Genomic DNA, 57,671 nt, shown 5'->3' with positions numbered 1-57,671 from the left:
AGTCTAGTCAGCAAAACGCTCAGATTTTGTTGGTGGGAGATCCCAAACAGTTAACCGCTGTTAATGCCGGGGCTCCCCTCAAGTCATTGATTGACCATGGCCTTAGTGCCACTCATCTCAAGGATTTCCTAAGGCAAAAGGATTCCATCATTGCCAGGGCCGTACAACTGACCTACCACAACCTCGGTGGTGAGGCGATCGCCTGGTTGCAGAAACATGAAAAAGTCTCTGAAACCCTAGAAGTAGAAGACCGTGCCCAACAGATTGCCGCAGCCTATTTAAAGCTTAATGAAGCAGAACGGGCTGAAACATTAGTTTTATCGGGTACCCACCGGGAACGCCATGGCATCATTCACCAACTTCGGGTGGGTTTAAAACATGAGGGCAAAATTGAACCACCGGAGTATGTAACCGAAACTCTGGGTCGTAAGGATATGACTGAGGAGCAGAAGCAACATGCCCGGTTCTATGCTGTGGGAGATGTTTTGATTCCGTTTAAAGACCACAATTGCCTCAAGCGCTCCAAACGTTATCAGATTACCCAGATCTCTGGTGATGACGTGACCCTCAATGAGCAGATCACCCTCAACCTAAAGGGCTTGAAGTATCCTCTGACAACTGAGGTTTTTATCAAAAGCAATTTATCCATTGCCGTAGGCGATCGCCTGAAGTGGACGAGGAATAACCGTCTCAAGAAACGCATCAATGGCCAAGAATTTACCGTGACTGCCATTGACCCCGTTAAACGTATCATCAGCATTGTTGATGACAAAGGCAGACTGGATGAGTTTTCCCTGGATGAACTCAATCACTGCGACCATGCTCTGGTGGGAACCGTTTATTCCAGTCAAGGTAAAACGGCTGAACGAGTGTTCGTGAGTTTTGGCAATGACCCCACTGTCAACCGTGAAAGCATATTGGTGGCTTTATCCCGTGCCAAATATGAAGCAAGGATCTGGACAACCAATATCCAGAAACTGAAGGAACTGGCAGGCATTTCCCATAACCAAACAAACCCGTCCGAGTTACTCAAAGAGCAAGGGATCAAATTACCAATTCCCCCAGCCCCGTTACACCTGAAAGAAAAACATTGGTTAGAACGAGTAGAAAAATCAGGCATTGCCCCAGAGGTAGCTGCCCTCAACGCCGAATCATTAGAGGGGATGGACGTCTATGAACGCTTACTGGAAGACCATTTAGCGACTTTAGGCAGCGGGCAATATGTGACCCAACCGATGAAGCAGGTGATGGATCAATATGCCACCGTTGCGAAGGGAGGCGTCTGGGCCGATGGTGGCATTGATGCAACTCGTCTTCCGCATTTAATCCCAGGTGAAATCTCTCCAGAGAAAGCTTTTGGGGAATTTAAAGCCGATCATCCCCGCCTTGACTGGCGCAAAACCCAACAAAAAGGCAGCGACCAGTACCGCAAATATGAAGCACCAAAGGATGTGCCGAAGGGGATTATTTTCCCAAAAGTCCCTGAGGCGATTGCTGAAAAAATTTATGCAAAGTATGGCGTAAATCCCAGTCCTGAGCAGCGAAAGAGTGGTTTTTGGGCTTGTGTTTATTGGTATCCAGAAATTGCCATTATTCCGGTAGAGGGTAAGAAGAAAGCGGAATCGGTGATTAGTCAGGGTTATGCGGCGATCGCCTTACCGAGTGTGACCGGTGGATATCGATCAAGGGAAGACGGTGTAGAATTGCCGAAACGCAGACTCCATCCCGAATTAGCGGTATTTGCTACGAACGGACGGCAAATCCTGATGGCATTCGACCAAGACACTAAACAAAATACCGTACAAAACGTGCGGCGAGATTTAGTGCGAACAGGTGAACTTTTAGAGGAAGCAGGCTGCAAAGTTTCAGTTTTAAAATGGCAGCCTCACGAAGGCAAAGGGATTGATGACTTGATCGTCAACCAAGGTGTAGAGCGATTGATGAATATTTTAGGTCATGCTATCCCGTTAGCCTGGGAAGCTGAAAAACATTACCGCAATGAATATTTAAAGCTGAGGAATTATTTACTCAAAACCCAAGGACAAGGGCGAAAATTGACAGAACTGATGATCGATACGGCGATCGCCTACACCGCGAACTCCCAAGACAGGATCAAAATTCTACACCAGAGCAACACCCTCGAAGCACGGCGAAAGCAAGGGATCCCCGAAGATGCCAAAACCTATCAAGCCCAGATAGAGCAGGAATTACAGCGTCTGCAGCAAAAATTGAAACCTAAGCGAAGACAGAAGATGTAAGTGGGGCGATACTCGTTTCGATTATTTCGTTTACAATATGGAGTTGTAATCTGTGTAAAAAATGCGTAGAAAACATAGGTAAGAAATATGACAATTGCCGCTAATGTTTTAGGTACTGTAGTACCAACTCAAGCCGAAACACAGCTTGCAATGGAATCTAGTCATCAATTGTTGATGCTTCTAAAGAATAGAGAATTAGAAGCTCACCCCTGCAATTACAGACTGCACATCCAGATAAGCGAAGGAAGCGAAGAGCGGATCGACATTCCTTCAGGTGCTTTTCGCCTATTACAAGAGATTTTGGCGCAGATGGCGAGTGGCAATGCAGTCACGTTGATGCCGATCCATGCAGAATTAACAACCCAAGAAGCCGCAGATATCTTGAATGTCTCCCGTCCTTTCTTGATTAAGTTAATCGAGAATCAGGAAATGCCCTATAGAAAAGTAGGAACCCATCGTCGGATTTTGTTCAAAGACGTGATGGATTATAAGCAAAAAATAGATAGTCAAAGGATGCAAGCATTAGATGAGCTGACTCAAGAAGCTCAGGAACTAGGATTGGGATATTGATTTGATTGCCAACAATTTCACCGCAATAATCGATGCTTGTGTTCTATACAAAGCACCTGTAAGAGACCTGCTGATGCGTTTAGCTGTAAAGGATTTATACCGTGCAAAATGGACGAACGAAATTCATGACGAGTGGATCAGGAATCTGTTGAAAAATAGACCTGACATTGAGAAAAAACGCCTAGAAAGAACAAGAGACTTGATGAATAATCATATTCGAGATTGTTTAGTTGATGGTTATCAGGAACTGATTGAATCATTAGAGTTACCAGATAAAGGCGATCGCCATGTATTAGCAGCAGCAATTTGTGCAAGAGCAGATGTGATTGTCACTTGTAATGAGTCAGATTTTCCGTCGCAAAACATTAAAAAATATGGAATTGAAGTACAAAATCCAGATGTATTTATCAGCCATTTGATAGATTTAGCCCCTTTGGTCGTTTGTGATGTAGTGAGAACATTACGAGAAAGTCTAAGGAATCCGTCCCGTAGTATTAATGAGTTACTCGCAGGATATAGAGATCAAGGTTTAACTCGAACCGTACAGATACTGAAGAGGTATAGCGAATTACTGTAGCAATAAATCTCAGAAACTCTATATTTTAGAAAAATGTTGATCTAACTTATCGAGTAAGGCTAAAGCAAGGGAAGTATTAGCTGTACTAGCTAATACTTTAAACCGAACTTTTGGTTTGATTATATCTAGTTTAATATCAGAAGTATTGTCCATAAATGTATAAAAATAAATTTTTATTCTTGTGCCAAGATAGCGCATCAATGGAATTTTTTGCAAAAAAAAAGGCATCTTCGACGATGCCAAAGAAAATTAACGTTGAATCGGACATTCAAGGGGAGGAGGAGAACCAAACGTCATCCGTATAAAGGAGCGGTTGAGGACAAAACTGCCCGTTCCCTCAATGACCAGTAGACAGACCCAGAGCCAACGCCCCCGATAGAGAATAAATCCCATAAAGGAGATCAATTGGTGGGCGAAATAGATAAGAGCAAATGCTTCCATGATCTATGCCTTCTGAATTTGAGAACGTTGGGTTGGTTGGTTGTTGTCCACGGAAACCGCCTGGGGGAGAAGCTTCTGGGTTTGTCCATAGCGTTCATGGGCTTGTTGGACAAAACTCTTGATAATGTTCATGTCCTTGGGGGTAGCTGAGATCGGCGTGATTTTTTGATTATCAGCCTTGCGGGTTAAATTCACGCCACCGTCGGGGGTGATTTGCCAAGCAATAGCATTGGTTTGGAAGGTTTTAGTACCATCCTTACCAACCTCAACCTCACCAATTTTTTCCATCTGACTGATGACGACCTTGACCGCAGGCTCAACGAAATTCTGCATAAAGACCGTGGCAGCCTGTTGTCCAGTGTGGCTCAGGGTTTGGTGAAGTTGTTTTTTAACTTGACCCTGAGTTTGCTCAAGTTTTTGGGCTGCCGTCACAGAGAGCTGTTTGGCTAGACCACGCAGTTTATCAGCAACCATATTGCGCTGCTGATTAAACCAGTCACCGACTCGTTGATTCGAGGTATGAACCGGAGTGGGATTGAGAGGACGACTTTTCATGAGCGCATCTAAACGGGTCTGCACCTCATTAAGACGCTCATTAGTGAGGTTGAGCTGTTGTTGCAGCACCTCAAATCGTTGAGCAATGGAGGAAGGAGAAGGTTCCACTTCAGAAGCAGGAATATCCATGACAGTGGATGGTGTTGATGATTCAGGGGGAATTGGATCAGCAATTTTCGGCGTTTCTGAAGTTTGTTTCTCGTTGGATAAAGAAGCAAGTTGATTAGTGGAGATAATGCCATCCTTACTCTTAAATAGAAGCTGATTATTTTTATCTAAAATTCGGACAGAACCAGAATTCTCCTTGGGAGAAAAGGCTTCACTGAGGATTTGATCCTCTTTTTTTGTGATAGTAAATCGCTTACCATCACCACTAACAGTGCCATCATAAATTTTCTTGGAACCAACACGAACAGTAATTTCCTGCTCGTTTTTCATGCCCAATTGAAGAAGCTTTTGGAGAAATTGATCAAGGGCAGAAAGGGTAAGCTGGGTTGCCTCAACGGAACTATTAGTAATGTCACGGGCGGATTGTTGGTCACTGGATTGCTGAATATCCATAAGATTAAATTACCTCGAAATTAGGAAAAGAAATGGTCAGAATTATCGTTTAAGAACACGGATTAAAAGGGACATTTGGACAGCAGGGGATAATAAAATATCAGGTAATAAACAGCCACCTAAAGTGTCAAGAATAAGTTCCCCATGGACTTGGACATAGCGAGGAATTTCGTCGATTACAAGGACGAAGGTGGATGTAGTGCGATCGCCTAAAAAATCTTGGTCAACATAAATCAAGCGACCCTGATGGACGACAAAACAGGTATCATCCGCACCGTTGGCATAGATTTCGACATATTCAGGTTGGTAGTTAGCCGGAAGGGGTTCCGCGTCCCAACCTTGACCCGTGAGCAAACCGAGGGATTCAGAAAAATCGACCTTGGCGCGAATTGCCTCTGGGAGGTCATCAATGAGTTTTTGGTCAGAATCCATAAGCATGGGAAAGTACCTCAAAGTATTGGCATAAAGGCGAAAAAAGCCTTCTATGGGGTAAGAGAAAAAGGGCGTTCAAATTCGGATAAAGTGGTGAAATTAATTTCAAAATCAGAAAACAGCGGCGATTAATTCGGATGTATTTGGGGTATCGATCGCCCGAAAAGCGTGGGCATCTTGGTGGAGTTGGGCGAGGTCAATCTCGTCATTTTGTGGCGTTGTTACTTGTCCAAGCTCAGGGCAAATCCCTCGATATGCAGAAGTTAGAGCCAGATCGCGCTTGATAAAATCTCGCTGCGTGAAATGGGGTAATGCTGTTTCTAAAAACTGTTCCTTGAGCATTTCCCAGTCGGCGGTGGATTCTTTAAATGCTTTGAGATCATGCTCTGGAATCCGAATGGTTTGGATCAGAGGAATGCGGGAACCATGGCGATCGCCAATGCCCCGATTCCAGATAATGGCTTTACCCTGCGAGAGTTGCAGAATTTCACTGGGGTCAATGATGGCGATCGCCTGTTTATGCTCCGTATGACTGCTGGAATTGCCGCCTTTTTGCCGAGATCGCCCCCGCGTGTCGAACTCCACATCCCGATTACCGACCGATTTCGAGTATTTTTCCGCATCCGCAATATCATTTGCCTGAAACACCAGTTGAGTGGCACAAGCCTTCAATAAACGACTCGTGCCATCCTTGCCATAGCGTTTTTCAAGGACTTCAGGGAATTGCACGCCGATCGCCATCACCAAACCCGCCGAGCGGTGAATGTTCGGCCAATCTTCCGCCGAAGGGAGGTAAATCTGAGAAATCTCATCCAGCCACAACAAAAACGGACGTTGACGCGGTTGGAGCAAATTGCGGTTCGTCAGGAGGTGAATCACCGTCGCCAAAATCGGGTTCACAATCTCGCCCCTTTCCGCATCACTGCCACAGATGAGAATTTTACGCTCATCCAAATCCAGAGGAATAGTTGTTTTACCGCAGATCGCTGGAAGCAAATCAGGCATTAACAATCCGCTCAAAAGATTGGCAAAAGTCGCCTTGATACTGCCATAGGTTTCCTCAACGCCAAAGACATCGACCACCGCATCAAACACCATCCGAATCGCCTCCGGTTGCGCGTCTACAATCGCCTGAAGTTGATTGCTCGGCAGGCGCGTTAACGTGCGACACATCACCAGATCAGGGCAGTCCGTTTGTTTAGCCAGCAACATCACCCCCGCCAAAAACGAAGTCGTCGCTTCTGTGAAAAACGGATTGGAACCGCCTTTCAGAGCTTGGGGATTCAAGTTCAGATAAAGCACTTTGGCAATTTGTCGCGCCATCGCCGCATCCTCAGGGTGACGAATAAAATCGAGAACATTGCAGCAGAGGGATTCCGGTTTACCCGGTGCAAATAAACCGACTTCGTAGTTCAACCGCTTGGCATAACCCGCGATCAACGCTGTGGGGGACGGGTCTTCTGGGGAGTGGGTGGAATATTTGATATCGAAATAAAGCCCCGGAATGCCCTGCGCCAAACCTGACAAAAAAAGCGGATTTAACGCCGAAAAACTTTTCCCAGAACCTGCGCCACCCAACACCGAAATCCCAGAAGTGCAGTCGCTGAGGTAAAGGGTTTGCGGGTCATAACAGAGATCGATCGACCATTTCTCTTGCTGACAGGAAAAAACAGACCCTTTTGGTGTGCCAACCCAAAGACCGACATCCGCCCGTTTTGCGCCTTGAACCTGCTTCAATGTCCGCAATGCGCCATTTTTGACCTGTTGCGGTGTGGCAAGTTTACCCTTACCGAGACTGGCAGATTTGTGGCGATCGCCCTTGAAGGTCATGAAGGCTAATAAAACCCCACAACCCATTAGCAGCAAGCCAAGCGGCGAAAAAATTAACTCACTCACATAGGCGTTAAGGTCGGGTTGGGGAGTCTGAGAAGGCGGGAGGTTCGTCTGCGGGTTGGACATTTTCTGGAATCTCAATTGCTAAATTTTTCAGGGCTTGATAACGGTCAGAGGGCATGTAAAAAATTGCGTCAGATTCTTGGGCGAAGGCTGCGAAACCCGCCTCAAACTTGACTTTGCCGCCCTGTGCGTCGATCTTGCGTTGCCAAAGTTGTTCATTGAGGGCGATCGCCGCCTGTGGATCGATGTATTTGCTAAAGGGATAATCACTGTCACTGGGCGGATTCAGACGACTACAAATGCCATTTTGAACAGTGACCAGAATTTCCTCTGGATGATGTCCATGGTTGTCAACATCAGTTGCCTGAATCACTTGATATTGTTGGTATTCCGCAAGAATGTTGAAGGGTTCCGCGAGGCAAGTACTTTGATAGGAGCGATCGCCAGAATCAGAGTGAACGGAGAACATCATCCCTAGGAAACTCACAAACATGAGCACACAAAAAAAGAGAAGAGAGTATTTTTTAAAAAGATTAGAAATTGACATAGTTACGAGGATTGAAAGGAGTACCAAAGCGATCGCCGTCACGAACTTCAAAATGGAGATGCGCCCCCGTGCTGTTGCCAGTGGAACCCTCTAAGCCGATCAGTTGACCTTTTTTCACCGTTTGATTTTGGGAAATCTTTTGAGTCGTCATGTGGGCATAGCGCGTGAACAAATTATTCTGATGTCTAAGGATCACCACATTGCCGTAGCCCGATTCCCAGCCCACATAGGTGGCTGTGCCACAGTCCGCCGCGAGGATTGATGCTCCCATCCCTGCACTGACATCAATGCCCGCATGGAGTCGCCAGGTGCCATAAATCGGATGGAGGCGATTGCCCATTTCACTGGTGACCACGCCTGTAGAAGGACGTTGCATCTTGCCGCCCCCACAGGAACCACCGAAAAAACAATTCTTAAGCACTGCCTGATAATCAGATGCTCTATGGGCTAGGGTTGTGGTGTTTTCTGCTGAAATACCGAGCGCTGTACCAACCCCAAAAAAATCCACTTTGGTTGTGGTAATGAACTGTTTTAGTTGGGGCAGAATATTTGCCATAGATCCACTGGGATGATCAAGCAGATAGGCGATCGCATAGGCCGTTTGAGATTCAGTGAGATTGAGGGTTTCTGCCTGTTCCAAGAGGGAAGGTAATCGAGATGTGACCCCAGAACGTTGGGCAGGGGGTACTTTTTGGAGCATTTTTTGCAAACAGTCATTGTCATTGGCAGCCGCCGGATTACTGTATTGCGCCTGGGCCGTTTGCAGTTGTGCCTGCACTGAGGCTGGAACACTTACTTGGGGAGTAGGGAGAGATTGTTGGTCGTCGAAACCTAGAAAAATGCCATCTTTTTCCTTAGCGTGAAACAGTGACCATGGGCCGAAAATAAATGGGGTACAACCAAGATCCACCAAACCTTTTTGACAGAAACGCGTTGATAGTCCAAATTCCGCTGTCCCCGTAGTTTCATCCGTGCTCATCAGAATGAGCTTAAATTCAGAGCCGAGCATTCGTCCTGTAGGTTCCATGCCACCAAAAGCTTTGCCCAGTAAGCCAGAACCCCCCGGCACCATCTGCCCACCTACCTTTGGATCGCCGCCCTTAATCCAGCGATCGCCCTGGCGTCCCTGCCCCGAAAGCTCGATGTAGGCACAGTGTTCCTGTTGGCAAGGATAGCGAAACCCAACTGTTGTACTGCCGGAGATCGGCTGAAACGTCGCCTGTGATTCCGCTGCCCCCCAAACGAGATCAAGGGAGGCGATCGCCGAGGGAGACAAAATACCCAAATCAGCCAGAGGAATCAGATCCAGGCCGGGAATATCCTTGAGGTGAATCCCTTGCCAGCCCGTAAATGCCTTGAGAGAAGTTTCTGCCAAGCTGGGAATATCCGCTACGGAAAAGGTTTGTAAATTGGGAATTTGGGAAAGGGGCAATCGGGCGATCGCCGCATTGCTGACCAATGCCCCAAGATTTTCAGATAATAAATCCTGTACCCCTTCACCGATCTGACTCCTAACCAAATCCGTAAGCGATGGAATTTCGTCTAATCGTAACTTGGCTAATGCTGGAAGAGCCTCCACCAAAGAACCCAAGGATTGTTGCGTGAAATGGGTGAACGCCGACAGGGCAATGTCCTGTAGATCAAGTTGTGCCAGGGATGCAATTTGAATAGGCGATAAGTCCGCAATCCCAGTCGCTGCCATATCCCCCAGGGTAAAGATATCCGTCAGGCGATCGCCCACTTGAATCCGTTTATCGAGGGAATACCTTACCTGCTCTGATAACCCCGTATCAACCTGATAGAGAGCACTAGTTTGAATCGGCGGTAAATCAGCCCAGCGTAAGGTTTCCAGATTCACCATAGGAGCAGAAGTTGCCAGACTGCGGGTTCCCCAGACAAAACTCAGCAGTAAGATCAGAACAAGCACAACCCAGAGAAATGGCAATTTCATAACCCCACCGCCTCCGGTGCAACCCCCGCATTTTCTAGCACCGATTGCACATGGGTGAGTTGGAGATTACCTTGTCGTGCTGCTTGAGAGAGGGTAGAACCACGCCGTAGACTACGGATCATTGTTTGGTAGCGCAGATAAAGTCCACTACGGAAAGGTGTATCAGGATGGGTCGTTAGTCCTCTGGCGATCGCATTGGCAATTTGATGATTGTCCAAAGTATGGGGAACAGGGGCCGTTGCGGGACGCGGCATTGTATTGATCGCCAAGGTAATCGGGTTGCTTTTTGGGGAATCAAGGCGCTGGGCTACCTGATTGTTTTGTTGAAGTAGAGCGATGAAAATTTCCTGTTGCTGATCTAAGGTTTGTAGTTGTGCCAAAAATTCTGATTGCTGGGAATCCAAACTGGCCACCCGACCATCCAAACGCTCCACCTGACTTTCCAGAGCCGCAAGCCTTGCCTCGATCTCGGTATCATCAAAATGATTGGAATTAGGCACTGGCTCAGCCCTGACTAACAACGGTTCCTGGCGCGTGGGGTTATTCGGTAAAGGTAAGGATTCACCTTGACCCATGTGGAAAAGTTGGGCGAGGGTGCGGGGATCCAATTGAGCAGTGCTTGCCGCCTGTTCCATGGAAACTCCTTGAGCAATTTGGGAGATTGCCCCCTGAATCGCCAGATGTAACTCGGAATTTTCGACCAATAATCGCCGTTCAATGGCTAGGGCAACTCCCTGTTGGAGGTGCTGCGTCGGATTCCTATTCATCGCTACAGGATTGGCGTGATCAACAGGATGAGCCGTAACATTGACGATACTATTGCCTTGGGAACCCGCTACCAGTTTAAAGACATAGAGTGATTCCACCTGGTTTGCATCACGGGTAACTAAACTAAGTTGGGCTTGTCCCGCTTGGTGGGCGACCAGGTGAAGAATAGAAGCCCCTTGCTCAAAGGGGCGATCGCCATCGAGTTGAATCAATGAACCATCATCAAGCCAACCCTTGTACACCAAAACTCCATCCGGTAGAGTGAGATTCACCCCCTGATTGACCTTAAGTGCAATGGTGGGAACCTGATGTTGCGCTGCCTGTGCGGAAATTCGTTGCGTTTGAGCAAGGACAGGCGAACCCCAAAACCCGAAGCACAACATAGGAATAGAAAACTTTAAAAGAGATTTCATTGAAAGTGACCTCATAGAGAAAGAATAAAAGGAGCATGAATTGTTAACCGGACGGAAGTGTTGAGTTGTACCAATGGCACCGTTGATGGCGAAGAAGATTCAGCCAGTAGCGAATCCGTCAACCCCTTGAGGGCAGCACTGCCAAGACTTGTCCAATCCTTATCACCCCCAACCCGCGAGATAGAAGTACTTGATTCAGTTTGAAAAACCGTTTCCGCCCGGCTGATGTACTGGTCTGCCAGTCCCCGACCAGCCCCCAACAATGCCCGACCGAGGGAAGTCTGGAAAAAGCCCTGATCCGTCCGCGTCTTTAAGAGCCGTCCATCTAGAGCCGAAACCGTCATCGTGCCGCTGGGTAAAAGCACAGGCGGGCGATCGCCTTGAAGAATGGCCCGCACCTCCGCCACCAAATAACCATCCGCAACCTGAGTAATTTCCGCCAGGAGCCGTGAGTCCGCAGGCAAACCCAAGATCGCTCCTGTCGTGCGGATGTGGAGAATCGCTTTTTCCGCCGCAATTAGTTGTTGGGTTACCGTGCCAGTCAGGGATTGACCCCCTTCAACTAAAAATTGGCGATCGCCCCTGAGAAAAGACGTTTCCTGCTGTACCAACAAAATCGCATCATCACGAATAGTTTCCTCAAAAGAAGCAGGAGAGGGCGCAAGACGAGACGGTGCAACCCTTGACGGAACCGAATTTTCCGGCAAGGCCCCAAAACTCATCATCCGTTGGGGAGGGGGCATAGAAGCGGGTAGAGGCGCAGGGGACGTAACCGGAGCAAGCGGAACAGCACGAATCGGCGTAGGCGCAGGCGGAATAAACGTTTGCCGTACTGGAGGAGTGGGAATAGTGGAAGGAATAGAATCTCTAGAATCTATCGGTGGGAGAATTGGCGAAACCTCTGGTTGCCGCGATTGTTCCTGCAATTGACCTGTAAGAACTTGCTGTTTTTTCTGTTCCTCTAAGAGTGCCGCCCGATTTTTGAGCGTACCAAACGCAATCTCCCCCTCCAATTGAGCAAGTTTGGCTTGGTCAGGATCAACCTCATCCTCGACTGGCGTCAGATCGGGGGCGATCGCCTCAGGATGGGGATTACCCAGTTGAATACTATTGCCCCGCGTTAAAGCAGCTCCCAAGAAGGCACAAACCAGCAAGACACCCGAACCAAAAAAGATCGCCTTCAGGTGAGGACGTTTATAGACAGGAACCTTGCCTACCTCAATCTCCAGACCTTCCTGATAAGCAGGCGGTGGTGATGGCGGCATATCCTCTGAGATAGAAGCTGTATCAGGCTCTGGAGCATCAGCTTGAGAAAAATCAGGCGGTGCATAATCCGTGGCAAAAGAAACCGGACTCTTGTCCAGAGGAGTGGCCGTTTCAAAATCAAAATTAGCCCAGCGTTCCAAATCTAAAGACTGAAAATCCTGCGACATAATACTTTTCCAATAAATTGCTTAATTCCGTAATCGCTCAGGCATAGACTCAATGACTAGCCCGGCACGCCGCTCCTCCATCACAACCCGCTGAAGATCAGAGATTTGGGGGTTGTCGATATCTGCATTTACCGGAACGAGAGGATCAATCACACGGATATAAACCTCATGCTCACGCACCACCAGATCCCCCAAATTGTCGCCATTGGCAAAAACCATCAGGAGCCCTGTGTAATCAACCTTCCAGAGATCAGCCTCCACCTTTTGGGGCACACCAATCACTGGAGAAGTCATCGCCGTCTGCGTGCGGGGTTGCGTCGTAAAAATATCCTGGGGTGTCAGGAGCGCAATCTGAGTGAGAATATCCTTGCGAATCCCATCACTAAGGCGAAAACCAGCCCGCCAAGTTGCTGTTGTAATTTTCAGTTCACCATTCCCAGTACTGATGGGAACACCAAGATCAGGCTTAGGCGAACCCAAATCTTCCGGCGTTTCAGGGGGAAGAATACCGCGCCAATCATAGAGACTGTAGAGGGTCGAAGCCACAAATTGACGAATCGATTCCGGTGTCGGTTCAGCATGGTCAAGGGCAACCACATTGCGCATTACCCCATCAGCCGTCTCGACCAGTCTCGGTGCAGGTTTATTCAGGAGGCTAACCACCGTGCCAATTACGCCAAGACTCATCAAGAAATTCAAGCCGCCCAAAACAAGACAGACCACCACACAGAGTGGCAGAAAATTCTGGGATTTGCGGGGGATAAGAGCCATCAGCGTTTCCCCCAACGAACAACCTTAAGACTCGTAGTGAAAGCCGCTCCAGCCGCTGCAAACACAGCCGAAAAACCCATGCTGCCAGCGAAAAGGGCAAGAAAAGGATTAATAAATCCCCCTAAAAATGGGTAGAGCAGACTATGAAAGCCAAGGGCCGTGCTCTGCTGACTGGCGAGGGCAATTTGGAGAATAGTGAACATCCAGATACTCAACATCCCCGCAAATAGCCCACTAATAAAAATTTGCAGGCCACTTTTCGCCGCTGGATAGAGAGAAATCGCAATCCAGAGGGGCGCAGAAGAAGCCCAAACCGCTAGGGCATAGGCCATGATGATGTGGAATGTACCTGCAACAAAACTCAGAAAACCCGTCACCACCAACTGCGTAAAATCGTTGAAGAAGCGACCAACAGGATTAAGGAACGACCAAGACGAAGCAGAATCAGCCCCCAATTCTGCCGCCGCCGCATCCATTTCCGCATCCACTTCGGCAAGGCATTGCTCCTGTTCCAAACCACTGAGGGAGAAACAAGATTCTCGTTTTTGCTGATAGGTTTGATTGAGGCCCTGTTGGAGATTGGCATTCTTAATTAAATCCCGGCCAGCGACCCCGTTATAAGTTTGGGAAAGGAGATAATTGTTCGCCCCGTAGACCAGATTTTTGTAAGCTTGCAGACCCAATAAGGTGAGCTGGCCACCGTTGGTAAAAAGCAAAACCACCACGAGGGGGGTATAGATCATTTGCCAAGGAAACTGTTTATAGCTGGAAGCTTGCCACTTATAGACAGCGGCGATCGCCCAGAGCATAAAACCAAACGCAACAATATAGGAAGTTGCCTGAAGGAGAATTGCAAAATAAGGCGAATTGAGAGAGAGATAAGTATCCCAGAGAGTATCAAAGGAGCCCACGAGATCACTAATCCAAAGCTGTGAATCAAGGGTGGCATCCCCGGCAACCCCATCAGTACCAGCCGGAAAAGGAACCCCAGACTGAGCAAGAAGGGGGAGAGGACGGGTAAAAAAGACCAGCAACAAGCCTAAGAAAGCCCATTGCAGGAGCCAACGGAGCCGACAATAAAACCGGAGCCAAGCCAAAGGCATCAAGCGAAAACAATCGAAACAATGCAGTTGAACCGCATGATAAATCGTCTTATGGAGCGTAAAAAACATGGAAAACTATCTTTACCCCAAGGGGTAAAAAGCCAATAACAATGAAAATTAAAAGAAACACATTGAAATCATGAAACCCAAGACAAAGGACTTCCCCTTATCCACCTCAAGGGAGCCAAAAAACAAGCTAAAAATTGTCGATATAAATCAGTAAATAAAAAATTTGAGCAACTAATTTGGTCAAGAGGGGAAAATAATAAATGAAGAAAGTCAGTCAAAAAATTAAATCCTAAAAATAACCTGTTCGTTATTCTGAGAGGAAAAAACAGTGAGCCAAAGAAACCAATTCGTGGTACTCTCGACCAGAAAAAATGGCTAATTTGAGCCATTGAAAAATTCAATCTGTCCCCAAATTCAAACAATTTTAATTTAAATAGTTTGTTTGTATTGAATGATTGAAAAGAAAATTTTTCTTTTGATAAACGAAAATAGATTGCTTGGAATTCAAATCCAAAATCTGACGAAAAGTCTGGATAAAAAAGACAATTAAGGTTCACAAGCGGTTGTGAGCACTGGAGAGTAAAGCGTCTCAACAGTGACAGAGGTGAATGAAAGTTCAAAAACTGCTTAAATCGCTTCCTAGAACTCCGATCCTGCTGACATTCCTCTAAAACAATAGTGAGTTGGGGGAAATAAGCCTGAAGAAAATCGAAGCCAATAAAATGGTGTAAGTGCTGAACTAAATCAACATTTACCTTGAAAACTTTTTGGAAGTAGTTCCAAGCCCGTTGTGCACTAGCCTTAGACAGCTGCAGGTAATCAGCCAATTCTAAAATAGTGGGAATTTCCCCAGGGATTTGACAGAGAAAAGCCAAAATCGATTGTTGACGTTTTGTTAAAAATGGTTGACATAAAGCTTGTAAAAAATGCCAGCCAAGCTCATCAAAAGAAGACGGCAGAGTATGGGGTATAGAAACCAGGTCAAGCTCCCGAAAAAAAGAATGAGCCTGTAACTTTTGGGCAAAATGAGGCGAAACAGAGATTGGATAGAGATTGCGTGCAGCCTCTGTCCTGACAGCATTACGGAGATTCCAATAAGAGGTCAACTCAGCCGGATCATCAGTGCGAAGAGCAGTTTCAAAGAAATGGGTAACCGCCTCTTGGTAAGCATCCTCAAAACCCCATTGCCTCGCCCAAGAAGTGGAACGGCACATGGCAGCAATATCGTCAGCATGAGCTTGAAGCAGTAGATCAAAAGCTCGTTGTCGAGTATGAGGTTGCTTAACATCCTGAAGGAGTTGCGAGATAGATTCCCAAGAGAGAGAAAGGCGTGAGGGGTCAGACTTAAGCGCAAAAGAAGACATGAGAAGTTCCCTGAAGTTGCATGGCAATTCAAAGACTTCGCCTGTTAATCGAGTATAATGAAAACAGGCAAGTGAAGTACTAATATTTGATTTGCCGAGATAGAGACTCTTATCCAGAAGTTTTCGACGCTGTATGGATGAGAGTCTTTGTATTATGAGATGTAGTAAGAGTCAAAATAAAATGAAGAAAAAGACAAGATTAAGATAAGGTAAATAAGCTTAAATCAAGGGGAAAGCTTAATCTTCAAAAAATTGTAAAGGAGTATTATAGTCCTCCATTAAGTTATATCAAAACGAGAATACGAAAAACAGTTTAAAGGTAATCCGAGACTCTAGTTAAGTAGAATTTAGCGCAAAAAATAGAATTTGGGGGCTTTTGTAAAAAAATTACCTTAATTTGACAATAACAAGAAATAGTAATGATTAAAACTTAAAAATTTATTAAAAAGTGGCTTAAAGATTAAAGAGTATAAAGCGATATAAAAATATGAGAAAATTCTAATCTTAGAAGGTGAGAAAATAAAAATAATCAGTTATGCATGATGCACGCTGGTGGATACTGTGATCCTCTAAAGAAATGATAAGATTTCTATCTGGACAAGATGCTTATCTAAAAAATCTCAGAATTGCAAGTACCGAATGGTTGAAAAGAACATATTTGAAATAGATCTAAAGAAAGAGATTGATTTAAGTAAAAGGAATCTTAGTATTTGAAGTGGAAATAATGCTGAAAATAAAAATAAGCTATCTAATTAAACAGAGAGTGATGAGTAAGTTCAAAGGCGAACAGTGATGTTACAAAGATCACTAGCCTTAGAAACAGTCAGGGCGATCTTTACTTGCATGGTAGATCCCCAAATCAGAAGGTTTTTTACAGTCGGAGCGATCGCCCAAGGCATGAAGCCCATTGCAAAACAGGGCAAATTTAGCGTGAGATAAGGGTTCCAGGACATATCTTCATGTAGGAGTTGACATTCCCTAGACACCTCAAAAGCCGCTAGTTAGGTAGTACTGAAACTGTTTAACCTTGCGGCTCCGGGTCTGCTTCTATAGTCTGAAAGTTGAACTTGCTGCAGAACAAGGACAACGACTACATCCACTATTCGCATAGATAGATGTTTACTAAGGAACTTAATCCAAGGGTGATTATAGTGGAAAATGTATCAATTGCTTGGGCTGTCGTCATTGCGATCGCCAGTTGATGAAGATTTCTCCTGAGGAAGTGCGATCGCCCGAAAAGATTATGGTAATGTTACTAAGTAGGAATCTAAGACTTTGACTTTTCACAATGTCAGATTTGATCTAAGATACCTACAAACAGCACAAAACCGCCGGTTATGTAAGCGACCAAACTTTTTAACCAACGGCTTTGAAAATATTCATTTCGCGAGCTCGCCTGAGCGGGCGGCTTCGCTATATCCATGCGACCGGATACTTCATTATGTTAATCGATTTTACGCCTTCTGAAAAGAGTTTTAGAGAAGTTCAAGAAAAATTTTGTAGAATTTTCACCAGCCGTTGGGAGTGGATCTACGCTGAAAGCATTACAGAGAAAGGAAAAGCGGCTTGGAAGACGATTAATAGCAAGACATGGAAATTTGCTAAAGAACGGGAACTGCCACGGGAATTAACGGATGAAAAGCTGTGGTCGCTGTGGAAATCTGACCAGGAAGTTGTGGGGGTAGGGTTCGGAAAGACGACGAAATACCTGATGCTGGACATCGACGCAGAGAGTCCATACCATCCAGATCAAGGGATGGAACTACGGAACATCAGGTGGGCACTAGAAGATATCGGTCTAATCAGTAGCGTTGTTGTGCGATCTAGTTACAGCGGTGGTCTTCATTTGTACTATCCGTTGCCGGAGGCAGTAGGTAGTTATGACCTAGCCAGTAAAGTAACTGAATATCTCACCGCAGCTGGATATGAAGTCGCTAACGGAAAACTAGAGATATTCCCGAATAAGAAGGCATTGGGGAAAAAAGATGACCCCAAAACATGGACACAGTACCAACGGCATCGACTGCCCCTACAACAAGGGAGTGTCATCTTAGACGAAGACTATGAACCCGACAGTTGTGGGCTGAGCATGTTCATACAGCAGTGGGAGCTATGTGCTAGCAGTCAAAGCCATGGGGAATTATTGGAGGCGATATATGGAAAGACCCAATACCAACACCATCAAGGAGTAAGCGCAGGACTAAAGCCTATCCAGGCAGAGTATGAAGAACTGCTAAAACGAGGATTTACGACACCCCATCAAACAAACGATATCCTCATCCAACTGGGGAGACAAACCAGAATTCTAGAAGGATTAGGCGGTGTCGCCCTGCGGGATCGACTCATTGAAATTGTTACCGGCCTACCGAACTACGAAAAATATTGCCAACACCAAATAGATATTCATCAACGGTGTCAGGATATTGCCCGGTGGGCCGAGCGGAGGCATAAGCCAGCAGGGAGCCAGACGAAGGAAAGTGCCCCTCTACCACCCCCAGGAAAAAATAATCAAGAGAAGAAACAGGACGCAATCGAGCGGATCAAGAGAGCCCTAAACGATATCGAAAATATTAGAGAAGCGTTCGTCACTAAGACCAGTTTCCTGAAGGCGATCGCCAAACAAGCGAAGAGCTCCATGAGCACCCTCGTAAAATACTGGGAAAAACTGCTACAACCCATATTCAGTAAACATCACAGCCAACAAATAGAAGTCCAAGAAACCAACGATGAAATTGTGTGTAATTCCGCTTCAGGCAAGGTTTTCAGCCATTTAAAAGATAAAAATCACAAAACCGAAAATGCCTGTAATCCCTTATCCAGTAAAGATTTCAGCACAATTCAAGAAAAAACCTATACTAAGGAGATAGCGCGTAGCGCTAGACCCTTAGCTGTGGTAAGCGTTGAAGCTAAACGACAATTAGAGCGAAAAGAAATTGAAAAATATATCAAGCGTTCTAAGGAATTAGAACTGACTAAACAACAGAGAAAGAAGAAATCAGTTCAATCAGTAATCACTCAGCTTAAAGCTTTAGAACAAAATATAAGAGCAGCTTATGGCAATAATCGGGAAAGGTTTTTTGAACAAAACATAAGTGAAGCTTATAAATGGGAAAAAAGGAAGATCCCGCGTTGGCTCTCGGAATTTGGCCTCCATCAGAAATACTGGTATCTATATGGGACAGAACCACCAGAAGACAACTTGCTAATGCAATGGGTGCTGATAAATAGACCACCCCATAAAACACCACCAGAAAAGCTGATATTGGTGGAAGTGGATATACCAATACCAACGTAAACGAGTATGCAACAAACTTGACTTACATATGGGGGTAGCGTGGAATTTATCGTTCCCTAAACTCCTTGTCAGTTAAAAGAACTTAAATTCCGACGACAGGATAAAAAAAGTTCGCTAGGGTATGGCAGCAGGTCTAAGGTCAAAATGTGCCAAAAGTACCTCTAGAACAAACGCAACTGAAAGATTTCTTAACGAACTGGTGGCGAGATGGCGGTAAATTTACCTCCATTGCAACAGCTCGAAAAGCAATCCAAGCGCAGTTGGGGATCGCTATTGAGCCAGGGAGCCAAAATGCCAAAATCATTGATGAAGTGATAGAACTTTCATTGGTGACTGCGGCGCGAGCAATGGTGTCACAAAAAAATTCACTAGAAGTATTTGATTTATTGGTGGATTTATATGATCGCCAACCGCGTTTAGGGGTGCGCTCATCAACGAGTGTTCGGCAGCAAGCCTATAGTACAGCTTTACCCATTGCCTATTTAGCCTCGACTTTGGCAGGCATTAGTCCAACCTCAAAAATTTATGAACCAACCGCAGGAAACGGGGCGTTATTGTTGGGTGCAGCACCAGAAAATTGCACTGTTAATGAGTTAAATCCCGACCGCGCTAATCAACTCCGCAGCCAAGGATTCACCGTGACTGAACATGATGCAACGGAATATTTACCCGCAGGTTTGCATGATGTGGTGATTATGAATCCGCCGTTTGGTCGGGTGAAGGGGAAACGGTTTCGTCTTGCTGGAGATGTGGGGACAACGAGTCAAATTGATCAGGCGATCGCCCTCCAGTCATTACAAGCCATGAAAGACGACGGCAGGGCGGTTTTGATTTTGGGAGGGAAACCAGAAACCACTCCATCGGAACGCGCCGAAGCCTATAACAGTCTGGAAACCCGACGATTTTTTTACGTGTTACAAAAGCATTACAACGTCACAGATCACTTCACCATCAGTGGCGATTTGTACCGCAAACAGGGCGCAAGTTGGGCGATCGATATCATTCAAATTGCCGGACGGGGTAAATCAGAACGCCCATTACCCGCCGTAGAACCGCCCCGAATTTATACCAGTTTTAACCAATTACGAGGATTTCTCCATGATTATCTCCAGCACCATCCAATTGCCGAGTTACAACGAGTATCAGACCTCCGACCGAGTATGGATTCCAGCGACAGACGGGGATCAAGCGTTATTTATGGTGCGAATTCCGCCGGAGTTGACCAGTTTGGATTACCCGACTTACCTCGAATTGATGAAGGTGCGGGTGGAGTGGATGTGCCGCCAATGGCTGGAGCTGAACGGACAGGTGGGGAGTTTACAGGGGGAATTGGAGCGGACATTACAGCAACTCAATCCGTATTTGATGGCTCCTTTGCTCTATCAGAAAGAGGACACCGACGAAATCAGCGATTGGTTGATGAACTGGGCGGTGAATCTGGTGGAATTCGACGGGACATGGTTGAGCTGGTGGCAGGCGACCAATGGGGCGATCGAGTTTCCGATTCAGTTAACAGAGCTACAACCGGATCCCAATCAAATGGCACAGCACGACGCAGTGACAATTTTGCAATTTCTGTCGGAACTCAGAACACCCTTGCAATAGATGCAATTCAGATTATGAGTGAAGAATTTAACATTCCCTACCAACCGAGAAGCCAAGGGCGATCGCCGCAAACTCTGATTCCAACGAATATGGCAATGGCAGCCCAAAAAGCCCTCGATAACTTTGAAGCAGCCCATGGGAATATTGATGATTTCGTTTGTCAGCGATTGGGCTATCCCTCCAAATCAGCCATGTTTAAGGTGTTGTATGCCGAGCAGATTGATTCCCTTGCCTTGGCATTTGTCCAGAAGGATCAGGGCAAAATCTTCCTGAATGGCGACCAGACGGGGAACGGCAAAGGTCGGTTTGGAGCCGCCAACATTATCGATGCCAAACGACAGGGCTACATTCCCGTGTTTGTGACCCAAAAGCCGAATCTCTATGCCGCGATGCTGGAGGATTTGGCGGACATTGGGCAGGATGGACTCACGCCGTTTATGACCAATAACAATGAAAAACTCATCCTGAAAAATGGGGCAGTGTTGACCACGGGAGATAAAGCGAGTCAGGAAGCCGAGATGTTTCAACTTGCACAACGGTTGGATTTAGGCAGTTATGACGCAGTGTTTACGACCTACAACCAATTACAAACGGTCAATAATCAAGAGCCTTATCGTCGGGAATTTTTGAGGGCGATCGCCCATCGTGCCGTCTTTATTTTCGACGAAGCCCATGAAGCAGGCGGCGGTCAAGCTGAAACATGGAATGTTGGACAAGCCCCCAATCGTGCCGAATTTGTGCGGGAATTAGTGGATCTCAGTGCAGGCGCAGTGTTTATGTCCGCTACTGCCACGAAAAATCCCGCCGTGATGGATTTGTATGCCAGAGGAACCGACGCGATCCATGCCGTGGAAAGTATGTACCGTCTGGAAAATACCCTAAAAGCAGGGGGAATTCCGCTCCAACAAATGATGGCAACCCAGTTTGTCAGTGCGGGAAATATGCTGCGCCGAGAACGAAGTTTCGACAACATCAGTTTCGATGCTAAAACCGTTCCCGTGGATCAAGAAATTGCCGACAATATTTCAGCGGTAATGCGGGCGATCGACCGTTTTGATGCGGCTAAAAGCGAGGCAATGAAGGACTTACGCAAGGAGGTGAAGGCAGAAGCCAAGAGCCTGAGTGAGGATAATTCCATCGGCAAAGCCAGTGCACAGTCGGTGAATTTTACTTCCCTGATGCACAACGCTATTGAACAGGGATTATTGTCTCAAAAAGCAGAAGCGACCGTGCAGGAGGCGATCGCCGCCCTAGAGCGAGGCGAAAAACCCTTAATTGCTCTGTCCAACACCATGGATAGTTTCATTGGGAACTATGCCAAGGATCAAGACATTGAAGCAGGCGAGGCAATCGAGGTGACCTTCGGTGATGTTTTGAATCGTTATCTCGAACGTTCCCGCGACGTGGTGATCACCGATTATCTCGGCAAACGCACCAGAGTTTCCATGACCGCCGAACAACTCGGAGAAGAGGCGATCGCTGCCTTTGAAGAAGCCAAGGAAATTCTTGCTAATGCTGATTTTTCAAAAATTCCCCTCAGCTCCATCGATTACATGAAATATCGGTTGGCACAGGAGGGCTATCGCGTAGATGAAATTACGGGGCGCAGCAGTATTCTTCAGTACAACGACGAAGGAATGACCTATGCCCTTCGTTCCGCCAAAGACACCAGCCCCCAAGCCAAGATCGATATCGTCAATCGCTTCAACAGTGGGCAGCTCGATGTCGTTATTTTGAACCGTAGTGGCGCAACTGGAATTAGTCTCCATGCCTCCGAAAAATTCACTGACCAACGCCCCCGCCACATGATCGTCGCCCAAGCCGAGCGGGATATTAACCAGATGATGCAGATGCTGGGACGGGCAAATCGTTTTGGACAGGTCATCGAACCGAAATTCACCTTGGTGATGGCAGACGTTCCCGCCGAGAAACGTTTGGGTGCAATCTTGGCGAAAAAAATGGCATCCCTCAACGCCAACACCACCGCCGGACGGGATTCTGCCCTGAGCGTCGGGAATGTGATTGATTTTATGAACACCGCAGGGGAGGAAGTGATCACCGAATTACTGGAGGAAAATCCTGAACTCGATGCGATGCTCTCCTACCCGACCCGTGGCAGTCTAGATGGCGATACGGCTTTGATTGAAAGGGTTACAGGACGAATCCCACTTTTACCACTGGCAGATCAGGAAGAACTGTATGGCATTATCGAAGCCGAAACCGAAGCCCTGATTAAACAGAAAGAGGCGATGGGGGAAAATATCCTAGCGGCCGATAAACTCGACCTCGATGCCCGCACCGTGGCGATGATGGAAGTTGTGCCAGTGGATTCTCAGAGAGTCAGTGAATTTACTGGAGCTGTAATGCTGGAAGTGGTGGATGCCAAGGTGATCAACAAACCGCCCTCCCAACTACAGGTGATGAATCTGGTGCGGGAAAGTCTTGGGCAAGCCAAAGTAAAAGCCATTGAAGAGCATGATTTTGGGAGGATGCAGGCGATCGCCCAACAACAGGGCAGTGAAAAACTCCAAGCCCTCCAAGCCGCGATGACGGTCTATCGAGAACGGGTTTTTGCCCAACTCAAATCGGCGGAAACCCTTGGAAAAACACAGGAAAAGCTCAATCAACAATCAGATGCAGTCCAAAAATTAATTGAACAATTTCCGGTGGGAGAGCCAGTCCAGTTCTTCAGCCTCGGTTTGGAAGATGTCAAAGTTTCCTCTGGTGTGGTGGTAGACATTGCCCAAAAAAGTCGGGCGATCGGTAGTCCCAGTGCGCCGACCAACTGGACGATGCAAATCATTAGCCTCGAAGGAAAATTGCTCTCCCTACCCTTCTCCAAAATCAATACCGGACGAGCATCCAGCATTACCCTCAATCCGGTGGATCCAGACCGCAATATCTATGGCGAATTTGATCGCCTGCAACAGGCACAGCGCACAGAGATGCAGGTATTTACAGGGAATTTGCTGAAAGCCTACGAGAAATTTCCTAAGGGTAAATTTGTGAATTTTACCGATAGTCAAGGGCAAACCCGACAGGGACTGTTGATGCATCAGGATTTTGATATCGTTAAGCAGCTCCAACAACAGCCCGTATCGTTTGAAAATCCAGAACAGGTAAGGCTTTTCCTCACAGAATGGAGTCATTATCGGGGCGTGGTGGAATCGGCAGAACAGGATTTAACGATTAAGGCGAATGGCAATGCCCGCTTGAACGGAAAAACCCCTGAATATTACGTGGTGCAAGTTCCAGAAGCAACGAGTCGCGGTGGCAAATATTTCCTCAATGAAGCCCTCCTCCAAGCCGCTCAGGAGGAGTTTTATTCAGTTGGCGGACGGATGGAAATGCGGGTGCAGCCCAAGGATTTAGAGGCGGTGGTGCAGGTTTTGATGGGGGAATTACAGGTAAAATTAGCTGTCCATGATCCCAGCTACAAAGAATTGTTAAGGGGTCATATAGGACAATTTTTACCGACATTACAGCAGGTAGCCGCGACTTCGGTTCAGCCTGAAGCGACGGAACAATTGCAAATTTTCAGCACCGTGCCAGTCGAGGCAGTTATCCCACCGATTCCAGAGCCAGCGATCGCCACCCAAGAATTTATACAGAAAATCCCAGTCTCTGAAAATCCTGTTCCGGTGCAAACATCGACAACTCAAGGGCAAGGAATTTTATCGTCAGAAAAACAGGGTAGTCAGGCGGCGAAATATGTGGCTCAACTGCTCCATGAAGGCGGTTTTGCTGAAATTGTGCTGCAAAGTGACAGTTTCCATCAGCGTTTTGAGCAGCAAAGTTTCTTACCCTTTGTGATTGAGCGACATGGGGAACAGCTTTATCTGAGTCATTACGCCGAGTTGAATGGGGATCATTATATTGATGCCGAAATGGTGTTTCAGATTGGGCAGCGGGGTAATTTATCGTTGCTGGAAACAGCGAGTTATAACCCTGTGACTGGGGGTGAACTGCGTAATAAGGACTACAGTTTTGCTGAATTATTTTCGGGAAATTTGTTGGCGCAGGGTTGGGCGGAAGTGATGCAGGCAAGTCGGCAAAGTTTGGCTCCAGAGCCAGAAATACCGAAACCGATGGAGGCTGTTGTTGAATCCGAAGAATTGACAGTGGCAGCCCCTGAGCAATCGAATAGTAAGGATTTGGTGGTGAGTCCGGAGAATTGGATCACGGTGGCACAGGCGATCGCCAAACCTCCAGCATATTTGCAACGAATTCAGGAGGTCACAACAAAACCTTTGCAGGAGAAGGCTATCACTGCGATGGAGAAAGATTTTGTCGCGTTTCAGCAGTCCATGACGGCATTGCGGCAATGGTATCATTGCGCCCGTTGTATCGATAAAACCGCCACTTATTTACAAGGCATTCAGGCGATCGCCGAACAATTCAAAGCAGGTCAACCCCTGAGCGAAGCCGTCCATCGCACCATGTGGGAGGATCGCCACGTCGCAACCTTTGAACAATTGGCAACAGGCTTAGATCGTCAACATCCCGAAACCTTTCTCCAAAACGTTGCGCAAAGAGGCTTACAGAAAGGACTCCAGCTGCAGGAACTCGCTGCGACTTTATTACAGGGAGATCCAGCCCTGCGTGATATCCACAAAATTCAGCCCCAATCGACCCAAGCCTATCTCCAAAAAATCCTGACCGCTGCCGAGCAACTCTTTACCAAAGAACAGCCCCAACCCAAACCCATTCAAGCTTCTAGCAAACAACGTCATCATCATCCCAAGCTTTAAACACCATGAATGACCAACAAAAAACCGTCCACGAACTCAACCAAGCCGTACTTGCCACCGCCCTCAGCAAACTGGTGAGCAATCTGCAATCCTGCCAATCCCGCCTCGATTACGCCTACGCCAGAGCCGCCCGTTCCCAAAATGCCCACATCCAAGGTAAATTATCAGCCGCTTCTCTAAAACTGTCAGAAATGGTGGAAATTCTTGACGATGAAGCTATTCAAGCACTGGTCAAGGCTCACCCAGAGCGGGATTTATTGCGGGAGTTGATGGTCAGTCCAACTATTCAACCCTCAGCCCACGAAGAAATTGACTTCTAACGCGCCTGCTAGTCCAAAAAGGAATGCGGGAATCCTTGTCAGAAGAAAATTGTGAGTGATTTTAAAATCCTTAACCTACTTTTTCGTTCCAATGCTACTCAACCCCTGATCGTTCGGTTGGAGATCCAAAAGCTCCTCAAGACGTTTAACGCGTCTCGTTATATACTAGGGATAACCTGTTAAAAACATCATGTGATTCGTAATTTTAAAGACAAAGAAACTCAAAAAATCTTTGAACGACAACGCTCCCGTAAACTTCCCAGTGATATCCAGCAGGTTGCCCTGAGAAAACTACGAATGTTAAACCGTGCCGAAACCTTACAGGATCTTAAAGTCCCGCCAGCTAATCGGTTAGAGGCACTCAAAGGCGATCGCCAAGGTCAGTATAGTATTCGTATTAATAACCAATGGCGAATTTGTTTTAGTTGGGAAGAAGGTGAAGTCATAGATGTAGAAATTGTTGATTACCATTAAATAAAAACATGACTGAAGAAAAATTATTACCTATTCATCCCGGTGAAATTCTCCTAGAAGAATTTTTAAAACCAATGAATCTTAGTCAAAATAAACTGGCTTTAGCAATTCGAGTTCCTGCCCGTAGAATCAATGAAATTGTGCAGGGAAAACGACGTATTACCGCAGATACAGCCCTACGCTTAGCCCTTTATTTTAATATGTCATCTCGTTTTTGGTTGGGTTTGCAAATGGATTATGATCTAGACATTACAGAAGATAAAATTGGTGAACAGCTTCATAAAGAAGTTGTTGCCTTAAACTTAGAAAATATAGCCGTTTAATGAATATTGATCTATTTTGCTAATTGTCCTAAAGAGCTAAGAATCGTCGAGTGAATAAAAAAAGAACAAGCCCAATTTGAAACTTATTCCTTTTTTATTCAAGAAAATAAACTAGCTTAAAGATCATCAACTAGTGCATTATTAAATTGCACCTCACGGAGAATCTGATTGGCAGCCTGATCCTGTGCTGCTTGCTTAGTGCGTTCGTCGCGAGTCAGGGTTTTGACAACATTAGCTTGGGCGATGTTATTGGCAGCAAGTTGTTGAAGAATCTGCTGATTCTGCTCGATCTGAATGCGGGAAAGCTGGGTTTCATTTGCCATCTGTAGCGTCATACATTTCATAACTTCCTGGGTGATATTCAGACTTTGACATTGTTCTGCCAGTTCGCCCGATGAGCTGGAAATTTGTGTGGCAGTTTCCGCCAATTGTTCGGTGTTTTGTTGTCCTTCGGCGGAAAAGATAATTTCTCCAAGGGTGCTGGAAGTGCCAGCGGCAATCTCTGCTTGTCTAAAAACCCCTTCCGAAATGTCGTTAATGTCGGTTTGATTGAGGGTGGCATTGTCACGAATGTCGGCGAAAATTTCACTGGGATCGGGCAAGCCTAATGCACCCGTAATCGCTTCAATGCCTTGGGGCAGGTACACCTGAAGAAAGTCTTCAACATGGCTTCCTACATAGGTTTCAAAGGTGGAAGAGACCATTTGGGCTGTCTGATTCCAAGCGTTTTTTAAGATATCGAGGACGGAGGCTTCACTTTTAGCGGAGGAAACTAAGATGATGCCTGTGGAGAGCGGGATGATAATGAGTAGTTTTTTTGTACAATTTTTCATGGTTAAAAATCCTCTAATAGTTTGCCCTGTTGCATACAGGTTTGGAAATGTGCGCCCCATCGTGCGGCGGCTTCGAGGGGATTGGAATATTGTTCAAAGAAGCGATCGCGGGCGATGACTTGTTCTTTGTTGTTCGCTAATAAACCGACGAGAATTGGGCTGGCAAAATAACGTCCGTGGGTATAGCGGCGATCGCCATCCACGAGCCATTGGGAAGTACCCCGACGGCGATCAGCTTTGAAGGTACTCGCCACGTTTTCGCTGATAATCGCTTCAGGTGTGCGATGGATGCGGTGGTAATGGTCGATGTCGTCCCCGTTAATTCGCCCAGTAATTCGCAGCGAAAGATTGGTGCGCATCTTGGCACTGGCGGCATTGGTTTCGATAATCACCGGATCCTGAGTGGTCAAAATGACTGTCAAACCAGACTTTCGCGCCGTTGCCATTTGCACACCGACGTATTTCGCCAGACCCGCATATTCGAGCCAAATGGAAGCCTCATCGATGTAGAAAATCGAGCGGGAACATTGCAGGGCGCGGCGTTGGGCAATATTGCAAATCATCAACCCTAACACCCGTGCTTTCTTCTCGGAACTGGGTTTGAGACAGGAAAATTGCAGGTAGGGCGTATGGAAAAAATCAACGCTGGAAGGTTGGGCAATCTGTTTCCCCATTGCGCCTTCAATCCAACTCATCAGGGCGGAACGGATGAAATTTACCGCCTGCCGTTGCCCCTCATCGTCGTTCTGCACCAGCGAATAATTGACCCGCTCGTAGAAATCCTGAAGGGTCGGATAGGCTTGCCATGCAGCAGAATTAATCCCCTGTTTTTGAGCTGTTTCAATGCGTTCAAGAATTTCGGGATCACGATAAAAACGGGCGATCGCCGTCGTGAGAATAAACTCAACCTGCGTCGCTAAACCCGAATCCGTGACCCCATCCAGCACCAAGGCTTGCATCATTGCCTCGATGGATTCCACAAACGCATCCCGCCGTTCCAGTTGAGTTTGGGGCGAAAAGTGCGATAAATCCGGCAATTCCAGAATATTGGAGGCTTCACGGGAAGGGTCAAACTCCGTGCCACCGAGAAATTTAATCAGCGCGGAATAGGTCGATGAAGTCTTCTGAGTTTCCTCCTCTGCCTCAGTTTCAGACGGCACAATCAAATCCATGGAGGTAATTTGCGCTCCCGTGAACGCCGCCTCCACGAGCATATCGCCCACCAAAACCGACTTGCCCGAAGCCGTTCTACCGTAGACAACCCCATGACGCGGACTGCCAAATTCATCCTCCAGACTGGCGCGAAAGGGTACGCCTCCTTGAATACTGATAAATTCCGTGCCTGTCTCCGCCTGATTGACGATGCCCGTGAGATTGACCAAGCCCAACGCCGCTGAAGCATTGATGGAGAGCCGATAATCGCCTGTCACAAAGCCCGCACAACGCCACAATAATTCCAGCTTGATCGGCAACGTTTGCAGCCAAATCCGCCAAACATAATCCCGTTCTTGAAACAGGCGAGTGGGACGATTAAAACCCTTACGAATCAGGGTGAGTTTGTCGCGGAGAATGTCCAAATCAGGCGCGTAAACGAGAATCGCCACACCCACATAAACCGGATAATCTCCTTGCTGAATCAGCCGTTGCGCCTCCATCGCCTCCTCGGATGTAACCACCGCCGTTTGGTCTGCTTGACCATTTTTGTTGGAAGTGCGGAGTTGCTGTTTGGTGTAATTTTGCAACGATTTGCGCACGCCATCCACCGAGGCATAACTGTATTGGGTAATCAGGTCATAATCGCTGAGATCCAGTGAAATCAGGCAATCCCAGAGCCAACGGTATTTATGCTCCGGTGAGGTGAACTCGTCGGGCAAATCCTCAAAACCCAAAATCGCGCAATATTGTTGCCGTGCGGGAAGCCAGAGATGCTCCTGATGCGCCCGTGGAAAATTGTCGTCGGTAAAAAGCTGAGATAGGAGCGATAAAGGTTGTCCCGTCAGCCTTTCACCCGCTCGATTAAACTCTAAAATTTCTGGATGAGGCTCATCGAGATCGACAAATAAATAGTAAGGTAATGCCGAATTTCCGCCGATCGCCTGATTGAGTAAATGCCAGAGGCGATCGCCATCATAGAGCTGCGCCTGATCCAGTTTCAGCGTGGCATAGAGAGTTTTCTCAAACTCAATCCCCGCCCGATAAGCAGAATGAAACAACGTTAACAACGTGTCGTATTCCCGCTCATATTCAGCATCGGTGAACAGAGCTTCCCAACGGCGAATCACCTTGGAAAAGAATTTTTCGACCCCATTCTCCGAATCAACCGCCGCCCCATCGACGGTGAAAGTGCTATCAATGCGATAACTGATCTGCTTGCGTTGTTTACTGTGGGCGAGATTGCGGCGCGTACTGTCCTTGTTCAGCCAGAGTAATTGTGCCGCTGGATTCGGTAAATGATCCGCTGGGGAAGCCTCAAAATGAGAATTCACCTGCGTCGAAAAAGTGAGTTTTTCCTGTTCCGCTAAACCTTTCAGCACCGACAATAAACCCGCCATGGAAGGCTCGTGGGCTTCATTGGCATGGATGCATTGATAGGACGCGCTAAAGGAAAATTGGGTTAAATCGCCTTGGGTATTGGCGATCGCCCAAATATCGTGACCTCCTTTTCGCAGACAAACAACTTTGGCAAGATCCAAAAAATTCTCAATGGCAGGCAAATAATCCGTCGGGATATCACCACGTAAAGCCTGAATCGCTGTTGCTAAACCCATTACCGTAAATCCTCCTGACGTAAAATTTGTTGACTAATCGCGGGTGTAGGAGTCCGTTTCAGCCAAACCGAATAGCGACCCCGACCACGCCGCCAACGGGGAGGATGCTGATATTTCGCCGCTGTTCTTGCCGGAGATTGACCCGCAACAATCAGCCAAGTGATGAAGGGAGCGCAGGTGTAGACCATGACCCAGATAAAACCCGCTTGGAACCAAACCCCGACGACGATGAACCCAAAAAAGAGCGATAACCCAAACGGGATAATGTGTTCAGGGCTGAAGACGAAAAAATTAGCGCGGCGACGAAAGGACTTATTGACCTTGGTATTTTTCACAGACATGATGCCTAACCTCCGCAACCACTACCCATAATGAGCGGTTCGATCGCCCCGACGACGACGATGGAGACAATCGCATAGACAATCGTTTTAATCTGCTCCGAGGAATCCTGCTGTTTGCGTTTTTCCTGCCAAGCCTCAAACGCAACGAACGCTAAACCAAGCACAACACCACCCCGAATCGCCGTAAAAATCAGTCCTGAAAGTACTGACAGTCCGGCAATTTGACTAAAAATGCAGGTTTCCATTGCCGTTTGGGTGGCTTGCAACAGAAAAGAATATTCGATCGCCATCACGGGAGGACTGATGCACAAACTCAACATCGCTAAGGCAGACAGAGCGGCAAGAAATTTAGACCGAGATTTTAAGCGTTGAAACGCCCGTAACCCTTTGGGGATGAACAGGATGGCATAGATACTGATGGGAACCATTGCCCAGAGCGGTTGTCCCAGTCTCAGCAACAGCAGACTGAGGGGAATGCTGAGGGTTTCGACTAGACGAGTGGGTTTGAAATAAGTTGAGTGCGACATACAAAAAATTGAACGCTTCGATCCCTAAGAGAAAAAGGCGTTCCAGATTCGGATAAAGTCGCTAAATTATTTTTTGAGAACTGAAAAAAAGGGGAATTATCCAAGCTTGAGAGGATCTAAGCTCCGAAAACTAGGCATTACTGCGATTACACACAACTTTACAGAATTACCCATAACGTTATGGGTAACCAGCTAGTGCAACCAACTTCCACGCTTGGGACTAGGTGCGACGTTTTAAGCAAAATTTGATGAGCATGCTTGGGTTCTCTAGGGCTTTTGTAGGGCGTATCAAATATTCAGAATCTGTGCTTTTAAGCCCCTTGACAGATGAAACCAGCCCATCCGAAGGACGCTGCATAGGACTGTTGATTTGGGTTGCCTGTGTTGAGCTGTTGGGCTAACTCCGGAAAATCACGGCACAGCTCGGTAATGGGCGCTTGTTGTAAACGATGTTGAGCTTGTTGTAGGGCTAATACTGGTTTCTGAGTTTTTTTCAGGGACTTATTAGTAGTAACTAGTAAAGATTGCCGTCGCTAGATCATCTATAGCTTACAGGGAAGAAATTACCGTTTGTTTGCGCTCCCGCACAGGAGAAACCGATTCTCAGGGTTAGTAGGTTGTTTGTCATGTCTGGTTTCCCAGGTTGGTCTCACAACAGTGGATGAATACTTGGTTCAGAATTTCAAGATCTGGCAACTGGGCGGTACCCGGATTTAGAACTGATTCCCTAGGTAGGTTTTGTGGATAGTGTTCTGAATTCTTTTTGTGATCATGGTCTTTTCCTTGAGCTTAATGCGGGTGTTGTCCTAGGAAGTTGCTAGTAACGGTTGCTTGGGTATCATCGAGGAGTAGGGCGACAAAGGGAATATGGTGTAGACCCAGGTGGGGAATGATAGTCAATTCTTTAATGCCTTTTAGGTGTTCTTGAATTAACTGCTCTAGGTTCATGGCTTGGCCGTTATTTTCTTGGTAGGGAATTAGCCATTGTTCTGTTAAGAGTGTTTCTAATGCTTGATAGGTTAAATCTGGGCAACTGTGGAGAGTCACCACGGGTTGGGAGCGATTTAACTGCCGGAATAGGGAAAATGAGCCGAATTTCTTTAGGGTTACTGCGGGATAGATAGCTAATGACAAAGATATGAGTTTCGGCATCGGTATTCTAGATGCTGAGGATCCTACTCTCTTGGTTGGGTAATAGTGCAATAATTTCTTCAAAGGAAATGGGATTGTCAGGAATCGTGTGTAAGCAAGAAAATTTAGTGGAAAAAATAGTCGGGATTTAGTGCTTGGACAGTTGATATGCAGTTAACAAGGTACATTGATTATTAGTTTCAGTCCCGTAGTCGGGATTTAGTGGTTGGAAAGCGGAAGGAATGTCAAGGGAGGACTGCCCCTCACCAAAAGTTTCAGTCCCGTAGTCGGGATTTAGTGGTTGGAAAGAAAAACGTGCAACTTTAATCGCCACCTGGAAATCTGGTTTCAGTCCCGTAGTCGGGATTTAGTGGTTGGAAAGGGTTATCAAATTGAGAACGATGCACCAAAACAGGGGTTTCAGTCCCGTAGTCGGGATTTAGTGGTTGGAAAGAATAAACCCGTTGGGGGGCGTGGCAAGAAAGCCCCCGTTTCAGTCCCGTAGTCGGGATTTAGTGGTTGGAAAGTGGCCTGGAGCTGGCAAATTATTTGCAGCCGAATCAAGTTTCAGTCCCGTAGTCGGGATTTAGTGGTTGGAAAGCTGAAAGCCTTCAAAATCAATGGTTTTACCAACCAGTTTCAGTCCCGTAGTCGGGATTTAGTGGTTGGAAAGACCGACCTATCACGACCAACGTCCCAAAAGTCTCCCAGGTTTCAGTCCCGTAGTCGGGATTTAGTGGTTGGAAAGAATATACGTTCTGCTAGTGCCTGCATTTTCTCCAGTTTCAGTCCCGTAGTCGGGATTTAGTGGTTGGAAAGGAGGATATCCGTAAGAAATTCAAGACAATTGTTTGTTTCAGTCCCGTAGTCGGGATTTAGTGGTTGGAAAGGCGCATATTCAACGCACGAATCTCGGTGATTAGGTTTCAGTCCCGTAGTCGGGATTTAGTGGTTGGAAAGCCTGCTGCTGCTACCTCTGCCGCTTTCGTTGCCCACTTCCCTGTTTCAGTCCCGTAGTCGGGATTTAGTGGTTGGAAAGTCCTGACGATATCCCTTTTTAACCCATAAACAAGGTTTCAGTCCCGTAGTCGGGATTTAGTGGTTGGAAAGCCACAACAGAGACAAATAGCGTGGGCATCATCGATGTTTCAGTCCCGTAGTCGGGATTTAGTGGTTGGAAAGATAAGCTGATCAACGGTCATGTTTGCTTTATTTGTTTCAGTCCCGTAGTCGGGATTTAGTGGTTGGAAAGCCGATACGCAGACTGATAATCAGCTCGGTAACGTTTGTTTCAGTCCCGTAGTCGGGATTTAGTGGTTGGAAAGTCTGGCGATGAAGAAGAAGAGTAATATATAAAGCTGTGTTTCAGTCCCGTAGTCGGGATTTAGTGGTTGGAAAGTTAAATATTTTCTGATGTTAAAAGAGAGTCAATAGTTTCAGTCCCGTAGTCGGGATTTAGTGGTTGGAAAGAATATACTGTATCCAGTCGGTTAAAGACCAACAAAAGTTTCAGTCCCGTAGTCGGGATTTAGTGGTTGGAAAGTACATTATGCCGATGGATGAGTTAGGGCAGCAGGTTTCAGTCCCGTAGTCGGGATTTAGTGGTTGGAAAGCACAGCCGCCCGAATACCCGAAAGCTTAGTTTTCCGTTTCAGTCCCGTAGTCGGGATTTAGTGGTTGGAAAGTTCTGCTCATGTTTGCACCGATTTTCTCCTATATGTTTCAGTCCCGTAGTCGGGATTTAGTGGTTGGAAAGCCCCATGGGTGACCATAATATCCACAGCAGGGTGTGTTTCAGTCCCGTAGTCGGGATTTAGTGGTTGGAAAGTGGTGAGCGTTACCCTCGATTGCACGAATCCAGCAATGTTTCAGTCCCGTAGTCGGGATTTAGTGGTTGGAAAGTTTAACCAAAGTTCCTTTGCGAGTTCAGTGGACCGGTTTCAGTCCCGTAGTCGGGATTTAGTGGTTGGAAAGTATTAGAAAAAAGAAGTCTGAACCACTACTATCTAGTTTCAGTCCCGTAGTCGGGATTTAGTGGTTGGAAAGAGAGGCGGGAAACGGGATGGTGCAGGGCGTCCCGGTTTCAGTCCCGTAGTCGGGATTTAGTGGTTGGAAAGAATTAGTTATCCCCCAGGCGGCATCACCGTTAAAGTTTCAGTCCCGTAGTCGGGATTTAGTGGTTGGAAAGTGTTTTTCTTATTCATTGTCATCAACAGCTTCCAGTTTCAGTCCCGTAGTCGGGATTTAGTGGTTGGAAAGATTATTAACTGGGGCCACAAGCCGCCAGTGTGGTGTTTCAGTCCCGTAGTCGGGATTTAGTGGTTGGAAAGCCGAAATATTGTTGCTGCTGACCCCAAGGCTGGTTTCAGTCCCGTAGTCGGGATTTAGTGGTTGGAAAGCATTCTCTTTAGCCCAAGGCTCTGATAAGTCCGAAGTTTCAGTCCCGTAGTCGGGATTTAGTGGTTGGAAAGTGGCAAGAGATCATCGCTCAGTCAACCAACGAGTTGTTTCAGTCCCGTAGTCGGGATTTAGTGGTTGGAAAGCAATCATTAATTAATCAACCACCAATCCCCTGCTTGTTTCAGTCCCGTAGTCGGGATTTAGTGGTTGGAAAGTAGATTGTCTTCATCTCGTAAGCGGTCGCGTTAGCATTGTTTCAGTCCCGTAGTCGGGATTTAGTGGTTGGAAAGATTGGACATTCACTAGGGTCTACGAAGATGACGATTGGGTTTCAGTCCCGTAGTCGGGATTTAGTGGTTGGAAAGAATAATGTTGAATGGGATAAGGTCGTTGCGATTACGGAGTTTCAGTCCCGTAGTCGGGATTTAGTGGTTGGAAAGTCATCAATGAACAATAAGCCGGGACATTGACATCTGTTTCAGTCCCGTAGTCGGGATTTAGTGGTTGGAAAGTCATCAATGAACAATAAGCCGGGACATTGACATCTGTTTCAGTCCCGTAGTCGGGATTTAGTGGTTGGAAAGACCAATTGATCGCGCCCATTGTTTGGCTGCAAAGGGTTTCAGTCCCGTAGTCGGGATTTAGTGGTTGGAAAGCAAACAGAGATGGTAGCCCGACGCGCTTTAGGATTAGTTTCAGTCCCGTAGTCGGGATTTAGTGGTTGGAAAGCAACCCTAACGAAGTGCTTAGCCTTGGTTTCTATTTAGTTTCAGTCCCGTAGTCGGGATTTAGTGGTTGGAAAGTCTGATCGCCGTCTTGGGCAGTATAAAAAAGAAAAGTTTCAGTCCCGTAGTCGGGATTTAGTGGTTGGAAAGTTACCAGGGATACGGTGGCACGGTGGGAGCTGGGGTTTCAGTCCCGTAGTCGGGATTTAGTGGTTGGAAAGCCTAATTCTCCCAGGGTGATCGACGGCAAGCCGATCAAAGTTTCAGTCCCGTAGTCGGGATTTAGTGGTTGGAAAGCCAGATATAAAGCCGCCTCAACAGCGCCCAAAGTTTGTTTCAGTCCCGTAGTCGGGATTTAGTGGTTGGAAAGTTGGAGGAGCCGAAACAGTGTAGAATCAAAAAAAAATGTTTCAGTCCCGTAGTCGGGATTTAGTGGTTGGAAAGTTTCTTCAATTCCCCCACAGCCTTTAAGGTCAGCCAAAGTTTCAGTCCCGTAGTCGGGATTTAGTGGTTGGAAAGTTAAACGCTCGACGCCGCCGTCGAGAATGCTGTGATTGGTTTCAGTCCCGTAGTCGGGATTTAGTGGTTGGAAAGCTTTCGATCAACTCATCAAAAGCCTCCCCTATCGTCGTTTCAGTCCCGTAGTCGGGATTTAGTGGTTGGAAAGTAAATCCAGATTGTTTAAATGTTGAAAAATTACTTGTTTCAGTCCCGTAGTCGGGATTTAGTGGTTGGAAAGTCGTTCCATGCGCCAACTAAACCAGGCGTTGCTTGGTTTCAGTCCCGTAGTCGGGATTTAGTGGTTGGAAAGTCCGCGAGCCAGGACTCTTACGACACCTAGCTTTGCAAAGCTCATTTGGCGGATGTCGTTCCATGCATCTCATGTTATCCATGATAGCCCTACAAGTTGTTGACCTTTCAGCATTAAAAAGTATCGAGTTTTCAAGGTTCTGAAGGTTTTGGCAAAGTCCCTAGGGTTTTTGGTCACGCTATGGGTTTGCCAATTTGATTTTAGGTCAAATCTAAATAATGATACTACCCGGTTTTTCTGGCGTAGATGTACCGTAGGCGATCGCCTTTTTGATGGCAGTGGCATCGAGAATATAAATACAGACAGCATCTTCATCTGGTTTGATGAGTTTTTCTATGGTGGTTTGTAGTTGAGCAAATTGTTTGGCAGTGAGAAAACATTCAAAGACGCTGAATTGTTTCCATTTCCCGTAGCCTGAGAGTAGTTCAAATAATCGTTTTCGGCGTTTGTCACCAGATTTTGTCGAAGGTAGGTCATAGATAACGAGATAAAGAAGGGTATTCATCGAATGATTAAAGGTTCATAGGTAATGCCTTCTTGGAGATGTCGGGCGAGGAGTCTGGCTTGAAGTTCAATAGCACGGCGATAGGTGCATTTATAGTTAAAGATGGGATGTTTGAATTCTGAGCAGAGCTTACGATCAAAGGCAGATAGAAATACTTTACAGGCATCATCTTTGAGGCGATGAGCGCCTAGGCTTTCGGCAAAATCTTTGGGTTTAATTTCTTTTTGTTTGAGGACGGTGAGGACTACGCTATCGGCGATGAGGGGGCGAAATTCTTCCATAAGGTCGAGAACGAGAGCTGGCTGACCACGGGTGGTTTCATGGAGAAAGCCGATGTAGGGATCGAGTCCGGCAATATGGGCAGCAGCAGTGACTTGAGTACGAAGTAAGCCATAACCGAAACTCAAGAGAGCATTGACGGGGTCGGTGGGGGGACGACGAAAACGTCCGGTAAATTCCCATTGGTCTCCTAAAATGTCCTGCCAGCAGGCAAAGTATTCCCGCGCGGCTAATCCTTCAACACCCCGTATTTCATCGAGGGAATGTTTCTGAAGTACCAGTTTTTCGCGTCCTTTGAGGGGATTTTCTTTTTGGCCGCGACGGTAGAGGAGATTGTATTGGTTGTGGATTTTTCCTTTGGCGATCGCCTTGACGATATCTAAGCGTTGGTTTGGGTTCTCATGGGCGCGAAATTGAGCAAGACGCAGTTGACCATTGCGGGATTCATTGGGGAGAGCAGAGCCAACATATTTACCAAAGCGACTGAGATAATGCACAGGTAAACCAAGTTCTAGGGCATATCCAAAGGCTTCCCCTGTCATGCTGGGATAACCCAGAAGAACAATATCTTCCAAGGTTTGAGCGGGAATCGATTGTTTTTTCCATGTGCCATCTTCAGATTTCAGGGCAATCTTGAATGCTTCTTGTTGTTTGCTCAGAATGGCATCTGGCTGAGTTAGGTATAGAGTTGACATAGTTAATGAGATTTAACGAGTTTTTTAATTTCTTTGGGTAAACATAGTCGTTTCAGGCTACAGTCAGTACATTTTTTCTGATTAGTGATCGGTAATGGCATGGGGCGATTACTAGCAAGATGGGCTGCCATAATCGCTTGCTCGGTCAAGTTTCGGAGAGTTTGGGTAAATTCAACCTGTTGTCGCCGTCGATTGCCGTAATAAAAAATTTCACCGTAGGGAATTTCTTGTTTGGTGCGTTCCTCTAGGCATAGGGCTGCGGCGCAAAGTTGGAAATGATCATTGAGGTGTTTCCCCATTTTTCCTTTCTTATATTCGAGGGGAATCAGTAAGCCATCAGTCTCTTCTACTGCATCGATAATACCTTTAACTTTTAGGCGATCGCTCCAAACCCATTGCTGCCTATGAATTCGGGTATCTCCTTCAATTGATGTCCCAGCTTCGTTGATGTTTCTGTGGAGATGGTTTCCCCGAATAATATGGTCATTAATTTCCATCTCCCCAAGTACATATTCAAAGTAAAAACGTCTTGGGCAATATTCCCATGCATTTAGATAAGCGAGAGGTAAATAATCATCCATTTTGAACCCTTTAATATCTAGAAACTTGTCCCATACCCATCGGCGTTTTTCGTCCTATACCTGCATAAAAAGAAAAGTCGGCTAAGGTATTAATTTGCTTAATAATTTGGGTATTTACATCTCCTAAAATACTGAAACTTATTTCACCAATACAGCCAATAAATTTACTCCGCTTATCGCTGACCATTTCAGTTCTAATATCAAAAAAACTAGGATAAATAGGCTCAAAAATAGTCTCTGTAAATTCAAAAGAAATTTCACTATATTGATTCCATCGCTTAAGTAAACTCCGAAAAATCAAGTCTCGATCTGGTAGAGAAACATCGTATTGTGTTTTTCTAAATGTTGTAGGCGTACAGAATCTAAAATTTATTTTTCTTGCCTGTTGTGAAGTTTGGCTATCTGTGCCATCAAGGGCTTGTTCATAGAGTCTGGTATAAGAAATAAAGTTTGCCCATGGCTGTTGTGACTGGGGATTGGAAAGGATACTGATAATATCAAGCTCGGCAGACCCTAACTGCCAAGGTTCCGTGCGGTTTATATTTAGCCAGAGATGAGCTAGTTTTCCAAATAGGCTGTCATCCAATAAGGTAATGCGCCACCAACAGGGAGTACCAGGGGTGATCGCCCGATGATAGCTCCATTGCATTAGCTTACGATTACGATTGAGCTTGATCTGCACTGGACTTAGGGTAAAGGCTTTTTCACTCTGCTGTTGGTGCAGTTGTGTCCCTAGGTCTTTATCAACGGAACTAACCAGGTCAAGAAATAAGGCATGGAGATTACGACCATTAAGATGGGTTTTTAGCAGTGGCGATCGCGGGACAAAATTAATAACTAAGCTATAGGGCATTTACTTAAGCAGAAAACTGATAGGACATATTGCTTGGTAGTTTTAAACCTTGCATTTGTTTTGGTAGATTCTTAAAAGTGAAATAATCTCCAATCATGTGAATGTTTTGAATTAAGCTGACAGGAGGCATGTTAATCGTGTCAAAACTAAGAATTTGATTGCTTTTCATCACATCTAAAGGATTGAGCAAATAGGGAAAAGTAAACTCTTTATTTGAGTAATGTTTATCAATTTCCAGAAGTTTGGTCTCTAATTTAGCCTTTGATGACCATTTACCCATTCGTACCCAATGGGGAAAATTGAGTTTTTCTTTCGAGATTACAAAAAACTCAAACTCACTTTCTGGTGCAATTTCCTTGGTTCGACCAAAACTCGGAATATTTTTGGATGTGGGTTTCACCTCCACATGATAGTGATTATCAGCATATTTCCATGTGTTCAAAACAGAAGTATGATGTTTTGGTTTCGCTGGTGTGATGTAAATATTTTGCTTATTCAGAGGCTCCAAATGTTGCTTATATTTAGGTATCTGTTCAGCACAAAAATAGCGATATGAATTTTCTGTTGATACTTCAGTTTGATATTTAGGATTGTCCACAAACCCTAAAATATAAGCTAAGGCATAATTATGTAGGACGGCTTCAGTTTCGTATAGTCTCCCAATTTCACGGGTAGCGAAATAGAGACTATCATGAAGCTCTAAAGTACAGCTATAAATGATAGTCATCTGATTATCCTCGCTTATTTACCTTGCTTTTTTACATACTTCTCATAGTATGCTTTTGCATCTCGATCTGCTGTTTGAAGCAAAGATTGAATACCTTCCTCTGTAGAAGTGAGAGATTTTACCTCACCCAGTAAGGCTTGAAAAGCTTCCCCAATTAAATCAGTATGGACAATAACTTCCTCTGTCATGAGTTGGGCAATCGCCTCTTTTGCCGCATCAAGTACATCTGCTTCCTGTAAAGGATCAGGAGGGGCAATCTTATCCTTCATCAGATCGTAGATCATTTGTGTCCAGCGCAAATTACTAACAATTTCTCCGTCAGCAAAAACCACGCCGATTAACTCATTTCGTAAACGTCCTGTGCGGGTCGTTTGTGCGCCATAGTGACGAGTTCGCAGAATATTATTCATCACATACAAAAATGTACCTTCTGTCGGATCTTTCAGGGTGACAATGCTTGGAAAGAAAACCTGAGGACGAATATGATCCTGTTGATTAATGCGACTAGTCACCACCCCTTGTTTACTCATTGTGCCGCTCTCATAGGGCGCATTCAGAGTGAAAGTTTCATGGGATTCGTCAAAGGGAGTAATGGAGAACGCCGTATCTACAACTACTTTCGACTTTTCTGAACCAGAATCCCCAATGGCAAACCCATAGACAATCGAATCAGGATGATCCATCTCAAATTTCTCGTTATACTCACAGGCTTCTGTAATAATCCCGTAATTACGCAGAAGTTCACGACCTACTAGACGTTCAGGTGTAGATTGCTTCCGCTTAAACATTGCCAAACGACTCATCAAACTTTGATCCTCAACACCTGCTGTTACCCGTGCTTTATTAAGCTCGCCATCGGTCTGAAAGAGTGGGTAGGATTCAGTTACACGAATCGTTAAAAAATGAGCATACTTGCCCATGGGTTTACTGGGAATTTCTGTATGGAAAAACTTAGAATCGATAGATTTGAGTAAAGACATAATTATGTTCCTGAAATGTGTAAGAAAAATAAAAGGCGAGATGAGAAAAAATGGTTACTCTTCCTCTTGAGCCGCTTTACGAGCTTTGTAGTCTTGGTTTTCTTGGTCTTGCTCAAGGCGATAGAGAAATTCGCAAGTGTCTCGAATGAGGTTTAGTTGTTTCCCTGCCAAACGAGCGCGATCGCCTTTAAAGCCTCCTTCAAAAACTTCTAGGACAAAATACTGGGCAAACTCAAGCACTTTTTGGCGTTCTACTTCGCGATCGCTGACCACCCAACGTCCTTCAGCAGTTGAGGAATGGACACGATCCATGAGTTTAGAAACTTCTGCTGCCGTGACAGCGACCAATGTTTCACTGTCCATTAAGCAATTATCTGCGTTGAGAATTGCTTGAGCTGCGACATCAATTGGTTTTAATACAGCATTAGCTTTGGGGTTATAGGATTTGTTTGCCCGATAAAATTTTCGGTAGAGCCGAGTGAGTTCTTTGGGGTGATTCAAGGGTGATTTCTCCTTTTGGTCTATAGAGTTGAAATAGGGATCAAAACAGGGATAAAAATGATCGGCATAAAGTTTGATTTTGCTCATCGGTGGTGATTCCGCTTCTTTGCCTCGCCTCCATTTACTGAGATAACTAAAAACATTGAGGGGACTAGATTGAAAATCTTTGGCAAGTTCTGTTAATTTCCCCCAGTTCGCGTCATAACCTCCTTTGCCACGTTTTGGATTCACATCAAGGTGAATGGCATAGGCTGCGGTCAGAGCTTTTAGCGGTGATGGATACGTCCGACCACTTCCATCGCGCCACCCCTCTAGGATGTAGTCGAGACGGAATCGATCTACTCCAGTCAATACCCGAAATGCTTGGGGGGCACTATCAAGAAAAACGGTCTCCTCAAATTCTGTGCCATCGGTGAATGGTGGAATGGGTGATTCAGAAACAACGGTTTTAACATCCAAAATCATCGGCATCACAAAGGCTAACCAAGTGGGCATTACCCAAGATTCGGTATCGGTGGGATCGCGCCCCGGCGGCAAAGCAATGAAGTAAAAAGTTAAGGGCTGATCATCAGGATAAGAGAGTTTAAAAGTGCGGTCTTTGCGATAGTTGGGATCTTTGTCTGGTAGCTGCTGCTTGGCTTTGAGTTCTTCATCCATTAACAAAAAGTCAACGGATTGGTAGTTGGCTTTTGTAAGATTAATATCACCTTCTTTACTAATAAAATGATTTCTTAGCTCTGTATCAAACCGAGTCTGGGCGATCGCCTGATAAGCTTGCTGCAAAAATTTATTGGTTTCGGGTGTGAAGTAGTAAGTGGGGTAAAAATAGAGATAACGATATTTCCCATCCTCAAACCGTTTCCCAACGGCTTGGGTTTGGTTCATGAGAATTTGCCGGAGCATCATCTCAATCCCTGCAATGCTAGAAATATTGCGCTTGGCGTTAGAACCCCCTAAATGTTGTTTATTGGTGTAAACCTGCGGCGTAAATAATACTTCTGCTTCCATTTGTTCTTTTACGGAATAGGGAGAATTAGAAATGGAGCAAATAATTTCTTTTCCCCGTCCAGATTTTTTCGCAGCTTGATAGGCGTTTAATTCCTTTAAGAAAATTTCAACCTGTTCTGCATTAGAGGCTATTTCCTGTTGCGGTAACATCACCACTCGTTTTACCCATTCGCGAACATCTTGCCAACCGTCATCAACAGAATATTGGGCAATAATTGGTTCGATTAAATCAGCGATAAAGGTAATGAGTTGTTCGGCAGTTTCCCGAATATCTTCTAAGCCGGGATTTGCTTCAAGATATTTAGTAGAAAGGTAATACCATTCATAGGGAATACCACCTGTATTACCCTTGAGTTTATTTTCTTTGAGGGATTGATTAATATTCTGAATTTGTCGAAGTTGAGGAATGTATTCCGTTAATTCCCAAAACTCAGCAACTTTAAGAATCACTCCTTCTGGCGGTAATTGTGGCTCCGGTAATTCTGCGAGGCTTTTCTTTTTCTTGCGATCGCGAACTCTTTGTTTATAAAGGTTTTCTAACTCCTTATATTTATCCCCCCAAATTTTGCGGCAGATCGTATCGCTAAATTCAGCGAGTTGATCCATCCGGATATCTTCTTTGAGTTGAAAATTATAATGGGCAGACAAAATGCCCAATCTTTGGAAATTTTTCAGTTTTTCTGTACGGGCAGGGGCAACAGATTTTTTATTACTACTGAGGATTTTCAAGGTAGCATCAAGACCAATTTCCATTAAGCCCCGTCCATCACAAAAGAGGTTGTAATAATCGGCATATTTCATCCCCTTTCCATCTCGACTAAAGCCCGTTTGTCTTGCTTTCAGTTGTTTAAAGCACAGACTTTTGATCTTTTTGACAATGCGATCGCCTAACCCATCTGTCGGAATATCTGGGGCATTGCGGGTTTTGAGATAGATTACCCCTGTCGGTAAATACAGCAATGGTTCATAGAAAATCTCATCGTCTGTATTCAAGCTGGTATGAAGATCCATCACAGCATTATTTACCACATTAGTTAAAACACCACGGTTTTCGGCTAAATGATGATAGGTCAGACTCAATTGACCATTGCTGAGACTATGCAATAACTCCTTAAATTTCGTCTTTACGGCATCTTGGGGATGTTTAATAATCGATGCAAAGGAATCAGCTAGACAAGTTAGGTCTGCTAATTGCCGCAGTAATTTAGGGTGAACTTTCGGCTGTAGGCCATATTCAGAAAAGTTCCAGTTCGTATCCCAGCGTCTTTGGGCATTGCAAATCAGAACGGTTAAATCATCAAGGTATTCTTGATAGGTTTCGGGATTATCTGGGTCAATGAATTTATTGAGTTCTAACTCCAAAAGTTTTTGAACAATGATCTCTTGCTGTTGTTGGATATCAAGCTTGCGGCAATCTTGGGAGACATCGGGGAATTTCTCAAAGTCATGAAGAATAAATCCTGCAATGGTTAACCGTCGCTCAAATTCTTCAATGCCACGGGCAATAGTGGTATCGAGTTGCTCTAATCGTTTTTCAATCTGGTTAGCAGGAAATAGACCATTGAGTAAATGGGTATTTAAGGACTGATCCGCCGCATTATCTCGCCGAACTTTCTCTTTCCCTTCGGCTGCCCATTGAGCATCAATTTCATCAAAAAATTTACCCCCTTTAGCTGTAACCCCGATCGCCACCTTCAACAAATTGGGTAAGACAATCTCAGCAAAATCTTTCATCACTGGATCATCTTGGTTGGAATCCTGAATCGCCTTACGCAGCAGCTTGAGAGTTAGTAGCTCTCTTTCTTGGGGGTCAATCTGGCGATCTCCACTTTCATCCGCGAGAAATTCATCGGGATTAATGTTCTCTAAATCAAAATTGTCATTCATATTTTCCAGTAAATGCAGTTGTCGTGAGTGGGTTGTAATCCAAAATCAATAGAAAAGAACTTAAGAAAACTCAGAGAGGGAAATAAAAGAGAAATGCTATTTGACTAAATGACTTACCAGAAACTTGTGACTAAACCAACCATAATTGGGGGCTGAGACTACTTACGCCTGTCCTTAGTGCCGAAAGCCTTATCTAAATCTCTCTCTGAGAAAAATGGGTATGCTTAGGTTACGAAGGAAAAATTAAAACATACCCATGCAGAAGCTAAAGCATTTGATAATGGCAGTCGTTATGAGCAATACGAACCGTCTCGATCTGATACCCCTCTTCTCGGAGAGAATGAATTACAGCACTAAAACGATGGGTAATGGGGATTAGCTCTTGCGGAGCGTGGAGCTTGCGATCAGAGAGCAAACGAAGAATTTGGGCTTTCTTACTCATTGGATTCTCTTAGGGAATTCAAGATGGATAATTTTGATTCTAGCGATGCCATCTCAAAAATATAAGGGGTCGCTTAAAAGCTTTATAAATTCAGACATATTTGACTACTTTATTTTTTCGTCCTATCCTAAATTTGCAGGCATCAGTAGTCAGGAATTGGCTTAATCCCGCTGTCGGGACTGAAATAAATACGTCTGTACTTATTGGCGAAAGCCATCTCGCGAAAAAAATCCCGACTACGGGACTGTTTTCCTAAAAAATCCATGCTTTACCTCCATCTTTTTTGAAGTAGTAAGCGAGGGTATCGATTAACAAAGCACTTTGCCCGAACGCAATCGAGTAAGGTGCTTTTGGGTCATGCCAACTATGGCGATCGCAGATCGGATAAATCTGGAAATGCATCGGTAGTTGTAGCCTTGCTCTCACCTCCGACACCGGACGAGGTAGCAAGTAAACCACCATGCCCTGTTTCGCCAACCGTTTATTGATCGCAGATATCCAATGATTATCAGGTTGCCAAATCTCGAAACCGTACAATACTTGCACTTCCCAGCGATTAATCAGATCCAATAGATCACCGTTGTACGTAAACTTCCAGTCCAGTCGCTCATCTTGGTAGCGCACCAACTCCATAAACGCCAGACAGTAATTAAACCGACCCTTCGCAATGGGTTGACCAGATTTTTGAATCGCTTGATCCAGTGATCGCCGATATTCCGCCTCCGTCACCGGTTTAATTTCTAGATTGCTTAAAATCCCTGGTAAACCATAGGCTTTAAAGCGAGATGCCTCATTACTTTCTGTTAAATCATAGAGACCACATTGCAGATCGCTTTTACCCCGAAAACTACAAGCCTCTTCAGCAACTGGATTTCCTTGTTTACCAGATAAATCATGCCACTCTTGCCCAAATTTTTTCCATTGATGGGCAACATAACCTATCTTAAAATCTAATGTTTGCTGACTTAGCTCGGCAAAAACTTTAATGCTCTCTTCATAGGTTTTCTGAATCGGTTTTTGTTTTAGATCTAAGAATAATTTGAAAGATTGAAACCCACCCCATTTTTGATAGTAACGATAGAATTGATTAATTGAGCGATATTCTGCTGCAACTATTTCATGAAAAAATGGACGCTCATAGGATTTATTCTGGGTTAACGGTGCATCATTTTTATCAAACAGGCGTTCTGTAAAAAAATTTGGAACTAGAGCGTAAGCCCGAAATGATTGAAATTTAATGAACTTATCTTCTTTTTTATAACCTTCATGACGACCTAATCGCCCTAGCCGTTGAATAAAATTCCCAGAATCTGCGGATTCAAAAAACAAGAAATTAATCTTAAAATCCACCCCCACGTCGATGGTACTCGTACCAATCACGAGATCTGAAGATAAAGATTTTTCTTTTGTCTCTTTACTAGACAGACCTGTATTTTCTCCTACCGTCAAACCATATGGCTCTAAATAATCTTTAAAAAAATAAACTAACCGTTTCACTGATGCCACTGAGTTTAGGATGATGGCTCCTTTACTACCCGGCTCAGAGAATTGCTCTAGGATTTTTTCTGCATTTTCCTTAAGCCATAATTCAGAAGCTCGACTATTCGACTCTAAAGCAATGAACTGTAAATTAATCTCACTGACAACTTTGCGCCAATTTTGCGCTAATAACTCTGCTTGATCTGCCTCCGCAACCGGAAATTGATATTTATTTTCTTCTTTGGGATCTATAACCTGGCAACGAAATCCGGCTATTTTTAGACGCTCTATAAATTTATGATCTGGTGTCGCTGAAAGGAAGAGAAATTTTTTATTTAGGCTCTGAGTTGTTCGTATCAGGAGCAGCGTATTTAAGACGCTAGATATTTGAGGAGCGGCAAAAACATGAAATTCATCAAAAATAAATAGCTCAAAATCCTGTGCAATACGTCCCCATAACTTATCTCGATTATCGTAGGGCGTTAAGTAGGCTCCTCGATGTAAATAATGGAAGATATCAGGGTTACTCAGCAGAATATCAGATTGACCTGAACGACTGGCGATCGCCGCTTCTTTTCTTAGATTTTCGTTTTCTGCATAAACCTCTAATAATTCACCACTGAGACGACTACATCGCGGCTTAACCTTAGGCTGAAAAAGGTCAATATAATTCTGAATTTGTGACTCTTGATCTCGCGCTAGCTCATTAGTGGGATAGAGAGAAATTACAGAAAATAACTTTTTAGTAAGGGGTTTTAAATAAGCGGCTAAACTTTTACCATCTCCTGTCATCGCCACATTAAAGACTACATCGATTTCAGGATTATTTAGAGCATCTAATGTTTCTTTCTGATGCCAAGCTAATGATGACCATCCTTGCGGTAACTTTACACTCGCAGGTAGAGAGCCCGCCGGAGCTGAAAACACGGGTTTAAGCGTAATCGAATAATCAGACATTGCTGGAGAAAGTGTACGTAAATCCTTGTTGATTTCCATTCTAGCTGTAAAAATCAGAAGTGACAGTACAAAAAATAATTAAGTGTACGTACAAAACATGGGTCGTAAAGGTCAGTCGGTTACCCTCTCGCTTCTGGAACGGGAAAAAGCAGAGCTTGAAAAGTTAGCTCTGGAATATGGATGTATATGGGGCGATCGCCCGAATATCTCTAAGCTCATCAAACTGATTGCCAAACGGGAGCTTAAAATCGCGCCGAATAACGATTGGCAATTAGAGCGAATTAATGCCTTGGAGCGAATACGAACATTTCTGATTGATCAGGGACAATTAGACGAGGCGATCGCCCTTGCCCAGATCTTAAGCGAACGAGGTGAACTCAAAGACATTGCCTTAAAACAAGAAATCGAAAAATTCTTACAACAGCCTCTACCAACATGGCGACAACGCATTGATAGTTTTATTCGCTGTCAACAACCCTTTCAGTTGTCTTATCAGGATGCCCAGGAACGAATTTGGAGTTTTGCGATTCATTACGCTCAAATTGTCACCCATGAAAAACGCCAATACCTTGATTGTTGGGCAACTGAAATTGAGGGTAATTTTGATTTACCAGAACTTCAGCATAACTGGAGTCTACGTTTAGACCGGATTCAAGATGCATCGGTCAGTCCCTTAAACCATAAATGGCGAGCCCAGCCTGATATGATCGCCGTAGAAGTGCATTTATATCGAAGTCTTGCCTTTAGCTACCAAGGAAAGAGTACTGATACCCATAACGACTGGCATTCTGAATTCCCTAAGACACGCCAAATTATTCGCAATATTACGAGTACCTTCTGGTTTTTCCGTGAAATACTGCCCTACGGTAAAGACTGCAAAATTATTAGTCCTGACTCAGTAGGTGATCGTCTTAAGGAACAACTAAGAGAACTCTGTCAGCTATATACACTTTTTTAGGATAGTTCACTACGAGCTTTTTTTGACATGGGGACATTCTCCTTCAATTTCGACTCATCGAGACTGTCCACTTTTTCGGGGTATAGTCAGCAAGCCACTTCTTAAAATCAAGCGGAATTGAGTCCACCCATGGCCGGGAGGTAATTGGCACTACCATCGGTTTCATTGGCATGGAGATAATTAGAAGTGACACTGATGTTGCTGTGACCGAGGTTGTCACTGAGGAGCTTGAGAGGACATCCCCCCGCAAGGCTATGGGTGGCATGGCTATGGCGCAAGTAGTGGGGCGAAAGTCTGATATTTAGGCGATCGCCTAAACTTTTGATGATGTTGTAGACCTGCTGCCGCGTTAACTGCGGCCCTTGACGCGAGCGAAACACATAGGGAGAATCCCCCCGCAATCGCTGTAAATATTGATAGAGATGGTCCGGGATATTGACGTGCCGCTGCTTATTGCCCTTACCAATGACCCGGAGGCGCATCCCTGTATCCGTTGGGCTGAAATCTGACCATTTCATCTCCACCAACTCACTGACCCGCAGACCGAGAGTGTATAAAGTCTGGGCAATCAACTCATTGCGATCGCTGTCCGCATGGAGCACCACAGCCTCCACCTGGGATTTAGTCAAAATCCGTTCATGGAGACAAGGGTGAGCATTGGGGGTTTTCAAAAGCACCACCGGATTAACCTGTAGATAGCCAGCCCGGTGGGCAAAATTGAAGAGACTTTTAATAATCGAAACTTTGCTGCGTTGGGTATTTTGGCTGTAGCGGAGAGAGAGCATTTGTTGCCACTGAATGAGGTCTTCGAGGGTAATCCGGTGGAGGGGCGCAAACTCAAAATGAAGCTGAAATTGACGAATAGTGGTGTGATAGGTCTGGCGGGAACGAAGATTAACCCGAGAGAGCCAAAGTTCAATGACATTGTCATCCTGGGCAGCACGGATGAGTTGTTGAGTGGGTGATGGGAGGGATGACATTGGAGCGAAGCTAAGATCTTCGCCTATTGTACTGGCCTTTGATATTTTTATATAATTAGACTAAGCTTAGCTAAGTATTGATGATGCATAATGCCAATATTCATGAAGCTAAAACCCACCTATCAAAATTGATTGAGGCGGTTTTAGCAGGGGAAAAGGTGATTATTAGTCGTGCCGGAAAACCTTTGGTTCGTCTTGTGCCCTACGAAGGTCTAAGTCAACCCAGAACCCCTGGTGGTTGGGAAGGTCAAATAAAAATAGCCGATGATTTTGATGCAGAATCCCCAGAGATTAATGCTCTGTTTTATGGGGAATAGCGATGCGCTATCTGCTAGATACCCATATTCTATTGTGGTGGTTGGAAAATAACCCACGTCTATCAGGGGCGATGCGGACGGCGATCGCCAATCCAGAATCCTTTGTATTTGTCAGTGCAGCCACGGTGTGGGAAATGTCGATTAAGCGGTCTTTAGGGAAGCTATCAGTACCTGACAACCTTTTAGAAATGTTGCAGATCAATCAGTTTGAAGTTCTCAAAATTACAGCGGAGCATGGATTGAAAGTGGGGGAGTTGCCAGACTATCACAAGGATCCCTTTGATAGGATGCTAATCGCCCAAGCCCAGATGGAAGAGTTAACCCTAATTTCTCAGGATGGGCAGTTTGAGCGATACGAAGTCTCTTTATTCAAGATATAAAGATTTTAAGCAATTAAAAAAGCATGATGATCCAAAAAGACTTTAGCGACTGAATTGCCTATCAGCAGGTTAATGAGTTAAAGGAGAACAAGAAATCAAACTAATTACTGCATGATGTCTGGTAAAGTTTTTTTGGAAACATCATGGGTTTTTTCTTGTAATTTTTTGACGACTGGGAAGGCAAGATGAGTTCAGCGTGGAAATTTTCTAAGATTTAAAGATGCTTGGCCATACTGCAGAACTATAGATTAAATAGAGGCATATTCTGTTTACTTCTATTTTAAAGTTACGTTTAGATATATGATTTTGACTCATGATTTTTGTAAACTTCAAAGTAAAAAAAATTAAATTATCTACTAAAGTACTGATTTGAAAAACAAAGTGACTACTTAAAAAGTATACTATAAAGTTTTGATAATCAAACGACAATTTATCAATATTTTGTTGTTACTGTCTCCACCAAGAACTACTGATTTGTATCATATTAATAATTAGTCTTAAAATACCTTAATAGTTGAAAGGAATCATTCAATGCTAGATATAGAAATATTTGCTGAGCCAACGCCAGAGCTTTTGAATTGGCTCAGTAGTGGCCAGTGGAGTAATCGTTTTTTGCGGACATTCCGGCTTTGGTTTTTTGTAAGTCGCTTATATTTACCAGATTTTGACTGGTTAGACTGCTGGCCTCGCTCTTTTTCCTACCCTCAGTTACGCGATCGCCTATTCGCCCCAACTCATCATCCGCAGGAAAGCAGCACTGTGGATCTCTTGAGCACTGCTTGTGCTAGTTCGGATTGCATTTGTCAACAATCTCTTAAAGAATTGATTGTTCCTCGTTTATCGATATCCCTCGAACAATGGTTAATAAAGGTTCAGGAATTAACGGGTTTGAGCGTAGAGGAGTTGGGGAAATTTTTAGATAGCGCCCCTTTCCTAACGGTACACCGCTCGATTCGTAATGATTTAAAATTACTGGTTGAATTAGGTTGGTTAGAAAAACCAACTTCTAGTTTATTTCGAGGCAAATCCTTGAAGATGTTGCCACAGCCGCCAGATAATGTATACCAGTCAGGACTCGAAAAAGTATCTTTAGAGGCCAATCAACAACGGGATCTCCTTCATGTTCTCCAGGCGATCGCTTTCGTGCAGCCCAACCTGGAAATCGTTGCTAGTCAGCTTTGGCATCAAGTAAACCAAATAACAGGCAACGCCTCAACCCAAAAGCGCTTATTTATTCACCTCGATTACATTTTGACAGATGAACTTCAGGAGAGAGTAGACGACTATCAAGTAACCTTAGAACAACTTTGGACGACCCCAGAAGGCGGAATCGTTCAATTTGAAAATTGGCTAGCTTTTGAGGAACGCAAAGTACAAGTGATCGTGTATCCGGTATGTTTACACTATGCACGGCGAGCAAAATATCTCAGTGCTTACGGTTTAGGGCCTTCTGCTCGGCTGGAATGGCACAATTATCGTTTAGATCGAATCGCTTCACCCCAATTGAAAGTATTGCCATGGGGTTCGGCTGCTGTTCCTCCGAAACTAAAAGCCTTACGTAATACAGGCCAGCTACCCACCTCTGAGTATATCGAGATGGCTCTTCAGGAAGCTTGGGGCTTTAATTTTTATTTGCCAAAGGTTTTTCTTATCCTGCGGTTCCCGAAAACCTTTGCTTATTGGTATGTGGAACGGTCAATGCGTCATGAAACTTTTCAGCGCTTAAACTATGAAGAAATCCCCCAAAATTTACAACAAACTATCTGTGATCCCCAGGAACGACAGAGTATTTTAAAGATTTTGGCAGAGCGATCACCTGAGGATTTGTACTATGGAGTATGGATTCGCTGGCAAGATACCAATGTGTTGATGCGTCTGCGAGACTGGCGGCCTAATGGAGAAGTAATTGCGCCCCTAGAGGTGCGCCAAAAAATGCGTGAGGAAGTCTCTACTGAATACCAATTTTATCAATAAGATATGTGGATGAATTTATTTCGGCATTATGTTTTAGAATCATTTATAAAATGAGCACTTAGATGTTCAGAACCCTCAATTTAATTATGAAAAAGAAAGCTAAATTTGAATTTTCTGGGTTGTAAATTGAATATCTTAATGCTGACTATTAATTTATTGATAAGACTTGGTTTGTTTATTGAATAATCTTATTCAGAATGTCAGTATCAACACATATGAAGGGAAATTTTCGATTGGCTTTATATTTGAAATGATTAGATACTTCTCTAAAAAAATCACGGTTAACATTGGGGTATTAAAATTCGAAAATTCTGCTTAGAATTATTCCATTTCAATAATAGAGATAATGGATTTTTTTCTAATTTTATTCTCCTGCTTCATTAGTTGAACTTTACTCTTTATTTTTCTGTATTTGTTAAATCAAAACTAGAAAATTTATGAGACATGCTGGGAATATAATGGTTTAAGGTACTGAGCATTATGACAAAGCATAAATTGAAGACTAAAAAATCTTGGAATAAATATTAATTTTCGAGGCTTTGATCTTAACTTTCAGGAAAGTATTTTGTGTAATGTGAACTATCTTTGCTTAAAGCTTGAACAGGGGTATTCATCGAATGAATATCCTGGGTGATATCAATTAAAAGATTAAGAACACAAAATTTCTCGCCTGTAGCAATGCCATTACTTTTCTGTGACCATGCAAACACCAATCCCGCCTTTTTCCGAATGTTATCCAACGAAACTTGAGTTTTCTACCCCTGTGATTCATCGTTCTGTTACTTCGCGGCAGCAGGTTGCCTATAAAGTTGCCTGCTTTCTCCTGAAATGTGCATTAATTTGTGATGCTCAAGATCTCCATGGCACAGCGATTGTGACTCAGGATTTAAAGCAACGGGCTTTTTTAAATGCAAGTCTTATTACAATTTCTAGTTTTGTAAATACCCTTGGCATTGCGCCATTTATTTTTATTGCTTTGAATGGTTTTGGGCTTTTTTTGTCCCCAGTTGCAGCGATCGCCGTCTTGGGAGGGATTAATGCAGCATCAAATAGCTGTGGGGCGATCGCTGCGAGACACGCGCCTGGTTATCGAGCGAATGCTTGGTGTGGTCTAGGAGGATTTTTGATGATTAATACTCTTTTGACCGTGTTTACGGGGCCGGGTATTGTCATGTTCACCAATAAACCTGCTGTGAGGCAAACATTAGCCGCAACGGTCATTCATAAACAACGGGAACGATTGGAAGTTCTCAAACAACCTGCTGAACTGGATGAACTCAAGGCTGAGATTAATGAATCTAAAGCACTCCTGCAGCAAATCGTCACGAAGGAGGGAGAAGCCGCTTCCCGAAATAACCCTGAATGGCAGCGGCTCCAGCTTAGCCTTTATGGTTCCTATGAGGAACGAAATACCGATTGGACGACAGTAAAAACCCCTAATTTGCCCCTGATCCAGAAGCTTGAACGTCTCGAAATAGAAAATATGGCTGCTTATGAGGCCGCCAGTGCCACATTAGATGAAGTTCTCAGTCGACGTACTGAATATGGGAATGATGTGCAATTTCTCCAGGCAGAAATGCCTCGACACTTTGAAAGTGATTTCAAGCCCAACCAGAACCTAAAGTCCCCGGCTGCAGGGGCAGCGATTGCCACTCAATTATTTATCAACGATTTCAAAATGGGTCGTTTTGAGCAACTCGCCTTTCCAATGCTAATGGCTGGAATTTCCGTTGTTTTGAGTGCTACAGCCTGCCTATTAACCTATAGTTTTGCCCGGAGTCCTGCTGTCCAAGATAGCTTTGACCCCAAGAAAAAGACTTTAGTACAAAACGCTGTGCATATCCTCCGTCAGCGCCATTACCAGGCTCAAGCAGCCAAGGATGAAATTCATGATCAGTAATTACCTGCCTCAATCTCGGTATGGCCCCGACCTTACAACTCTTGATCACATTGAAGCCACTGGTGAAGTTTATCATTCCTGGGAAGTAATGGAATTGATTCAGGAATTAGAACACCAGGAATTGGCGGAACTTGCGGAACGCGATCGCCAAAAACGAGAACAGCAAACTCAAGAGGAGTTCGAAGCGCTGGAACACCAAGGACGTGTCCCGCAACAATTAGCTGAATTGGAGGAATCTCAGTATCAAAAACAGGATCAGGATGTCCAAGGGAAATTAGAGTCAGAAGAAGTAGCCACATTAAGTGATTCATCCGTCTCAGTAAGCGTCAACTTGGCCATAGTTTCAGCTCACGAGGAAGAATTGATGGCTCTAGGGTCAGCGCTCAAGGAAGCCTGTCAAGGTTTATCCCATGCTTTAACGCCCATCATAGAAACCCCAGTGGTGCAATTTTCTGGCACATCAGCCGCAGTTCAAGATTACATTGAGCAAATTCATCGGATCATTATGCCGTTGATGAATTTAACCTACCAGTACCATGATCTCCTGGTAGCAACGGATCGCCGGGACAATATTACCCATTGTTACTATCAGCGGGGGCTAACCTACTGTGCCAATTACCTCACCCAACGGGCTACTCTAAGCACCTTGACTGCGGAATTTAAAACAGCGCTCCGGCCGGCGATCGCCCTAGAACGCATTTACCGTTATCTCGATCAACTGCCCAGCCTTTACTATTCCCTGACTAATCGACTGCTGCAAACGCTTTGGGCACAAGTGCCTAAATCAGATTTGTCCCCTGAATTTTCGACTCCAGAATATTTACCTGAAGAGGCAGTGAAAACACATGAAATCCTTGATGCGTAGCATTGTTCAAAATCTTGATGCTCTTATTTTTTGGCATCATACAGCTCCCTTTCGTCCTACTTTTTCTAAAGAGCGTCTTAATGATGCTCAGTTTCAACAGGCGATCCAAGGTGATCGCCGTGACTTTAGCCGAGTGGTATTCGTGGATGTAGATTTTAGCCAATATTCTCTCCAGGGGTTTGTGTTTTATCAAGCAGATTTTCGTCTGTCGAACCTATCAGCGCCTGGCGTTAACCTAGCGGGTGCGGAATTAACCGGTGCTTTTCTCCAAAATATGAACCTAGCTGGAGCAAATCTCGAAAATGCGATTTTGCGCCATGCGAACCTCGAAGGCGCTAACCTTTCCAACTGCAACCTCAAAGATGCCAACTTGAGTCGAGCAAATCTGACCAATGCTCTGTTCAATCAGGCTCAACTGACCGGAGCGACGCTGGTGCAAGCTAAGGCCCAGGCCGCTAATTTAAAGGAGATTCAAGGGGAGGGACTTAATGCCCACCAGGCAGATTTACGTGGTGCTAACCTCAGTGAAAGTATTCTCAATGGTGCAGTTTTAACCGGAGCTCAGTTAGATGGAGCCAATATTGCCCACAGCGAATTGCAGAGCAGTAACCTTGCTGAGATCCAAGCCTCCCAGCTTAATGGAGTTGGCTGTGATTTATCCGCAGCTGAACTACAAAATGCAAATCTTCAAGGGGCAAATCTTCAGGATGCTATTTTGCAACGGACGATGTTGCAGCAGTCAAATTTGGCGGGGATTCAGTGGGCACGGGCAGATCTGGCCTATGCCACTTTGAGTGGTGCTAATCTCAGTGATAGTGTCTTTGATAATGCGAACTTAGAAGGAGTCAACTTATCAAAAGCTGTACTGACAGATAGTAATCTAAATCATGCTTATTGCGCAGGAATCAATGCAGCACGAGCAAATTTGGCAGGTAGTAACCTCGCCAGTGCTGACCTTCGTGATGCGAATCTCCAGGGGGCTGATCTGAGCGGCGCTAACTGTGCATGGGCTGATTTGCGGGGAGCAAATTTATTAGGCATCAAAAGTGCTGGCTTGAGCCTAGAAAATGCTGATCTAACTGAGGCCAGCGTCTCGGCATTAGACAGCGTTGGTGCTACGATTTGGCTGCCCAAAGAACATGCTGTGCGGCGTCCATCTTATTAATAGAAAGGTCAGGTATGTCTATGGGTTGTTTACTAACTGATATTAATATCAGTTGAATGTATGTGGTCGTCGAGGATTTGGAAGTCTGAAAGTCTTAGATTTGAGCGAGTGTGGTAAAAACGGGTAGCAACAATCCGCTCAATTCTTCAATTCAGATATGACAGCAATAATCGAACTACCTCAAATCTTACAAGGGCAGAAAACAGAATTACTTGGATTGATTTTTGAGTTGTCGCCGCGTCAGGCTGGGGTTTTGGGTGAGCATTATGCCAAGGGCCTCCATGCATGGTTTTTGCATCAACTTCGTGAGGTTGACCCGGCATTATCTGCCTATCTTCATGATGGTCAAACAGAAAAAGCTTTTGCGATGTCGCGGTTATGGATCGAGGGGGATGGAGCGCGGTTAGCTTTTAAGCCGGGTTGTCATTGTGAATGGTCATTACATTGTTTGTCTGAGGTAGTGGTGGCGGGAGTAGTGGCTTGGCTGCAAAAACGATCGCCTCAGGTGATGCACCTGGGGGAATTTGAGTTTGCGATCAAGCGCATTGACATATCATTGCCAGCGACGACCTACCAGGAACTTTGGCAGAAACGGGTGGAATATCGCCTGGGCCTGAGTTTTTTGTCGCCGACGGGGTTTCGGCGCAAGGGCCATCATTTTCCGTTGCCGGTGCCGAGGAATGTCTTCCAGAGCTATCTCCGGCGATGGAATGATTTTTCTAGCTTACCGATAGAGTCTGGAGCATTTTTAGAATGGGTCGATGAATTTGTAGTAGTACGGAAACACCAACTTGAGACGCGGCGGGTGGCAGCAGGCAAACAGGGGATGATGACGGGTTTTATTGGATCTGCGGTTTTTAATGTTGTGACCAAGGGCAGAGCCCAGTCAAAATATTGTCGTTTGTTTTCGGCTTTAGGTTGGTTAGCACCCTATTGTGGTACAGGTCATAAAACGACATTTGGCCTCGGTCAGACTGTTTTAGGCGTTGAGCTTGTTGCGCCAGTATTGTCGGCGGCGGAATTGTCCGCCCAGATTTTAGGGGAACGAATTGAGGAACTCCAGGAAATCTTTCTGGCCCAACGGCAACGGCAGGGGGGCGATCGCGCGCGACGGATAGCAGAATTATGGGCGGAGTTGTTAGCGCGGCGGGAGCGGGGTGAGGCTCTGGGGGAAATTGCGGCGGATCTGGGGATTTCCTATGGCACAGCAAAAAGCTATGTGAAGTTAGCCCGGCAATCGCTCCAGGCCCTGGGCTCAGATTAGGGGCGATCGCCTTTTGGGTATTTAGGTGGTGTTAGTTTTGGTCGGCGTAGCTCCGGCGCACGAGTTTGAGATAACTTTTAGCGGTTTCGTAGGGCAGTTTGAGGCGTTGGGCGATCGCCTTGAGGGATTCTCCGGCTTGGTAACGCACAAAAATCGTCGCTCGGGTGCGACATACTTTTTGGGCGCGATCGCCGTTGGGTCGTTTTTGTTGTTGCAACAGATATTCTGTAACGGTTTCGATGCGCGCTTGGAGTTTTTCGGGGTCAAGAATCAGATCTAGGGGGCGGTTGGGGTGTTGTTCCTGGAACCGTTGACGCAGTAGTTCATTTTCGGCTTGGAGTTCTGCCAATTGCGATCGCCATTCGGTCGGCACGAGGGCGGGTTGTTCTCCTGGGGCGGCATGGAGTTCTTCTAGGCGTTTGATCGCCCGCTTGAGGGTTTTTCCCTGGACATGGACGGCGGTATGGATAATCTGTTGTAGGGAAATATCAACCACAGTGGGTTGCTCGACAATGTTATGGATTGCGTGGCGGTGCTTGAGGGCGATCGTCAAATCTTGTTTGAGGGCCGCCAGGGTCGCCTGGAGATCATTGGATAATGGGCTTGGGGTTTCGGTCATGGGGATCTGAAACAGAAAGCCGCCGGCATCCCAACCGGTAATACTCTGGATCCAGGTGCGAATCCCTAGGGTGGCAAATTTCCGAAATGCTTGTTGGGCTTCTTTCGTTGGTCGTTGGGACTCGAAGGCGTACCATTCCAAAATGCGGGCACAAACAAAGTCTTTCAGTACCTGGGCATTTTTAAACTCATCATAACTGCTTGACAGGGTTAAACTCCTGTTCTGTAAAGGTTTCAGAAATTCTGGACAAGAACTCGTTGACACTGAATTGACGAGTTGATTAACTGCTTGCCGACTAACACCGCAGAGGCGGGCTAAACCGGATTGGCTCATGCCTGATTCCCCAGTTGCCTGGATGGTGAAAAATTCGATGTCGTTTTCTTCGTAGCGTAAAATATTCAT

General features: G+C 45.2%; 42 protein-coding genes and 1 CRISPR repeat array (1 of these 43 running past the window's edge). Of the genes, 16 read left to right on the top strand and 26 right to left on the bottom strand.

Translation table 11 applies throughout. From position 1 onward, the window contains the following. From mobF to ACZ45B_RS14720, 3 genes are all read left to right on the top strand, one after another. Positions 1–2,258 carry the 3' portion of a MobF family relaxase gene (gene mobF / locus ACZ45B_RS14730; RefSeq protein WP_024546941.1) on the top strand. The gene continues 1,492 nt to the left of window position 1, outside the view, so 2,258 of the gene's 3,750 nt are visible here — the last part of the coding sequence; the start codon falls outside the window, past its left edge; the stop codon is at positions 2,256–2,258. 87 nt (positions 2,259–2,345) lie between these two features. Then, positions 2,346–2,828 carry a helix-turn-helix domain-containing protein gene (locus ACZ45B_RS14725; RefSeq protein WP_024546940.1) on the top strand — a complete coding sequence of 161 codons (483 nt, stop codon included), beginning with the start codon at positions 2,346–2,348 and terminating at the stop codon, positions 2,826–2,828. A 4-nt stretch (positions 2,829–2,832) separates the two neighbouring features. Next, a complete protein-coding gene (locus tag ACZ45B_RS14720; RefSeq protein WP_024546939.1) occupies positions 2,833–3,405 on the top strand; it encodes a PIN domain-containing protein in 573 nt (190 codons plus the stop codon). 249 nt (positions 3,406–3,654) lie between these two features. Here the strand turns inward: ACZ45B_RS14720 and ACZ45B_RS14715 are convergent, their stop codons facing one another. The 11 genes from ACZ45B_RS14715 to ACZ45B_RS14665 all read right to left on the bottom strand — a co-directional run bounded on the left by ACZ45B_RS14715 (position 3,655) and on the right by ACZ45B_RS14665 (position 15,649). Next, a complete protein-coding gene (locus ACZ45B_RS14715) occupies positions 3,655–3,846 on the bottom strand; it encodes a hypothetical protein (protein ID WP_024546938.1) in 192 nt (63 codons plus the stop codon). 3 nt (positions 3,847–3,849) lie between these two features. Beyond that, positions 3,850–4,962, bottom strand: a complete 1,113-nt coding sequence (locus ACZ45B_RS14710) for a hypothetical protein (RefSeq protein ID WP_464675053.1) — start codon at positions 4,960–4,962, stop codon at positions 3,850–3,852. Between the two features lie 42 nt (positions 4,963–5,004). Beyond that, positions 5,005–5,400: a hypothetical protein gene (locus ACZ45B_RS14705; RefSeq protein ID WP_024546935.1), complete on the bottom strand. Its 396-nt coding sequence runs from the start codon at positions 5,398–5,400 to the stop codon at positions 5,005–5,007. 105 nt (positions 5,401–5,505) lie between these two features. Next, positions 5,506–7,353, bottom strand: a complete 1,848-nt coding sequence (locus ACZ45B_RS14700) for a type IV secretory system conjugative DNA transfer family protein (RefSeq protein ID WP_081699686.1) — start codon at positions 7,351–7,353, stop codon at positions 5,506–5,508. Next, positions 7,298–7,783, bottom strand: coding sequence for a hypothetical protein (locus ACZ45B_RS14695; RefSeq protein WP_024546933.1), 486 nt, complete (start codon positions 7,781–7,783; stop codon positions 7,298–7,300). The genes ACZ45B_RS14700 and ACZ45B_RS14695 overlap by 56 nt, the downstream gene beginning before the upstream one ends. A 40-nt stretch (positions 7,784–7,823) precedes the next feature. Further along, positions 7,824–9,788, bottom strand: coding sequence for a M23 family metallopeptidase (locus ACZ45B_RS14690; RefSeq protein WP_024546932.1), 1,965 nt, complete (start codon positions 9,786–9,788; stop codon positions 7,824–7,826). Beyond that, positions 9,785–10,939 (bottom strand): hypothetical protein, encoded by a 1,155-nt coding sequence (locus ACZ45B_RS14685; RefSeq protein WP_024546931.1) that lies wholly within the window; start codon positions 10,937–10,939, stop codon positions 9,785–9,787. The genes ACZ45B_RS14690 and ACZ45B_RS14685 overlap by 4 nt, the downstream gene beginning before the upstream one ends. A gap of 41 nt (positions 10,940–10,980) precedes the next feature. Continuing rightward, complete coding sequence (locus tag ACZ45B_RS14680) at positions 10,981–12,402, bottom strand: hypothetical protein (protein ID WP_024546930.1); 1,422 nt, start codon at positions 12,400–12,402, stop codon at positions 10,981–10,983. Positions 12,403–12,423: 21 nt separating this feature from the next. Next, positions 12,424–13,173, bottom strand: a complete 750-nt coding sequence (locus ACZ45B_RS14675) for a hypothetical protein (RefSeq protein ID WP_024546929.1) — start codon at positions 13,171–13,173, stop codon at positions 12,424–12,426. Beyond that, entirely contained in the window at positions 13,173–14,345 is a 1,173-nt protein-coding gene (locus ACZ45B_RS14670; protein WP_024546928.1) for a hypothetical protein, read from the bottom strand. Before ACZ45B_RS14670 ends, ACZ45B_RS14675 begins: the two co-directional genes overlap by 1 nt. A 68-nt stretch (positions 14,346–14,413) precedes the next feature. Then, positions 14,414–15,649, bottom strand: a complete 1,236-nt coding sequence (locus ACZ45B_RS14665) for a hypothetical protein (RefSeq protein WP_038028006.1) — start codon at positions 15,647–15,649, stop codon at positions 14,414–14,416. 1,441 nt (positions 15,650–17,090) lie between these two features. Between ACZ45B_RS14665 and ACZ45B_RS14660 the strand changes: the two genes are divergently transcribed. From ACZ45B_RS14660 to ACZ45B_RS14640, 5 genes are all read left to right on the top strand, one after another. Continuing rightward, entirely contained in the window at positions 17,091–18,944 is a 1,854-nt protein-coding gene (locus ACZ45B_RS14660; RefSeq protein ID WP_038028005.1) for a hypothetical protein, read from the top strand. 146 nt (positions 18,945–19,090) lie between these two features. Then, a complete protein-coding gene (locus ACZ45B_RS14655) occupies positions 19,091–25,300 on the top strand; it encodes a strawberry notch C-terminal domain-containing protein (RefSeq protein ID WP_024546925.1) in 6,210 nt (2,069 codons plus the stop codon). A 5-nt stretch (positions 25,301–25,305) separates the two neighbouring features. Beyond that, complete coding sequence (locus tag ACZ45B_RS14650) at positions 25,306–25,620, top strand: hypothetical protein (protein ID WP_024546924.1); 315 nt, start codon at positions 25,306–25,308, stop codon at positions 25,618–25,620. A gap of 192 nt (positions 25,621–25,812) precedes the next feature. Then, positions 25,813–26,094 (top strand): type II toxin-antitoxin system RelE/ParE family toxin, encoded by a 282-nt coding sequence (locus tag ACZ45B_RS14645; RefSeq protein ID WP_024546923.1) that lies wholly within the window; start codon positions 25,813–25,815, stop codon positions 26,092–26,094. A gap of 8 nt (positions 26,095–26,102) precedes the next feature. After that, on the top strand, positions 26,103–26,417 hold the full coding sequence (locus tag ACZ45B_RS14640) for a HigA family addiction module antitoxin (RefSeq protein ID WP_024546922.1): 315 nt from the start codon (positions 26,103–26,105) through the stop codon (positions 26,415–26,417). Between the two features lie 116 nt (positions 26,418–26,533). Here the strand turns inward: ACZ45B_RS14640 and ACZ45B_RS14635 are convergent, their stop codons facing one another. From ACZ45B_RS14635 to cas3, 13 genes are all read right to left on the bottom strand, one after another. Beyond that, a complete protein-coding gene (locus ACZ45B_RS14635) occupies positions 26,534–27,250 on the bottom strand; it encodes a hypothetical protein (RefSeq protein ID WP_024546921.1) in 717 nt (238 codons plus the stop codon). Positions 27,251–27,252: 2 nt separating this feature from the next. After that, entirely contained in the window at positions 27,253–30,018 is a 2,766-nt protein-coding gene (locus ACZ45B_RS14630) for a hypothetical protein (RefSeq protein ID WP_024546920.1), read from the bottom strand. Then, positions 30,018–30,359: a hypothetical protein gene (locus tag ACZ45B_RS14625; RefSeq protein ID WP_024546919.1), complete on the bottom strand. Its 342-nt coding sequence runs from the start codon at positions 30,357–30,359 to the stop codon at positions 30,018–30,020. The genes ACZ45B_RS14630 and ACZ45B_RS14625 overlap by 1 nt, the downstream gene beginning before the upstream one ends. A gap of 5 nt (positions 30,360–30,364) precedes the next feature. Further along, the gene (locus tag ACZ45B_RS14620) at positions 30,365–30,886 is read right to left on the bottom strand and encodes a hypothetical protein (RefSeq protein WP_024546918.1); all 522 of its coding nucleotides are present in this window, start codon (positions 30,884–30,886) and stop codon (positions 30,365–30,367) included. A gap of 789 nt (positions 30,887–31,675) precedes the next feature. Next, the gene (locus ACZ45B_RS14615; protein ID WP_038028004.1) at positions 31,676–32,038 is read right to left on the bottom strand and encodes a hypothetical protein; all 363 of its coding nucleotides are present in this window, start codon (positions 32,036–32,038) and stop codon (positions 31,676–31,678) included. 176 nt (positions 32,039–32,214) lie between these two features. After that, positions 32,215–35,953: a CRISPR direct-repeat array (repeat unit 37 nt; unit sequence GTTTCAGTCCCGTAGTCGGGATTTAGTGGTTGGAAAG). A 211-nt stretch (positions 35,954–36,164) separates the two neighbouring features. Continuing rightward, positions 36,165–36,458, bottom strand: coding sequence for a CRISPR-associated endonuclease Cas2 (gene cas2 / locus ACZ45B_RS14610; RefSeq protein WP_024547047.1), 294 nt, complete (start codon positions 36,456–36,458; stop codon positions 36,165–36,167). After that, on the bottom strand, positions 36,455–37,432 hold the full coding sequence (gene cas1d, locus ACZ45B_RS14605; RefSeq protein WP_024547048.1) for a type I-D CRISPR-associated endonuclease Cas1d: 978 nt from the start codon (positions 37,430–37,432) through the stop codon (positions 36,455–36,457). Before cas1d ends, cas2 begins: the two co-directional genes overlap by 4 nt. A 2-nt stretch (positions 37,433–37,434) precedes the next feature. Beyond that, a complete protein-coding gene (gene cas4, locus ACZ45B_RS14600) occupies positions 37,435–38,013 on the bottom strand; it encodes a CRISPR-associated protein Cas4 (RefSeq protein ID WP_024547049.1) in 579 nt (192 codons plus the stop codon). A 10-nt stretch (positions 38,014–38,023) separates the two neighbouring features. Beyond that, complete coding sequence (gene cas6 / locus ACZ45B_RS14595) at positions 38,024–38,866, bottom strand: CRISPR-associated endoribonuclease Cas6 (RefSeq protein WP_464675052.1); 843 nt, start codon at positions 38,864–38,866, stop codon at positions 38,024–38,026. A gap of 4 nt (positions 38,867–38,870) precedes the next feature. Beyond that, positions 38,871–39,593 carry a type I-D CRISPR-associated protein Cas5/Csc1 gene (gene cas5d, locus ACZ45B_RS14590; RefSeq protein WP_024547050.1) on the bottom strand — a complete coding sequence of 241 codons (723 nt, stop codon included), beginning with the start codon at positions 39,591–39,593 and terminating at the stop codon, positions 38,871–38,873. Between the two features lie 14 nt (positions 39,594–39,607). Beyond that, positions 39,608–40,573 (bottom strand): type I-D CRISPR-associated protein Cas7/Csc2, encoded by a 966-nt coding sequence (cas7d, locus tag ACZ45B_RS14585; RefSeq protein ID WP_029682017.1) that lies wholly within the window; start codon positions 40,571–40,573, stop codon positions 39,608–39,610. 54 nt (positions 40,574–40,627) lie between these two features. Further along, the gene (gene cas10d, locus ACZ45B_RS14580; RefSeq protein WP_024547051.1) at positions 40,628–43,969 is read right to left on the bottom strand and encodes a type I-D CRISPR-associated protein Cas10d/Csc3; all 3,342 of its coding nucleotides are present in this window, start codon (positions 43,967–43,969) and stop codon (positions 40,628–40,630) included. A 694-nt stretch (positions 43,970–44,663) separates the two neighbouring features. After that, positions 44,664–46,886: a type I-D CRISPR-associated helicase Cas3' gene (gene cas3, locus ACZ45B_RS14575; protein ID WP_236612543.1), complete on the bottom strand. Its 2,223-nt coding sequence runs from the start codon at positions 46,884–46,886 to the stop codon at positions 44,664–44,666. A 58-nt stretch (positions 46,887–46,944) separates the two neighbouring features. Between cas3 and ACZ45B_RS14570 the strand changes: the two genes are divergently transcribed. Then, a complete protein-coding gene (locus ACZ45B_RS14570) occupies positions 46,945–47,805 on the top strand; it encodes a WYL domain-containing protein (protein WP_024547053.1) in 861 nt (286 codons plus the stop codon). Positions 47,806–47,912: 107 nt separating this feature from the next. Here the strand turns inward: ACZ45B_RS14570 and ACZ45B_RS14565 are convergent, their stop codons facing one another. Continuing rightward, on the bottom strand, positions 47,913–48,785 hold the full coding sequence (locus ACZ45B_RS14565) for a tyrosine-type recombinase/integrase (protein WP_024547054.1): 873 nt from the start codon (positions 48,783–48,785) through the stop codon (positions 47,913–47,915). A gap of 83 nt (positions 48,786–48,868) precedes the next feature. Here ACZ45B_RS14565 and ACZ45B_RS14560 point away from each other — a divergent pair, with 83 nt between their 5' ends. From ACZ45B_RS14560 to cas6 (ACZ45B_RS14530), 7 genes are all read left to right on the top strand, one after another. Further along, positions 48,869–49,102: a type II toxin-antitoxin system Phd/YefM family antitoxin gene (locus tag ACZ45B_RS14560; protein WP_024547055.1), complete on the top strand. Its 234-nt coding sequence runs from the start codon at positions 48,869–48,871 to the stop codon at positions 49,100–49,102. A gap of 2 nt (positions 49,103–49,104) precedes the next feature. Next, positions 49,105–49,482, top strand: coding sequence for a type II toxin-antitoxin system VapC family toxin (locus tag ACZ45B_RS14555; protein ID WP_024547056.1), 378 nt, complete (start codon positions 49,105–49,107; stop codon positions 49,480–49,482). Between the two features lie 531 nt (positions 49,483–50,013). After that, positions 50,014–51,456 carry a TIGR03985 family CRISPR-associated protein gene (locus ACZ45B_RS14550; RefSeq protein ID WP_464675051.1) on the top strand — a complete coding sequence of 481 codons (1,443 nt, stop codon included), beginning with the start codon at positions 50,014–50,016 and terminating at the stop codon, positions 51,454–51,456. A 763-nt stretch (positions 51,457–52,219) separates the two neighbouring features. Continuing rightward, entirely contained in the window at positions 52,220–53,356 is a 1,137-nt protein-coding gene (locus ACZ45B_RS14545; RefSeq protein WP_236612545.1) for a hypothetical protein, read from the top strand. Next, positions 53,346–54,221 carry a hypothetical protein gene (locus ACZ45B_RS14540; protein WP_024547058.1) on the top strand — a complete coding sequence of 292 codons (876 nt, stop codon included), beginning with the start codon at positions 53,346–53,348 and terminating at the stop codon, positions 54,219–54,221. The genes ACZ45B_RS14545 and ACZ45B_RS14540 overlap by 11 nt, the downstream gene beginning before the upstream one ends. Next, positions 54,214–55,386: a pentapeptide repeat-containing protein gene (locus ACZ45B_RS14535; protein ID WP_236612546.1), complete on the top strand. Its 1,173-nt coding sequence runs from the start codon at positions 54,214–54,216 to the stop codon at positions 55,384–55,386. The genes ACZ45B_RS14540 and ACZ45B_RS14535 overlap by 8 nt, the downstream gene beginning before the upstream one ends. Before the next feature lie 157 nt (positions 55,387–55,543). Continuing rightward, complete coding sequence (cas6, locus tag ACZ45B_RS14530; RefSeq protein WP_024547060.1) at positions 55,544–56,650, top strand: CRISPR-associated endoribonuclease Cas6; 1,107 nt, start codon at positions 55,544–55,546, stop codon at positions 56,648–56,650. Positions 56,651–56,681: 31 nt separating this feature from the next. On the opposite strand, the gene ACZ45B_RS14525 is transcribed toward cas6 (ACZ45B_RS14530), so the two are convergent. Beyond that, positions 56,682–57,671 (bottom strand): hypothetical protein, encoded by a 990-nt coding sequence (locus ACZ45B_RS14525; RefSeq protein WP_024547061.1) that lies wholly within the window; start codon positions 57,669–57,671, stop codon positions 56,682–56,684.

The organism is Picosynechococcus sp. NKBG15041c (genome assembly GCF_055380235.1).
The sequence above is the reverse complement of the archived record's forward strand: the minus strand, read 5'-3'. Positions and strand labels throughout refer to the sequence as shown.

Bases quoted from the DNA above. Each gene is read 5' to 3' on its own strand.
- ACZ45B_RS14725 (WP_024546940.1), top strand. From the start codon at position 2,346: ATGACAATTGCCGCTAATGTTTTAGGTACTGTAGTACCAACTCAAGCC.
- ACZ45B_RS14715 (WP_024546938.1), bottom strand. From the start codon at position 3,846: ATGGAAGCATTTGCTCTTATCTATTTCGCCCACCAATTGATCTCCTTT.
- ACZ45B_RS14710 (WP_464675053.1), bottom strand. From the start codon at position 4,962: ATGGATATTCAGCAATCCAGTGACCAACAATCCGCCCGTGACATTACT.
- ACZ45B_RS14705 (WP_024546935.1), bottom strand. From the start codon at position 5,400: ATGCTTATGGATTCTGACCAAAAACTCATTGATGACCTCCCAGAGGCA.
- ACZ45B_RS14700 (WP_081699686.1), bottom strand. From the start codon at position 7,353: ATGTCCAACCCGCAGACGAACCTCCCGCCTTCTCAGACTCCCCAACCC.
- ACZ45B_RS14695 (WP_024546933.1), bottom strand. From the start codon at position 7,783: ATGTTTGTGAGTTTCCTAGGGATGATGTTCTCCGTTCACTCTGATTCT.
- ACZ45B_RS14690 (WP_024546932.1), bottom strand. From the start codon at position 9,788: ATGAAATTGCCATTTCTCTGGGTTGTGCTTGTTCTGATCTTACTGCTG.
- ACZ45B_RS14685 (WP_024546931.1), bottom strand. From the start codon at position 10,939: ATGTTGTGCTTCGGGTTTTGGGGTTCGCCTGTCCTTGCTCAAACGCAA.
- ACZ45B_RS14680 (WP_024546930.1), bottom strand. From the start codon at position 12,402: ATGTCGCAGGATTTTCAGTCTTTAGATTTGGAACGCTGGGCTAATTTT.
- ACZ45B_RS14675 (WP_024546929.1), bottom strand. From the start codon at position 13,173: ATGGCTCTTATCCCCCGCAAATCCCAGAATTTTCTGCCACTCTGTGTG.
- ACZ45B_RS14670 (WP_024546928.1), bottom strand. From the start codon at position 14,345: ATGTTTTTTACGCTCCATAAGACGATTTATCATGCGGTTCAACTGCAT.
- ACZ45B_RS14665 (WP_038028006.1), bottom strand. From the start codon at position 15,649: ATGTCTTCTTTTGCGCTTAAGTCTGACCCCTCACGCCTTTCTCTCTCT.
- ACZ45B_RS14660 (WP_038028005.1), top strand. From the start codon at position 17,091: ATGTTAATCGATTTTACGCCTTCTGAAAAGAGTTTTAGAGAAGTTCAA.
- ACZ45B_RS14650 (WP_024546924.1), top strand. From the start codon at position 25,306: ATGAATGACCAACAAAAAACCGTCCACGAACTCAACCAAGCCGTACTT.
- ACZ45B_RS14640 (WP_024546922.1), top strand. From the start codon at position 26,103: ATGACTGAAGAAAAATTATTACCTATTCATCCCGGTGAAATTCTCCTA.
- ACZ45B_RS14635 (WP_024546921.1), bottom strand. From the start codon at position 27,250: ATGAAAAATTGTACAAAAAAACTACTCATTATCATCCCGCTCTCCACA.
- ACZ45B_RS14630 (WP_024546920.1), bottom strand. From the start codon at position 30,018: ATGGGTTTAGCAACAGCGATTCAGGCTTTACGTGGTGATATCCCGACG.
- ACZ45B_RS14625 (WP_024546919.1), bottom strand. From the start codon at position 30,359: ATGTCTGTGAAAAATACCAAGGTCAATAAGTCCTTTCGTCGCCGCGCT.
- ACZ45B_RS14620 (WP_024546918.1), bottom strand. From the start codon at position 30,886: ATGTCGCACTCAACTTATTTCAAACCCACTCGTCTAGTCGAAACCCTC.
- ACZ45B_RS14615 (WP_038028004.1), bottom strand. From the start codon at position 32,038: ATGCCGAAACTCATATCTTTGTCATTAGCTATCTATCCCGCAGTAACC.
- cas2 (WP_024547047.1), bottom strand. From the start codon at position 36,458: ATGAATACCCTTCTTTATCTCGTTATCTATGACCTACCTTCGACAAAA.
- cas1d (WP_024547048.1), bottom strand. From the start codon at position 37,432: ATGTCAACTCTATACCTAACTCAGCCAGATGCCATTCTGAGCAAACAA.
- cas4 (WP_024547049.1), bottom strand. From the start codon at position 38,013: ATGGATGATTATTTACCTCTCGCTTATCTAAATGCATGGGAATATTGC.
- cas6 (WP_464675052.1), bottom strand. From the start codon at position 38,866: ATGCCCTATAGCTTAGTTATTAATTTTGTCCCGCGATCGCCACTGCTA.
- cas5d (WP_024547050.1), bottom strand. From the start codon at position 39,593: ATGACTATCATTTATAGCTGTACTTTAGAGCTTCATGATAGTCTCTAT.
- cas7d (WP_029682017.1), bottom strand. From the start codon at position 40,573: ATGTCTTTACTCAAATCTATCGATTCTAAGTTTTTCCATACAGAAATT.
- cas10d (WP_024547051.1), bottom strand. From the start codon at position 43,969: ATGAATGACAATTTTGATTTAGAGAACATTAATCCCGATGAATTTCTC.
- cas3 (WP_236612543.1), bottom strand. From the start codon at position 46,886: ATGGAAATCAACAAGGATTTACGTACACTTTCTCCAGCAATGTCTGAT.
- ACZ45B_RS14570 (WP_024547053.1), top strand. From the start codon at position 46,945: ATGGGTCGTAAAGGTCAGTCGGTTACCCTCTCGCTTCTGGAACGGGAA.
- ACZ45B_RS14565 (WP_024547054.1), bottom strand. From the start codon at position 48,785: ATGTCATCCCTCCCATCACCCACTCAACAACTCATCCGTGCTGCCCAG.
- ACZ45B_RS14560 (WP_024547055.1), top strand. From the start codon at position 48,869: ATGCATAATGCCAATATTCATGAAGCTAAAACCCACCTATCAAAATTG.
- ACZ45B_RS14555 (WP_024547056.1), top strand. From the start codon at position 49,105: ATGCGCTATCTGCTAGATACCCATATTCTATTGTGGTGGTTGGAAAAT.
- ACZ45B_RS14550 (WP_464675051.1), top strand. From the start codon at position 50,014: ATGCTAGATATAGAAATATTTGCTGAGCCAACGCCAGAGCTTTTGAAT.
- ACZ45B_RS14540 (WP_024547058.1), top strand. From the start codon at position 53,346: ATGATCAGTAATTACCTGCCTCAATCTCGGTATGGCCCCGACCTTACA.
- ACZ45B_RS14535 (WP_236612546.1), top strand. From the start codon at position 54,214: ATGCGTAGCATTGTTCAAAATCTTGATGCTCTTATTTTTTGGCATCAT.
- cas6 (WP_024547060.1), top strand. From the start codon at position 55,544: ATGACAGCAATAATCGAACTACCTCAAATCTTACAAGGGCAGAAAACA.
- ACZ45B_RS14525 (WP_024547061.1), bottom strand. From the start codon at position 57,671: ATGAATATTTTACGCTACGAAGAAAACGACATCGAATTTTTCACCATC.